The organism is Enterobacter sp. FB (assembly GCF_000805795.1).
Lineage (GTDB): Bacteria > Pseudomonadota > Gammaproteobacteria > Enterobacterales > Enterobacteriaceae > Enterobacter > Enterobacter roggenkampii.
This window is the reverse complement of sequence record NZ_JSZC01000011.1, coordinates 1-57,671: the sequence shown is the minus strand read 5'-3', so window position 1 is coordinate 57,671 and position 57,671 is coordinate 1. Positions and strand designations below refer to the sequence as shown.

At 56.2% G+C, this 57,671-nt stretch carries 43 protein-coding genes, 2 pseudogenes and 1 riboswitch (1 of these 46 running past the window's edge); of the genes and pseudogenes, 19 read left to right on the top strand and 26 right to left on the bottom strand.

Going from position 1 to position 57,671, the window contains the following annotated elements; genetic code table 11:
• The 21 genes from secM to leuO all read right to left on the bottom strand — a co-directional run.
• Positions 1-342: the 5' portion of a secA translation cis-regulator SecM gene (secM, locus tag PI91_RS06240; protein ID WP_074410472.1), read on the bottom strand. It extends 162 nt beyond the left edge of the window; 342 of the gene's 504 nt are visible here — the first part of the coding sequence; its start codon is at positions 340-342; its stop codon lies beyond the left edge, outside the window.
• A 278-nt stretch (positions 343-620) separates the two neighbouring features.
• Entirely contained in the window at positions 621-1,538 is a 918-nt protein-coding gene (gene lpxC / locus PI91_RS06235) for a UDP-3-O-acyl-N-acetylglucosamine deacetylase (RefSeq protein ID WP_008501977.1), read from the bottom strand.
• 101 nt (positions 1,539-1,639) lie between these two features.
• A complete protein-coding gene (ftsZ, locus tag PI91_RS06230; protein ID WP_008501978.1) occupies positions 1,640-2,791 on the bottom strand; it encodes a cell division protein FtsZ in 1,152 nt (383 codons plus the stop codon).
• A gap of 63 nt (positions 2,792-2,854) precedes the next feature.
• Entirely contained in the window at positions 2,855-4,111 is a 1,257-nt protein-coding gene (ftsA, locus tag PI91_RS06225; RefSeq protein WP_006173845.1) for a cell division protein FtsA, read from the bottom strand.
• On the bottom strand, positions 4,108-4,950 hold the full coding sequence (gene ftsQ, locus PI91_RS06220) for a cell division protein FtsQ (protein ID WP_039265673.1): 843 nt from the start codon (positions 4,948-4,950) through the stop codon (positions 4,108-4,110). The genes ftsA and ftsQ overlap by 4 nt, the downstream gene beginning before the upstream one ends.
• A gap of 1 nt (position 4,951) precedes the next feature.
• Positions 4,952-5,872 carry a D-alanine--D-alanine ligase gene (locus PI91_RS06215; protein WP_021240523.1) on the bottom strand — a complete coding sequence of 307 codons (921 nt, stop codon included), beginning with the start codon at positions 5,870-5,872 and terminating at the stop codon, positions 4,952-4,954.
• Positions 5,865-7,340 carry a UDP-N-acetylmuramate--L-alanine ligase gene (gene murC / locus PI91_RS06210; RefSeq protein WP_039265672.1) on the bottom strand — a complete coding sequence of 492 codons (1,476 nt, stop codon included), beginning with the start codon at positions 7,338-7,340 and terminating at the stop codon, positions 5,865-5,867. Before murC ends, PI91_RS06215 begins: the two co-directional genes overlap by 8 nt.
• A 56-nt stretch (positions 7,341-7,396) precedes the next feature.
• A complete protein-coding gene (gene murG, locus PI91_RS06205; protein ID WP_021240525.1) occupies positions 7,397-8,461 on the bottom strand; it encodes an undecaprenyldiphospho-muramoylpentapeptide beta-N-acetylglucosaminyltransferase in 1,065 nt (354 codons plus the stop codon).
• Positions 8,458-9,702 carry a cell division protein FtsW gene (gene ftsW, locus PI91_RS06200; protein WP_008501983.1) on the bottom strand — a complete coding sequence of 415 codons (1,245 nt, stop codon included), beginning with the start codon at positions 9,700-9,702 and terminating at the stop codon, positions 8,458-8,460. Before ftsW ends, murG begins: the two co-directional genes overlap by 4 nt.
• Complete coding sequence (gene murD, locus PI91_RS06195; protein WP_023345434.1) at positions 9,702-11,018, bottom strand: UDP-N-acetylmuramoyl-L-alanine--D-glutamate ligase; 1,317 nt, start codon at positions 11,016-11,018, stop codon at positions 9,702-9,704. The genes ftsW and murD overlap by 1 nt, the downstream gene beginning before the upstream one ends.
• A 2-nt stretch (positions 11,019-11,020) precedes the next feature.
• Positions 11,021-12,103 (bottom strand): phospho-N-acetylmuramoyl-pentapeptide-transferase, encoded by a 1,083-nt coding sequence (gene mraY / locus PI91_RS06190; RefSeq protein WP_008501985.1) that lies wholly within the window; start codon positions 12,101-12,103, stop codon positions 11,021-11,023.
• Positions 12,097-13,455 (bottom strand): UDP-N-acetylmuramoyl-tripeptide--D-alanyl-D-alanine ligase, encoded by a 1,359-nt coding sequence (murF, locus tag PI91_RS06185; protein WP_039265670.1) that lies wholly within the window; start codon positions 13,453-13,455, stop codon positions 12,097-12,099. Before murF ends, mraY begins: the two co-directional genes overlap by 7 nt.
• Positions 13,452-14,939 (bottom strand): UDP-N-acetylmuramoyl-L-alanyl-D-glutamate--2,6-diaminopimelate ligase, encoded by a 1,488-nt coding sequence (gene murE, locus PI91_RS06180; RefSeq protein ID WP_039265669.1) that lies wholly within the window; start codon positions 14,937-14,939, stop codon positions 13,452-13,454. The genes murF and murE overlap by 4 nt, the downstream gene beginning before the upstream one ends.
• Positions 14,926-16,692, bottom strand: coding sequence for a peptidoglycan glycosyltransferase FtsI (locus tag PI91_RS06175; RefSeq protein WP_008501988.1), 1,767 nt, complete (start codon positions 16,690-16,692; stop codon positions 14,926-14,928). Before PI91_RS06175 ends, murE begins: the two co-directional genes overlap by 14 nt.
• Positions 16,693-16,707: 15 nt before the next feature.
• Positions 16,708-17,073: a cell division protein FtsL gene (ftsL, locus tag PI91_RS06170; protein ID WP_008501989.1), complete on the bottom strand. Its 366-nt coding sequence runs from the start codon at positions 17,071-17,073 to the stop codon at positions 16,708-16,710.
• On the bottom strand, positions 17,070-18,011 hold the full coding sequence (rsmH, locus tag PI91_RS06165) for a 16S rRNA (cytosine(1402)-N(4))-methyltransferase RsmH (RefSeq protein ID WP_021240527.1): 942 nt from the start codon (positions 18,009-18,011) through the stop codon (positions 17,070-17,072). The genes ftsL and rsmH overlap by 4 nt, the downstream gene beginning before the upstream one ends.
• Before the next feature lie 2 nt (positions 18,012-18,013).
• Positions 18,014-18,472, bottom strand: coding sequence for a division/cell wall cluster transcriptional repressor MraZ (mraZ, locus tag PI91_RS06160; RefSeq protein ID WP_021240528.1), 459 nt, complete (start codon positions 18,470-18,472; stop codon positions 18,014-18,016).
• Between the two features lie 600 nt (positions 18,473-19,072).
• A complete protein-coding gene (cra, locus tag PI91_RS06155) occupies positions 19,073-20,080 on the bottom strand; it encodes a catabolite repressor/activator (RefSeq protein WP_008501993.1) in 1,008 nt (335 codons plus the stop codon).
• 179 nt (positions 20,081-20,259) lie between these two features.
• Positions 20,260-20,751 carry an acetolactate synthase small subunit gene (ilvN, locus tag PI91_RS06150; RefSeq protein WP_008501994.1) on the bottom strand — a complete coding sequence of 164 codons (492 nt, stop codon included), beginning with the start codon at positions 20,749-20,751 and terminating at the stop codon, positions 20,260-20,262.
• A 1-nt stretch (position 20,752) separates the two neighbouring features.
• Positions 20,753-22,477, bottom strand: a complete 1,725-nt coding sequence (ilvI, locus tag PI91_RS06145) for an acetolactate synthase 3 large subunit (protein ID WP_023293293.1) — start codon at positions 22,475-22,477, stop codon at positions 20,753-20,755.
• Positions 22,478-22,857: 380 nt separating this feature from the next.
• On the bottom strand, positions 22,858-23,802 hold the full coding sequence (leuO, locus tag PI91_RS06140; RefSeq protein ID WP_025912169.1) for a transcriptional regulator LeuO: 945 nt from the start codon (positions 23,800-23,802) through the stop codon (positions 22,858-22,860).
• Between the two features lie 606 nt (positions 23,803-24,408).
• Here leuO and leuL point away from each other — a divergent pair.
• The 5 genes from leuL (at position 24,409) to leuD (ending at position 29,268) form a co-directional block, all read left to right on the top strand.
• A complete protein-coding gene (gene leuL / locus PI91_RS26610) occupies positions 24,409-24,495 on the top strand; it encodes a leu operon leader peptide (RefSeq protein WP_071530973.1) in 87 nt (28 codons plus the stop codon).
• Positions 24,496-24,586: 91 nt separating this feature from the next.
• Positions 24,587-26,158 (top strand): 2-isopropylmalate synthase, encoded by a 1,572-nt coding sequence (leuA, locus tag PI91_RS06135; protein WP_021240530.1) that lies wholly within the window; start codon positions 24,587-24,589, stop codon positions 26,156-26,158.
• Complete coding sequence (leuB, locus tag PI91_RS06130; protein WP_021240531.1) at positions 26,158-27,249, top strand: 3-isopropylmalate dehydrogenase; 1,092 nt, start codon at positions 26,158-26,160, stop codon at positions 27,247-27,249. The genes leuA and leuB overlap by 1 nt, the downstream gene beginning before the upstream one ends.
• 2 nt (positions 27,250-27,251) lie before the next feature.
• On the top strand, positions 27,252-28,652 hold the full coding sequence (leuC, locus tag PI91_RS06125) for a 3-isopropylmalate dehydratase large subunit (RefSeq protein WP_032654853.1): 1,401 nt from the start codon (positions 27,252-27,254) through the stop codon (positions 28,650-28,652).
• Positions 28,653-28,662: 10 nt separating this feature from the next.
• Positions 28,663-29,268 (top strand): 3-isopropylmalate dehydratase small subunit, encoded by a 606-nt coding sequence (leuD, locus tag PI91_RS06120; protein WP_028015497.1) that lies wholly within the window; start codon positions 28,663-28,665, stop codon positions 29,266-29,268.
• 58 nt (positions 29,269-29,326) lie between these two features.
• Here the strand turns inward: leuD and PI91_RS06115 are convergent, their stop codons facing one another.
• Both PI91_RS06115 and sgrT read right to left on the bottom strand, forming a co-directional pair.
• The gene (locus PI91_RS06115) at positions 29,327-30,505 is read right to left on the bottom strand and encodes a sugar efflux transporter (RefSeq protein WP_032654857.1); all 1,179 of its coding nucleotides are present in this window, start codon (positions 30,503-30,505) and stop codon (positions 29,327-29,329) included.
• Between the two features lie 120 nt (positions 30,506-30,625).
• Complete coding sequence (gene sgrT / locus PI91_RS06110; RefSeq protein WP_008502002.1) at positions 30,626-30,778, bottom strand: glucose uptake inhibitor SgrT; 153 nt, start codon at positions 30,776-30,778, stop codon at positions 30,626-30,628.
• Positions 30,779-30,866: 88 nt separating this feature from the next.
• Between sgrT and sgrR the strand changes: the two genes are divergently transcribed.
• The 4 genes from sgrR (at position 30,867) to thiQ (ending at position 35,942) form a co-directional block, all read left to right on the top strand.
• Positions 30,867-32,522 (top strand): HTH-type transcriptional regulator SgrR, encoded by a 1,656-nt coding sequence (gene sgrR / locus PI91_RS06105; protein ID WP_039265667.1) that lies wholly within the window; start codon positions 30,867-30,869, stop codon positions 32,520-32,522.
• A 36-nt stretch (positions 32,523-32,558) separates the two neighbouring features.
• A riboswitch (TPP riboswitch) is annotated at positions 32,559-32,659 on the top strand.
• A 31-nt stretch (positions 32,660-32,690) separates the two neighbouring features.
• On the top strand, positions 32,691-33,674 hold the full coding sequence (gene thiB / locus PI91_RS06100) for a thiamine ABC transporter substrate binding subunit (RefSeq protein WP_039265666.1): 984 nt from the start codon (positions 32,691-32,693) through the stop codon (positions 33,672-33,674).
• Positions 33,650-35,260, top strand: coding sequence for a thiamine/thiamine pyrophosphate ABC transporter permease ThiP (gene thiP, locus PI91_RS06095; RefSeq protein ID WP_039265665.1), 1,611 nt, complete (start codon positions 33,650-33,652; stop codon positions 35,258-35,260). Before thiB ends, thiP begins: the two co-directional genes overlap by 25 nt.
• Positions 35,244-35,942, top strand: a complete 699-nt coding sequence (gene thiQ / locus PI91_RS06090; RefSeq protein WP_023326687.1) for a thiamine ABC transporter ATP-binding protein ThiQ — start codon at positions 35,244-35,246, stop codon at positions 35,940-35,942. The genes thiP and thiQ overlap by 17 nt, the downstream gene beginning before the upstream one ends.
• A gap of 28 nt (positions 35,943-35,970) precedes the next feature.
• Here the strand turns inward: thiQ and PI91_RS06085 are convergent, their stop codons facing one another.
• Positions 35,971-36,738 carry a DedA family protein gene (locus PI91_RS06085; RefSeq protein WP_008502007.1) on the bottom strand — a complete coding sequence of 256 codons (768 nt, stop codon included), beginning with the start codon at positions 36,736-36,738 and terminating at the stop codon, positions 35,971-35,973.
• Positions 36,739-36,866: 128 nt separating this feature from the next.
• Positions 36,867-37,712, bottom strand: coding sequence for an arabinose operon transcriptional regulator AraC (gene araC, locus PI91_RS06080; protein ID WP_023293301.1), 846 nt, complete (start codon positions 37,710-37,712; stop codon positions 36,867-36,869).
• 337 nt (positions 37,713-38,049) lie between these two features.
• Between araC and araB the strand changes: the two genes are divergently transcribed.
• The 7 genes from araB (at position 38,050) to PI91_RS26380 (ending at position 52,016) form a co-directional block, all read left to right on the top strand.
• Positions 38,050-39,759 carry a ribulokinase gene (gene araB, locus PI91_RS06075; protein WP_039265664.1) on the top strand — a complete coding sequence of 570 codons (1,710 nt, stop codon included), beginning with the start codon at positions 38,050-38,052 and terminating at the stop codon, positions 39,757-39,759.
• Between the two features lie 10 nt (positions 39,760-39,769).
• Positions 39,770-41,272, top strand: coding sequence for an L-arabinose isomerase (gene araA / locus PI91_RS06070; RefSeq protein WP_039265663.1), 1,503 nt, complete (start codon positions 39,770-39,772; stop codon positions 41,270-41,272).
• A gap of 88 nt (positions 41,273-41,360) precedes the next feature.
• Positions 41,361-42,056: an L-ribulose-5-phosphate 4-epimerase gene (gene araD, locus PI91_RS06065; RefSeq protein ID WP_008502011.1), complete on the top strand. Its 696-nt coding sequence runs from the start codon at positions 41,361-41,363 to the stop codon at positions 42,054-42,056.
• A 74-nt stretch (positions 42,057-42,130) separates the two neighbouring features.
• Positions 42,131-44,488: a DNA polymerase II gene (polB, locus tag PI91_RS06060; protein WP_039265662.1), complete on the top strand. Its 2,358-nt coding sequence runs from the start codon at positions 42,131-42,133 to the stop codon at positions 44,486-44,488.
• 128 nt (positions 44,489-44,616) lie between these two features.
• On the top strand, positions 44,617-47,523 hold the full coding sequence (rapA, locus tag PI91_RS06055) for an RNA polymerase-associated protein RapA (protein ID WP_008502013.1): 2,907 nt from the start codon (positions 44,617-44,619) through the stop codon (positions 47,521-47,523).
• A gap of 12 nt (positions 47,524-47,535) precedes the next feature.
• Positions 47,536-48,195 carry a bifunctional tRNA pseudouridine(32) synthase/23S rRNA pseudouridine(746) synthase RluA gene (gene rluA, locus PI91_RS06050; protein ID WP_039265660.1) on the top strand — a complete coding sequence of 220 codons (660 nt, stop codon included), beginning with the start codon at positions 47,536-47,538 and terminating at the stop codon, positions 48,193-48,195.
• Positions 48,196-48,503: 308 nt separating this feature from the next.
• Positions 48,504-52,016, top strand: a complete 3,513-nt coding sequence (locus PI91_RS26380; RefSeq protein ID WP_071580339.1) for an autotransporter outer membrane beta-barrel domain-containing protein — start codon at positions 48,504-48,506, stop codon at positions 52,014-52,016.
• A gap of 60 nt (positions 52,017-52,076) precedes the next feature.
• Here PI91_RS26380 and djlA read toward each other — a convergent pair whose 3' ends face one another.
• Complete coding sequence (djlA, locus tag PI91_RS06035; protein ID WP_008502016.1) at positions 52,077-52,892, bottom strand: co-chaperone DjlA; 816 nt, start codon at positions 52,890-52,892, stop codon at positions 52,077-52,079.
• Between the two features lie 239 nt (positions 52,893-53,131).
• On the opposite strand from djlA, the gene lptD reads away from it, so the two are divergent.
• From lptD to PI91_RS06020, 3 genes and pseudogenes are all read left to right on the top strand, one after another.
• Positions 53,132-55,507 carry an LPS assembly protein LptD gene (lptD, locus tag PI91_RS06030; RefSeq protein ID WP_039265658.1) on the top strand — a complete coding sequence of 792 codons (2,376 nt, stop codon included), beginning with the start codon at positions 53,132-53,134 and terminating at the stop codon, positions 55,505-55,507.
• A 53-nt stretch (positions 55,508-55,560) separates the two neighbouring features.
• Positions 55,561-56,848 (top strand): annotated as a pseudogene (gene surA / locus PI91_RS06025) (peptidylprolyl isomerase SurA).
• A 172-nt stretch (positions 56,849-57,020) separates the two neighbouring features.
• Positions 57,021-57,664 (top strand): annotated as a pseudogene (locus tag PI91_RS06020) (4-hydroxythreonine-4-phosphate dehydrogenase PdxA).
• Positions 57,665-57,671: the final 7 nt, after the last annotated feature.

Below are 57,671 nucleotides of genomic sequence, written 5' to 3'. Positions count from 1 at the left end.
GGCAAGATGCTGCGCCTGCACCGGCAGCGCCTCTTCCGCAACAGGCATTGCCTGCGGCGCCATCGCGAAGGAGAGATGGCGGATAACCGTGCGGATAGCGTGCTGGTGCCAGTAATCAACGGAGAAATTCGGGCGGCGACTGGCTTCAAGCCAGGCGAGATTTGTAAAGTTAACCCGCGTATTGAGATCGTGTTTGCTGGTAGAGGTCTTCGTCGGCGTCGCCGCTTCGGCACTGTTGCTGAGCGCAGGCAAGCCGAAACTCGCCGCGACCATCCCTAATAAGAGATGCGGCCAGAAGTAACGTCTGCCAAATTGTCGCCAGCGCGTCAGTATTCCGCTCACTTGCTCCACCACATAAGCCAGCCTGTTACAGGCTATCTTCAGTTATTTTTTTAAGCGCCCAGATATTACCACTAAAGCCAATACACATCAGCAGGAATGAGGCGCCGCCGCGGGGAAAAACGGTCAAGAATGCAGCTAACGCACACACTTTCTGCGCAAGACAGACTAGAAATAACGCAGGGGCAAACAAAGAAGGGTAAAAATAAAAACGACTGGTCTTCCTGGCCGGAGAGAGTACCAGGTTAACCAGTCGATTTTTTACGAAACGGCGTGAACCGTTACGCCAGAACCATGCTTGGCGCTTTGAAAGCCAACGGCAGTTCTGCTTCGTCTTCGAAGGTCACATATTCCCAGGCTTCCTGTTTTGCCAGGACGGCCTGCAACAGTTTGTTGTTCAGCGCATGACCGGATTTGAACGCGGTAAATGCACCAATGATGTTGTGACCACACATGAACAGGTCGCCGATAGCGTCCAGCATTTTGTGACGAACGAATTCATCTTCGAAACGCAGGCCGTCTTCGTTCAGTACGCGATAATCGTCAACAACGATGGCACAATCGAAGCTGCCGCCCAGGCACAGGCCGCGGGACTGCAGATATTCGATATCACGCATGAAGCCAAACGTACGGGCTCGGCTGATCTGGCGCATAAACGCATCGGCAGAGAAGTTCATCGCATAGCGCTGGGTGCTGGAATCAATCGCCGGATGGTTAAAGTCGATGGTAAAGTCCAACGAGAAACCATTGTACGGTTTAAATTCAGCCCACTTGTCGCCATCTTCGACGCGAACGGTCTCTTTGATGCGGACAAATTTCTTCGCGCAGTTCAGTTCTTCGATGCCAGCATCCAGCAACAGATAGACGAACGGTGCAGCACTGCCATCCATAATCGGGATTTCTGGCGCATCGACTTCAACAATAATGTTGTCGATACCCAGACCCGCCAGGGCGGCGTTCAGGTGCTCTACGGTAGAAATCCGCACGTCATGCTCGTTCACCAGACAAGTACAGAGCATAGTATCACGCACAGATTTGGCATCGGCCGGAAAATCTACCGGTGGATTCAAGTCGGTGCGACGATAGATGACCCCGGTATTGGCCGGCGCAGGGCGTAACGTCAGCGTGACTTTCTTGCCGGTATGTAAACCGACACCCGTCGCCTGAACGATACGTTTAAGTGTCCTTTGTTTGATCATCGTATAATCTCGCCAAATTAACTATCCAACCGAGAGTGTATATCACTAACGGTGGGCCAGTTTAGCACAAAGAGCGCAAATCCCCTAATTCCAGCCAATTCTTAATCAGCTTGCTTACGCAGGAACGCCGGGATATCCAGATAATCTGGCTCTTTCGCCGTTTGCGGCGTTGGGTCGTTCACCACTTTCGCGGCCGGTTTCTGCTCCTGAGTCAGCGGAGACATACCGTGCTGCTGGTAACGATCCATTACCGGTTGCTGAGTCTGCTTGTTAGTCACTAAGGTGATCTCAGGACGCTTGTCCATACCGATACCGGTTGCAACAACGGTAACACGCAGCTCGTCGTTCATTTCAGGGTCAAGCGAAGTACCGATTACCACGGTAGCGTTGTCAGAGGCGAACGCACGGATGGTGTTACCCACGGTTTCGAACTCATCCAGACGCAGGTCAAAGCCAGCGGTAATGTTGACCAGCACGCCGCGCGCACCAGACAGGTCGATATCTTCCAGCAGTGGAGAAGAGATAGCCATTTCAGCCGCTTCTTCTGCACGGTCTTCGCCGCTCGCCACGCCAGAGCCCATCATCGCGTAGCCCATTTCGGACATCACGGTGCGAACGTCTGCAAAGTCAACGTTCATCAGGCCAGGACGGGTAATCAGTTCAGCGATACCCTGAACCGCGCCTTTCAGCACGTCGTTTGCTGCACCGAAGGCGTCCAGCAGGGAGATACCGCGACCCAGAACTTTCAACAGTTTGTCGTTCGGGATGGTGATCAGCGAGTCCACATGCTTGGACAGCTCGGTGATACCCTGCTCCGCGAAGGCCATACGCTTCTTGCCTTCAAAATTGAAAGGCTTGGTCACGACAGCAACGGTCAGGATACCTAAATCTTTAGCTACTTCAGCGACAACAGGTGCTGCGCCGGTACCGGTACCGCCCCCCATACCTGCTGCGATGAAGACCATGTCCGCACCTTCCAGTGCAGCGCGCAGGGCTTCACGATCTTCTTCAGCCGCATTGCGACCCACTTCCGGGTTAGCCCCAGCTCCCAGCCCTTTGGTGATACCACCGCCGATCTGGATAGTCTGGCCTACCGCCGTCTTACGCAGTGCCTGCGCATCGGTGTTAACCGCGAAGAATTCAACACCTTCAATGCGTTCACGCACCATATGCTCTACGGCGTTACCGCCGCCGCCACCGACGCCGATGACTTTAATCACCGCGTCGTTGGTCAGTTCCATAGGTTCAAACATAATTTCTCTCTCCGTTGTGCCTGTCGCCCGAGACCGCTAATTCTCTCCGGTCTCTTAAAAAAATTAAAACTCTTTTCGCAACCAGTTGTTCAGTCGTTTGACCCACGACCCCACTGAGACGCGTTTTTCCACTTCCGCTTCACCACTGAGATGAGATTCCTTCCCATAGTGGAGCAGGCCCACAGCCGTTGAATAATACGGCTCCTGAGCATAATCCGTTAAACCGGTAATATTCAGCGGCGCCCCAATACGTACCTGCGTATGGAAGACGCGCTGCGCACAGGCCGCAAGACCTTCAATTTGCGCTGCACCGCCGGTTAATACAATCCCCGCCGCAAGATGATGTTTAACACCCTGCTGACGAAGCTGTTCCTGTAACTGTAAAATTTCTTCGTTGACCAGGTTGAGCAGCTCGGTATAGCGCGGCTCGATCACCTCTGCCAACGTCTGGCGCTGCAGGCTGCGCGGTGGACGACCACCGACGCTTGGCACTTCAACGCTCTCATCTTTGCCAACGATAGAACCCAGCGCACAGCCGTGGCGCACTTTAATCGCTTCTGCATCGCTCGGTGGCGTACCAAAAGCGTAAGCAATATCGCTGGTCACGACGTTCCCTGCGTACGGGATCACTTTGGTGTGGCGCAGCGCACCGCCGGTATACACGGCCATGTCCATTGTACCACCACCAATATCGACCACACAGACACCCAGTTCACGTTCATCTTCGGTCAGTACGGAATAACTTGCCGCCAGACCGGCGAAAATAAGTTGGTCAACTTTCAGGCCACAACGTTCAACGGCTTTTACAATGTTCTTCGCCATATCGTTGTGACATGTGATCAGGTGCACTTTTGCCTGCATACGAACGCCTGACAGACCAACCGGGTTTTTGATCCCTTCCTGGTAGTCAATCGCATATTCCTGCGGGATCACGTGCAATACGCGATGCTCATCGCGAACACGCACGGACTTCGCCGTATGCACAACGTTTTCAACGTCTTCCTGCGTCACTTCCTCTTCGGAAATCGGCACCATGCCGATTTCGTTCTGGCAGCTAATGTGCTTACCAGAAAGGGCAAGATAGACAGAAGAAATCTGGCAATCTGCCATCAATTCAGCCTGATCGATGGCGCGCTGGACGCATTTCACCACCGATTCAAGATCGTTTACCCCACCTTTATCCATACCACGTGACGGGCAACTGCCCACGCCAATGATATTGACCATACCGTCGGGCAGAACTTCCCCTACTAAAGCGGCAACCTTCGCGGTGCCAATCTCCAGTCCAACTACCAGTTTTCTGTCCGTCGCCTTGATCATTGTTGTTCTGCCTGTACCTGTGCCTGATTCTGTTGCTGATTAGGTTCCTCGACCGGAGCCGGTACCCAACCGACTGCTGCGCCTGAGTCATAGCGCAAATCAACGTAGCTTATCCGTTTGCCGTCAGTCTGTGCCTGCTGCTGTAAAACCGGGTAAAGTTCGACAAAACGCGCCAGACGCTTCATGGTGTCCCCGCGTCCCAGGTTGAGCTTAATGCCGTTCGTTAACGTAAGCAGCCAGGAGCGGCGCGCCGTCATTGCAGCATCTTTTAACGTAAACCTGTCCTTCGCCAGCACCTGGCCCATTTCACGAAAACCCTGTAAAACCTCGTTTTCGCTGCCTTCAGGGCCATACAACATCGGTAAATTCTGCTTGTTGACACGATCGGCCGGGACGCTGAAGGAATTTCCGTCGACGTCAACCATGTGCTGATCATTCCAACGCGCAATGGGCACATATTCAACCAGATGAATCTTCAATTCATCAGGCCATTGCTTTCTTACGCTCGCCTGTTTTATCCATGGCAGACGTTCAATCTGGCTCTGGATAATATTGACGTCCTGCGTCATAAAGGTGCCAGGCGAGCCCAGCGCCAGTATTGACTGGCGAATATCGTCGTTACGCGTGTAGTGACGCTCACCGGTGACCACCAGCTTAGAAAGCGGCAACCGCTGCGCATCTTCCATCCAGCCCAGGACCATCCAGCCGCTGATAAACACGGTGCACAGCACCCCGAGCAGGAAAATGATGCCTGCAAGACGCGTTCCATTACTGCGGCGTGAAGAGGTGTATTCTTCCTCGTCATCGCGGTTGCGCGTGTTCAATGCAGCCTGAGACATATCAGCCCGCCTGGTCCAGAATGCGTACGACTAACTGTGAGAAGCTCATCCCCGCCTGACGCGCAGCCATCGGCACAAGGCTGTGGCTCGTCATACCCGGAGAGGTGTTGGCTTCCAGCAGATAAAATTGTCCATCCCGGTCCTGCATCACATCGATGCGTCCCCAGCCCTGGCAACCCAGAACATGCCAGGCTTTAAGCACCAGGGACTGTAAATCGGCTTCACGCTCAGCTTCAAGACCACTTGGGCAGAAATATTGCGTCTCATCAGAGAGATACTTCGCCTCATAATCATAGAAGACTCCGGCGGGTTGGATACGGATTGACGGTAAAATTTCTTCGCCAAGCATCGCGACGGTAAATTCCGGCCCGCTAAGCCATTTTTCTATCAGAACTTCATCATCATGTTGAAATGCCAGCGCTAAAGCGGACGCTAAATCGTCAGCTTTGTCGACTTTGGACATTCCCACGCTGGAGCCTTCCCGACTGGGCTTTACAATAACCGGTAAGCCCAGTTCAGCAATGCGTGCATTAACGCTATCCGGCAGGCCCAATTCAAATTCGCGACGCGTCAGTGCCACCCATGGCGCAACAGGTAAACCTGCGCCCTGCCACAGCAGCTTGCTGCGCAGTTTATCCATAGAGATAGCAGACGCCATCACGCCGCTGCCGGTGTATGGCAGACCGATCAGATCCAGAAGCCCCTGCAGGGTGCCGTCTTCGCCGCCACGACCGTGTAAAGCGATAAAGACTTTATCGAAGCCCATGGCTTTTAACTGCGTCACGTCGACCTCTTTTGGATCGACCAGGTGCGCATTGACGCCACCTTCACGCAGGCCCGCCAGTACAGCGGCGCCTGAATTCAGGGAAACCTCGCGCTCGGCGGAGGTGCCGCCAGACAGGACAGCAATCTTATCAGCCATGATGCTCATCCTCCTGGTTTTGCGGCTTCAGTTTGATTTCAGCTAAGGTACGGGCGATTTTGCCGATATTTCCCGCGCCCTGAATCAGAATCAGATCGTTACCTGTCAGGACAGGTGCCAGAATTTCCGCCACCTGCGCAGGGTCAGAAACCAGAATAGGGTCAACTTTACCGCGTCCACGAATGGTGCGACACAGAGAACGACTGTCTGCACCAGGAATCGGCGTCTCGCCTGCGGCGTACACATCCAGCATTAACAGGGTGTCTACCTGTGACAGGACGCTGGCGAAATCGTCATACAGATCGCGCGTACGCGTGAAGCGGTGCGGCTGGAACACCATCACCAGATTTTTGTCTGGCCAGCCTGCACGAGCGGCTTTAATGGTGGCGTCCACTTCGGTCGGATGGTGGCCATAGTCGTCCACCAGCATCGCCGTACCGGCTTTACCGTTCACGGCATCCAGCGGGAATTCACCGAGGAAATCGAAACGACGCCCGGTGCCCTGGAAGCTTTCCAGTGCGCGCAGAATCGCATCGTCATCAATGCCTTCTTCCGTCGCGACGGCCACTGCCGCTGCGGCATTGAGCGCGTTATGGCGCCCTGGCGCATTCAGCGTCACGTGCAGCAGCTCTTTGTCCTGACGCGCCAGCGTGAAATGTCCCTGCGCGCCAATCTGTTTGTACTCTTCCACGCGGACGTCAGCGTCTTCGCTGAAGCCGTAGGTGGTGATTTGACGACCCACGCGCGGCAGCAACTCGCGGATCACCGGATCGTCCACGCACATCACCGCGCGCCCGTAGAACGGCAGGTTGTGCAGGAAGTTGATAAAGGTCTGCTTTAAGTTCTCGAAGTCACCCTGGTAGGTATCCATATGGTCAGCTTCGATGTTGGTGACAATCGCCACCATCGGCTGCAGGTGCAGGAACGACGCGTCGCTCTCGTCCGCTTCAGCAATCAGATAACGACTGTGGCCCAGACGCGCATGTACGCCCGCGGCTTTGACCTGGCCGCCGTTGACGAACGTCGGGTCGAGACCCGCTTCTGCATAAATACTGGAAACCATCGCCGTGGTCGTGGTTTTACCGTGGGTCCCGGCAATCGCGATGCCGTGGCGGAAGCGCATCAGTTCCGCCAGCATTTCGGCACGGCGGATCACCGGAATGCGCGCGTCATGCGCGGCAACGATTTCTGGGTTGTCAGAAGAGATGGCGCTTGAGACCACCACCACGCTCGCATCGCGCACGTTTTCCGGGCGATGGTTGAAATAGATAGTCGCCCCAAGCGACGCCAGCTGCTGCGTTACAGGGTTTGGCGCCAGGTCAGACCCGCTGATCTGATAGCCTTCGTTAGCTAACACTTCGGCAATACCGCCCATGCCGGCACCACCGATGCCAACAAAGTGAATGTGCCGGACGCGACGCATCTCGGGCACGATTGAACGCAGTTTTGCCAGTTGTTGTGTATTCATTCTCTAAACGCCATCGACTACTTAAAATTCGTGCCGCGCTTCACGCGCTGCGAGGGTTAAGCCTGGGCTGCCAGGCTCACTTCTTTTGCCACCCGTTCCGTCGCATCAGGGATAGCCGCCGCGCGCGCGCGTTCAGCCATCTCAAGCAATACGTCTCTGTTCCAGCCCGCCAGGGTGGTGGCGACCGCGTCAGCGGTAAATTGTGGCTGCTCAAAAATTTTCGCCGCACCGGCTTTCTCAAGCGGCAGGGCATTCCAGTACTGCTGTCTGTCTTTGTGCTGGAAAGGCACAAACAGGGCTGGCAGACCCGCGGCAGCGATTTCGCTTACCGTTAAGGCGCCAGAACGACAGACCACGACATCGGCCCAGGCATAGGCTGCAGCCATGTCGTCGATAAATTCCGTCACGTTATGCTGCGGCTGCCCCGCCTCGGCGTAAGCCTGCTCAACGGTCTGCTGAGCGCCTTTTCCGCTCTGGTGCCAGATGGTGACGGCATCCCCCAGCTTTGCAGCAACCTGCGGCATCGTCTGGTTTAAAATGCGTGCCCCCTGAGAGCCACCGACGACCAGCACACGAACCGGCCCTTCACGGCCCGCCAGGCGAGCGTCCGGCAGCGGCAGCGCCAGCACGTCCACACGGACCGGGTTACCTACCACGTCCGCTTTCGGGAACGCGCCGGGAAACGCCTGCATGACTTTGGTGGCGATTTTCGCCAGCCATTTGTTGGTCAGACCGGCAATACCGTTCTGCTCATGCAGGACGACGGGAATACCTAAAGACCACGCTGCCAGCCCGCCCGGACCCGAGACATAGCCGCCCATGCCCAGCACCACATCGGGCTTAAAGCGCTTCATAATGGTGCGCGCCTGACGCCAGGCGTTAAAAATGCGCACCGGAGCCAGCAGCATTGCCTTGAGGCCTTTGCCGCGCAGGCCGGAAATACGAATAAAGTCGATCTCAATACCGTGTTTCGGTACCAGGTCGGCCTCCATGCGGTCTGCGGTTCCCAGCCAGCGTACCTGCCAGCCCTGATCCATTAAATGGTGCGCAACCGCCAGTCCCGGGAACACATGTCCGCCGGTACCGCCTGCCATCACCATTAACCGCTTCGGTTGATTCATCGTGAACCTCGTGTAAACGCCTGGGCTTTTTCCAGACGCGTTTCATAATCTATGCGCAACAACAGCATGATGGCCGTCGACATAATCAACAGACTGGAACCACCATAACTGATCAACGGCAACGTCAGACCTTTGGTCGGCAGCATACCCGCTGCGGCCCCGACGTTAACCAATGCCTGGAAACTAAACCAGATACCAATTGAGCAGGCCAGGAAGCCTGAGAAACGGTGATCGATCTCCAGCGCTTTCCGGCCGATGGACATGGCGCGGAAAGCGACGAAGAATACCATTAATAGCGCTAATACCACACCGATATAACCCAGTTCTTCCGCAATAATGGAGAAGATAAAGTCAGTATGCGCTTCCGGTAAATACTCCAGTTTCTGTACCGAGTTACCCAGTCCCTGTCCCCAGAGCTCACCACGACCAAAGGCCATGAGTGACTGCGTCAGCTGATAACCGCTGCCGAACGGGTCTTCCCACGGGTTCCAGAACGAAGTCACGCGGCGAATACGGTAAGGCTCGGCGAGGATCAGCAGCACAACCGCTGAAATCCCCATCCCAATGATGGCGATGAACTGCCACAGCTTCGCGCCCGCCAGGAACAGCATGGCCAGCGTGGTCACAAACAGTACCACCACGGTACCGAGGTCAGGCTGCGCCAGCAGTAAGACCGCCAGCACCAGAATCACGCCCATCGGTTTTAAGAAGCCGCGCAGGTTGTTACGCACTTCATCTACTTTACGCACCAGGTAGTTCGCCAGGTAGCAGAACAGGGAGAGCTTGGTAAATTCCGCAGGCTGAATACGCAGCGGACCAAAGGCGATCCAGCGTGATGCCCCGTTTACGGAACTCCCCACCACCAGAACGATCAGCAGCATAATGATCGAGGCGATCAGCATCGCCGTACTGTGCCGCTGCCAGAACTCCATCGGTAGACGCAAGGTCACCAGCGCCAGGCAGAATGCCAGGATGATGTACAGACCATCACGTTTGGCAAACAGGAAAGGATCGTTCGCCAGACGCTGCCCGACGGGCATTGACGCTGACGTCACCATAATAAAGCCGACCGCCGCGAGCCCCATTGTGAGCCAGAACAGCGTGCGGTCGTACATGATCAGGCTGTCGTTATCTTTTTGACGAGAGCCCATCACCCAGCCTTTGAGCGCCGCAAACAACCACACCAGGATCCCAAATCCTGGCAGGCGCGGCATTTTCAGGCGAGGGAGAGATAAACGCATCAGCCTAACTCCTTCGCCAGGCGGGTAAAGACATCACCACGCTGTTCGAAATTCTTGAATTGATCCAGACTTGCACAGGCCGGAGAGAGCAGCACCATATCACCCGGCTTCACGCGAGGGGCAATCAGCCGCATCGCCTGTTCCATGGTTTCGGTTTGCTCGGCGATCTCAGGGCGCAGTTCAGCCAGCTCGCTGCCGTCACGGCCGAAGCAGTAGAGACGGATGTTATCGCCGGAGAGATACGGCTTCAGGGACGAGAAATCAGCTGACTTACCGTCGCCACCCAGCAGCAGATGCAGGGTACCGTCAACGTGCAGCCCGTTCAGCGCGGCCTCCGTACTGCCCACGTTGGTGGCTTTGGAGTCGTTGATCCAGCGCACGCCGTTGTGCTCCAGCGCCAGCTGGAAACGGTGCGCCAGGCCAGAAAACGTGGTTAACGCTTTCAGACTCGAGGAGCGCGGCAGCCCCACGGCATCCGCCAGCGCCAGCGCCGCCAGCGCATTGGTATAGTTGTGCTGACCAGAGAGCTTCATCTCTTTCACGTTCAGCACTTTCTCACCTTTCACGCGCAGCCAGGTTTCACCCAGCTGGCGGTTCAGATGGTAATCCCCCATGGTGATGCCAAAACTGATGCAGCGCTCGTCTGCGCCACGCACCGGCATGGTCAGCGCATCATCGGCGTTCACCACGCAGACTTTGGCATTCTCATAAACGCGCAGCTTGGCGGCACGGTACTGCTGCAGACCAAAGGGATATCTGTCCATATGATCTTCAGTCACGTTGAGGATCGTCGCAGCGGCAGCATGCAGGCTGGAGGTCGTTTCCAGCTGGAAGCTGGAAAGCTCGAGAACATACAGTTCACAGCCTTTATCCAGCAGCATCAGAGCAGGCAAACCAATGTTACCGCCAACGCCGACGTTCATGCCCGCCGCTTTCGCCATTTCCCCCACCAGGGTGGTGACGGTGCTTTTACCGTTAGAACCGGTAATCGCGATAACGGGAGCCTGCGCTTCGCGGCAGAACAGCTCGATATCGCCAACAATCTCAACGCCCGCATCTGCGGCAGCGCTCAGTGAAGGATGCGCCAGCGCCATACCCGGGCTGGCAACAATCAGATCGGCTGCCAGCAGCCAGTCATCATTCAGACCACCCAGGTGGCGTTCAACCTGTTCCGGCAGCTTGTCCAGACCCGGCGGAGAGACACGCGTATCCATCACGCGCGGCGTCACGCCACGCGCGAGGAAAAAGTCCACGCAGGAGAGCCCCGTAAGGCCTAACCCGATGATAACGACTTTTTTGCCCTGGTAATCTGCCATGATTAACGTACCTTCAGCGTTGCCAGGCCAATCAGCACCAGCATCAGCGAAATAATCCAGAAGCGCACAATGACGCGCGGCTCCGGCCAGCCTTTCAGTTCATAGTGGTGGTGAATCGGCGCCATACGGAAGATGCGCTGACCGCGCAGCTTGAAGGAGCCGACCTGCAAAATCACCGACAGCGTCTCAACCACAAACACGCCGCCCATGATCACCAGCAGGAACTCCTGGCGCAGCAGCACGGCAATAATGCCCAGCGCGCCGCCCAAAGCCAGTGAACCGACGTCACCCATAAAGACCTGAGCCGGATAGGTGTTGAACCACAGGAAGCCCAGCCCCGCGCCGACAATCGCCGTACAGACGATCACCAGTTCACCCGCATGACGCAGATAAGGGATGTGCAGGTAGTTCGCAAAGTTCATGTTACCGGTCGCCCACGCCACCAGCGCAAAACCGGCCGCCACGAAGACGGTAGGCATGATTGCCAGGCCATCCAGACCGTCGGTCAGGTTAACGGCGTTACCGGTGCCGACAATCACAAAGTACGCCAGCAGAATGTAGAACAGACCCAGCTGCGGCATCACGTCTTTAAAGAACGGCACGACCAGCTCGGTCGCTGGCGTGTCTTTCCCGGCCAGATACAGCGCGAAGGCCACGCCCAGCGCGATCACCGACATCCAGAAATACTTCCAGCGGGCAATCAGGCCTTTGGTATCTTTACGGACGACTTTGCGGTAATCATCGACGAAACCGATGATCCCGTAACCCACCAGTACCGTCAGCACACACCAGACGTACGGGTTGGACGGGTACGCCCACAACAGCACGGAAACGACGATGGCAGTCAGGATCATGATCCCGCCCATGGTCGGCGTACCGCGCTTGCTGAAGTGCGATTCCGGGCCGTCGTTACGCACAACCTGGCCGAAAGAGAGCTTTTGCAGACGGGCAATCATGCGCGGGCCCATCCACAACGAGATGAACAGCGCAGTCAGCAGGCTGACGATGGCGCGAAACGTCAGATATGAAAAGACGTTAAAGCCTGAGTAATATTTGACCAAATGTTCGGCCAGCCAAACTAACATGTCCCGTTCTCCTGTAATGCGTGCACAACCTCTTCCATGGCGGCACTACGTGAACCTTTCACTAACACTGTCACAATTTGTTTTTCTGTCATTAATGCCTTAAGGCGCTCAATCAAGGCGGCTTTATCGGCAAAATGCTCGCCAACACCGCTGGCCTGGCTAATCGCCTGGCTCAATTTTCCTGTGCTCAGTACACAGTCCAGCCCCGCCGCTTTCGCCGCTTCACCGACCTGGGTATGACAGGCTTCGCTTTCGTCGCCCAGTTCTGCCATATCGCCAACCACCATGATGCGGTAGCCCGGCATTTCAGATAACACCTGCACCGCCGCCGTCATCGAGCCAACATTTGCGTTGTAGGAGTCATCCAGCAGCAGCTTGTTTTCCGAAAGCTGAATCGGGAACAGGCGTCCCGGTACGGCTTTCAGGTTCGCCAGCCCGGCTTTGATTGCCTCATGTGAAGCGCCCACCGCCGTTGACAGCGCCGCCGCCGCAAGGGCATTGGCGATGTTATGGCGACCCGGCAGCGGCAGCAGCACCTCCACGCCACCCGTTGGGGTCGTGAGGGTGAACTCGGTGCCGTGCGACGTCACATGGATATTGGTCGCCGTAAAATCACTGTTGGCCGCATTTGGAGAGAAGCGCCAGGTTTTACGCGCACCAATGATGCTCTGCCAGTTCAGCCAGTCGTTGTTGTCGGCGTTCAGAATGGCGATACCGTTATCCGGCAGGCCGGTGTAAATCTCGCCTTTCGCTTTCGCCACGCCTTCCAGCGAGCCAAAGCCTTCCAGGTGCGCAGCCGCGAGGTTATTCACCAGCGCCGCTTCCGGGCGAGTCAGGCTTACGGTCCAGGCGATTTCACCCTGGTGGTTTGCGCCTAACTCGATCACCGCATAGTCATGCTCTTTGGTCAGGCGAAGCAATGTCATCGGCACGCCGATGTCATTATTGAGGTTGCCCGCGGTAAAAAGCGTATTGCCGCACTGGCTGAGGATCGCCGCCGTCATCTCTTTCACTGACGTTTTGCCTGATGACCCTGTCAGCGCGACGACGCGAGCCGGCACCTGCTGACGAACCCAGGCAGCCAGCTCACCGAACGCGAGACGCGTATCTTTCACCACAACCTGCGGCAGATCGATATCAAGCTTGCGGCTGACCAGCAGCGCACCGGCGCCGTTCTCTTTGGCCTGCTCGGCAAAATCATGCGCGTCAAAACGCTCGCCTTTCAGCGCCACAAAGAGACAGCCTGCGGTGACTTTACGGGTGTCCGTCGTCACGGCATCGATGGTCAGGTCTTGCCCGTGCAGGTCGCCGTGCAGTACTTCTGCGGCCTGGCTTAAGGAGAGGCTAATCATGCGACGACTCCCAGCAGGCGAGCTGCCGTTACGCGATCCGAGTAATCCAGACGGCGATTGCCAACAATCTGATAATCTTCATGGCCTTTGCCCGCCAGCAGAACAACGTCATTCTCCTGCGCCTGCATGATGGCGTTTGTCACGGCTTCAGCACGGCCTTCCACGACGCGCGCGCGGCCTGCGTCCAGCATACCCGCCAGAATGTCATTAATGATGGCGCGCGGCTCTTCGGTACGCGGGTTGTCATCGGTGACAACCGGAATATCCGCGAACTGTTCCGCAATCGCCCCCATCAGCGGGCGTTTGCCTTTGTCGCGATCGCCGCCGCAGCCAAACACGCACCAGAGCTTACCGGTACAGTGCAGGCGCGCCGCTTCCAGCGCTTTTTCCAGCGCATCCGGCGTGTGGGCATAATCAACCACAACGGTCGGCTTACCCGGCGCGCTAAATACTTCCATACGGCCACAAACCGGCTGCAGTCGCGCGGCGGTTTTCAGCAGTTCAGCCATCGGGTAACCCAGCGCCAGCAGCGTTGCCAGGGCCAGCAGTAGGTTGCTGACGTTAAACGCCCCCATCAGGCGGCTTTCAATTTCGCCTTCCCCCCAGGAAGAGGCAAAGCGGATGGTCGCCCCGCTGTCGTGATAATTCACCTCAACCGCCTTCAGCCAGCGGCCGTGGCAGTTCGGATTGATATGGTCTTCCATCGATACGGCAACCGCATCCGGCAGCTTCGCCAGCCAGCGGCGACCGACTTCATCATCGGCATTGATGATCGCCTGACCACAGTGGTGAGTGGAATAGAGCAGCCATTTCGCGGCTTCGTAGTGCTCCATATCACCATGATAATCAAGATGATCGCGGCTCAGGTTGGTAAACACGGACGCGGCAAATTTCAGCGCCGCGACGCGGTGCTGTACCAGACCGTGCGAAGAGACCTCCATCGCGGCGAAGGTTGCGCCCTGCCCTGCCAGTCCGGCAAGCACGTGCTGTACGTCAACCGCGGAGCCGGTGGTGTTTTCCGTCGGGCTCACTTTGCCCAGCAGACCGTTACCCACGGTCCCCATCACCGCGCCGGTTTCACCCAGCAGCTGAGCCCACTGCGCCATCAGCTGCGTGGTGGTGGTTTTTCCGTTCGTACCCGTTACGCCAACCAGGCGCAGCTGGTCGGAAGGTTCGTGATAAAAACGTCCCGCCAGTGCGGAAAGACGTTCATTTAACTGGCTGAGATAGATGACCGGCACGCCGTGCATTTCACGGATCTCACCGTCGGTTGCCTCATCTTTAGCCTCAGCAATAATGGCAGCCACACCTTGCGCAATCGCCTGCGGGATATAACGACGCCCGTCCGCCTGATGACCGACCACCGCCACAAAAAGATCGCCAGACGCAGCCACGCGGCTGTCCAGTACCATCTCTCGCAGTGCTCGCTCCGGTGCATTTGGCACCCACGGAGCGAGAAGGTCGCGCAAATTACGATCTGCCACCTGTACCCTCGCCTTGATTAATTACAAATTCACTTTTTTCGCCCGTCGCCAGCGCATCCGGTTCAATGTTCATGGTGCGTAACACGCCGCCCATGATGGCCCCGAACACAGGCGCGGAGACGGCGCCGCCGTAGTATTTACCCGCCTGTGGATCGTTTATCACGACCACCAGCGCAAAACGCGGATTGCTTGCAGGCGCAACGCCTGCGGTATAGGCAATGTATTTGTTGATGTAGCGGCCGTCTGGCCCCACTTTTTTCGCTGTACCGGTTTTAATGGCGATACGATAGCCTTTAATCGCCGCCTTCACGCCGCCGCCGCCCGGCAGCGCCACGCTTTCCATCATGTGCACCACGGTACGAACGATGGATTCCGGGAAGATACGCTCGCCCGGGACCGGTGGATCAACTTTGGTAATCGACAGCGGGCGATAGACGCCATAGCTGCCAATCGTTGCGTAGACTCGCGCTAACTGTAACGGGGTTACCATTAGCCCGTAGCCGAAAGAGAAGGTGGCCCTCTCTATGTCAGACCACCGTTGTTTTTGAGGATATAAGCCACTGCGTTCTCCGACCAACCCCAAATTGGTCGCCTTTCCCAGTCCAAAACGTGAGTAAGTCTCTACTAACGCTGAGGACGGCATCGCTAACGCCAGCTTTGAAACACCGACGTTACTCGACTTCTGTAACACCCCGGTCAGGGTCAATTCGCTGTAGCGCGCCACGTCTTTTATCTCGTGGCCGTTAATACGGTATGGGACAGTGTTCAGGACCGTGTTTTCATTGACAATACCGCGCTGGAGCGCGGTCATCACCACCATCGGCTTCACCGTGGAGCCGGGTTCGAACACGTCGGTAATTGCCCGGTTACGCATGGCATCTTTTGCGGTGCCGGTAAAGTTGTTCGGGTTGTAGGACGGGCTGTTGGCCATCGCCAGCACTTCACCGGTGCTGACATCCACCAGCACGGCGCTGCCTGACTCCGCCTTGTTGAACGCCACCGCGTTGTTCAGCTCGCGGTAGACCAGCGCCTGCAGGCGCTCGTCGATACTCAGGGCCAGGTTATGCGCTGCCTGACTATCCGTGGAAGAGATATCTTCGATGACGCGCCCGTAACGGTCCTTACGCACGATTCGCTCGCCCGGCTGGCCGGTGAGCCACTTATCGAAGCTTTTCTCAACGCCCTCAATCCCCTGGCTGTCGACGTTGGTAAAGCCAATGAGGTGAGCGGTTACTTCGCCGGATGGGTAGTAACGGCGGGATTCTTCACGCAGATGAATACCCGGCAGCTTCAGTTTGCGAATGTAGTCCGCCATGTCAGGGTTAACCTGACGCGCCAGATAGATAAAACGTCCTTTCGGGTTCGCGTTAACGCGGGAAGCCAGCTGATCCAGCGGCATTTTCAGCGCATCAGAGAGGGCTTTCCAGCGGTTATCAAGGGTAATGCCACCGGCGTCGTGCAGCTCTTTCGGATCGGCCCAGATCGCTTTCACCGGCACGCTCACCGCCAGCGGACGACCGGAGCGGTCGGTGATCATCCCGCGGGACGTGGAAACCTCCTGCACGCGCAGAGAGCGCATATCGCCCTGGCGTACCAGCATGTCAGGGGCGACGATTTGCAGCCAGGCCACGCGGCCCAGTAGAAAACCCAGCGCCAGTAAAATGCAGCCGCAAAGCAACGCAAAACGCCAACTGATAAAGTTGGCCTGTTCTTCCTGACGTTTTGGTTTTAGCGTTTTTGCCGCTGCTTTCATGCGTCGCGTTTTCCCTTATTTTTGTACTACGATATTTTCCTGTGAAGGATCCACATGCTGCAGCTGCAGCTTTTCCGTTGCGATCCGTTCAACCCGGCTGTGATCGCCGAGCGCGTTTTCTTCAAGGATCAGATTTCGCCATTCAATATCCAGCGCATCGCGTTCCAGTACCATCTGCTCGCGTTGCGCAGTCAATAAACGTGTGTGGTGGGCGGTGGTGACCACCGTCACAGCCGTGACAATGATGCAAATGAACAGACAGAGTGGCAGTTTCCCAAACCGCAAAAGATCGTCGCCGATCACGCCAGGCAAGGCATGGCGCTCGTTGCTTCCTAACGAATCCTTAACTTTGCTTAGGGTCTCTGTCACTCTGCCGATCATGCGTTCGTCCTCTCTGCAACACGCAGCACTGAACTACGGGCGCGTGGATTCTCTGCCACCTCTTCTTCGCCCGGCATCAACTTGCCTAATGCTCGCAACTGACGGCCACCCAGTTTCCTGAGTTGTTCTTCCGTCATCGGCAGCCCCGCTGGTACCTGTGGACCGCGGCTTTGTTCACGCATAAAGCGTTTAACAATACGGTCTTCCAGCGAATGGAAGCTGATGATGGATAACCGCCCACCCGGGGCCAGCACGTCGAGCGAGCTTTTTAGCGCCAGCTCTATTTCCTCCAGTTCACTGTTTACCCAGATGCGAACCGCCTGGAAGGTACGGGTCGCGGGATGTTTGTGCTTATCCTTCACCGGTGTTGCCGCCGCGATCACCTCGGCCAACTCTTTGGTGCGGGTCATCGGCTCAATGCGATTGCGCTCAACAATGGCGCGCGCAATACGTTTGCCAAAGCGCTCTTCGCCGAAGGTTTTGATGACCCATGCAATATCCGCTTCGTCAGCGGTCTGTAACCACTCGGCGGCAGACTGGCCGCGAGTCGGGTCCATACGCATGTCCAGCGGACCATCACGCATAAAGGAAAAACCGCGTTCAGCATCATCAAGTTGGGGTGAAGAGACGCCAAGATCGAGAAGAATCCCGTCGATCTTGCCCGTCAGGCCGCGCTCAGCCACATAGTCCGCGAGCGCAGAAAAGGGTCCATGCACGATGGAAAAGCGTGGGTCATTGATAGTCTGTGCAACGGCAATTGCCTGCGGATCGCGATCGATTGCCAGCAGACGCCCCTCCTCACCCAGTTGGGAGAGGATCAAACGCGAGTGACCACCGCGACCAAAAGTGCCATCAATGTAGATGCCATCCGGACGAATATTCAGGCCGTTAACGGCCTCGTCCAATAACACCGTTTTATGTTTATAATTTTCCATCATATTTATAGAGACAAGTCCTGCAGCCGTTCCGATAATGTCGCGGAATCAGACTGCTCAGCGTCGATATCTTCCTTGACCTGTTGATACCAGGTCGTTTCATCCCACAGTTCAAATTTGTTGAACTGCCCGACCAGCATCACTTCTTTGGTCAGACCGGCATGTTGCCGTAACACAGGCGCGATCAGTAATCGCCCTGCGTTATCCATCTGACATTCACTGGCATGTCCCAATAACAACCGCTGCACGCGGCGTTCCTGCGGGTTCATGCTCGACAGTCGCGACAGCTTTTGCTCAATAATTTCCCATTCAGGCAGGGGGTAAAGCAGCAGGCAGGGGGAGTTAATGTCAATGGTGCAAACCATTTGACCCGCAGCGTTCTCAATCAGCTGGTCGCGGTATCGGGTTGGTACCGATAAACGCCCTTTACTGTCGAGATTGACTAACGTAGCTCCACGGAACATGCCAGTCTCACCCCTCCTCACCACTTTAACCCACAAATTCCCACCTAAAGGAGTTTACGGAGCGAGGGAAAAGCTTGTCAAGCCAGGACTCTCGGCATAAGGACTCGAAAGCCCTCTATTTACAGAGATAAACAGTCCTGGTTAATAACTGCACAACTGGCGAGGCAAAATTAACGTTATGAATATTTGTAAGAAAAAAACCGAATATGCACACTAGCGTTAAGGCTCACTCAATATCATCGCAGATAAATATAAAGTGTCAGTTTGCGACGCGGGCAGCATTTTATGACAGATTCTCAGGGGATGACAGCGCCAGATTCACTCAGGCGAGCGGTAAGCGCAGTGGTTATCGCGTAAGCTGTCAAAGGAAGAGGAAAAAACGTCTGAATATTCATCGACCGAAGAGGGTTTGTAACAAAATAATACAAAGAGTGCCGTTTAAAATCGCTGAGATGTTGTTTAAAGGGCAATTTAAAAGCCAAAATGAATAAAGAAAAATAGGCGATTATGATCTCCCAAGAATTATCCTAATTTCTCTCCGGGAATTATCTGCACGAATTATTGCAGCAAAAAGGGGCAGATTTCGCCGCCCCGGTCATTTCATTTTTGGCGGCTTAAAATTCCGCGATGGTAGAGGTTACGTTTGATACGCGTCAGGCCCGGCTTCGGTTTGCGGGGTTCATCCAGACTCGCCAGCACAATCTCCAGCACGCGTTCAGCCACATCGCGATGGCGCTGTGCAACCGCCAGCACCGGGCACTGAAGGAAGTCGAGCAGCTCATTATCCCCGAACGTGGCAATCGCCAGATCGGAAGGCAGTTTACCTTCACGACGTAAGGTCACATCCATGACACCCTGCAAGAGCGCAAACGAGGTAGTGAACAGCGCCTGAGGCATTGGATGCGTTTCCAGCCATTTTTCGAACAGCTGCGCGGCGGCTTCACGTTCGTAGCTGTTGGCATAGAGGTAGTGAACCTCGCGCGGATCGTCTTTCCATGCCGTTCTGAATCCCTGCTCGCGCAGGAAGCTCACGGAAAGTTCAGGCAGCGCGCCAAGATACAGCACCGTTTCCGCCGGGAACGTCCGCAGCTCTGCGGCCAGCATTTCGGCATCATCCTGATCGGCACCCACCACGCTGGTGAAATGCTCGCGATCGAGGGCACGGTCAAGCGCAACGATCGGGAACGGATCATTCGCCCAGCGCTGGTAGAAAGGATGCTCCGGCGGTAAGGAGGTCGAAACAATAATGGCATCCACCTGGCGCTGAAGCAGATGTTCAATGCAGCGCATTTCGTTATCAGGCTGGTCTTCCGAGCAGGCAATCAACAATTGATAGCCGCGCTGACGCGCCTGACGTTCAAGATAGTTGGCGATACGGGTATAGCTGGTGTTTTCCAGATCCGGGATCACCAGACCAATAGAGCGGGTGCGCCCGGCGCGTAGACCGGCTGCGACAGCATTCGGATGGTAGTTATGTTCACGAACCACCGCCATAACTTTTTCAACGGTCTTGTCGCTGACACGGTACTGCTTTGCTTTACCGTTAATCACATAGCTGGCCGTTGTTCGTGACACGCCGGCTAGCCGGGCGATTTCATCCAGTTTCACAATTGCCCCTTAAAAAAAGAAAAGAGTCCATGGCCCTGTCAAGGTTATGGTTAAATCTTTTAACATCTAAACGCAGAAAAGCCTTCGCGGCAACCGCTTTTATCTGCGTTGTCGGCTGATTACGCAAAAAAAAGCCCGGCTTTGGTGACCGGGCAGAAAGAGGCGAACCTTTTTGACAACTAACGCATGATTTTCTCGCCGCGTGACAGACCCACAACACCCGATCTCGCCACCTCGACAATTTTTGCGACATCCCGTACGGACGCCAGGAACGCATCCAGCTTGTCGCTCGTCCCGACCAGCTGAACGGTATAAAGAGAAGGCGTGACGTCGATAATCTGTCCGCGGAAAATATCCGCATTGCGTTTGACTTCTTCACGCCCGTAGCCGCTGGCCTGAATTTTCACCAGCATGACCTCACGTTCAACGTAGGCCCCTTGCCCCAGCTCGCTCACGCGCAGCACGTCGACCAGCTTATGCAGCTGTTTCTCAATCTGTTCAAGCACCTTAGCGTCGCCAACGGTTTGGATCGTCATGCGCGACAGCGTTGGGTCTTCCGTCGGGGCGACGGTCAGGCTTTCAATGTTATAACCGCGCTGCGCAAAAAGGCCAATGACGCGCGACAGTGCGCCAGACTCGTTTTCCAGTAAAACTGATAATATCCGGCGCATATCAGGTTCTCTCCGTTTTGCTTAACCACATTTCATCCATACCACCACCCCGAATATGCATCGGATAGACGTGCTCGGTTCCATCAACAATCACATCCATAAAGACGAGGCGGTTGTTTTTAACGTGCTCAAGCGCTTGTGCGAGCTTCGTTTCCAGCTCGGCCGGATCGGTTACCCGCATGCCAACATGGCCGTAAGCTTCAGCAAGACGAACAAAATCCGGCAGCGATTTCATGTATGACTGTGAGTGACGGCCAGAATAAATCATATCCTGCCACTGCTTCACCATGCCGAGGTAGCCGTTATTCAGGTTCAGCACGAGAACCGGCAGTTCATACTGCAGCGCGGTAGACAGTTCCTGAATGTTCATCTGGATACTACCGTCTCCGGTCACGCAGACGACGGTTTCATCCGGCAGCGCCAGCTTCACGCCCAGTGCGGCAGGCAGACCAAAGCCCATGGTGCCTAAGCCACCCGAGTTGATCCAGTGTCGCGGTTTATCAAACGGATAATACAGGGCAGCAAACATCTGATGCTGGCCCACGTCTGAGGTCACATACGCTTCACCTTTCGTCAGTCGCCACACCGCTTCGATGACCGCCTGCGGCTTAATGTTTTCGCTCTGCGTGTCATATTTCAGGCACTGACGCGCGCGCCACTGTTCAATCTGCTGCCACCAGTCGCGGATCTCATCCAGCGGCTGGGTCGCTTTCTCCTGGGCCAGCAGATCCAGCATCTGTTCCAGAACCTGACGGGCATCACCGACGATCGGCACATCAGCCGACACCGTTTTAGATATTGACGTCGGATCGATATCAATATGCAGCACGGTGGCATTCGGGCAATATTTCGCCAGGTTGTTGGTGGTACGATCGTCAAAACGCACACCGACGGCAAAGATCACATCGGAGTGATGCATCGTCATGTTGGCTTCATAGGTACCGTGCATACCCAGCATACCCAGCGCCTGGCGGTGGGTGGCGGGAAACGCCCCCAGCCCCATCAGCGACGACGCAACAGGAAGGTTGAGTTTTTCAATCAGTTCACGAAGCTGGGCTTCACAGGCTGCATTGATCGCTCCGCCCCCGACATAGACGACCGGTTTCTTGGCTGCCAGAAGCGTTTGCAACGCCCGCTTGATCTGACCTTTATGCCCTTGCGTTGTCGGGTTGTAAGAACGCATGCTCACCGATTCCGGCCAGACGTAAGGCAGCTTGTTTGCCGGGTTCAGAATGTCTTTAGGCAGATCGACCACCACCGGTCCCGGGCGTCCGCTTGCCGCCAGCCAGAAGGCTTTTTTCAGTACGCCGGGAATATCTTCGGTTTGCTTAACCAGGAAGCTGTGCTTCACCACGGGACGCGAAATCCCGACCATGTCGCACTCCTGAAAAGCATCGTAGCCAATCAGCGAGGTGGCTACCTGCCCGGAGAGGATCACCAGCGGGATAGAGTCCATATACGCCGTCGCAATGCCGGTAATGGCGTTTGTCGCGCCGGGGCCGGACGTGACTAACACCACGCCCACTTCACCCGTCGCACGCGCCAGGCCGTCGGCCATGTGCACCGCCGCCTGCTCGTGACGTACCAGAACATGGTCAATGCCCCCTACCGTATGGAGGGCATCATAAATATCGAGGACCGCGCCGCCAGGGTAGCCGAACACTTGCTTTACGCCCTGATCGATCAGCGACCGCACGACCATTTCCGCGCCAGACAACATCTCCATGCTTTGCCTCCAGGCATTTTGTTATAGACGGACTGCCGAATTCATTTCCGCACCGTCTTACGATTGGGATGAACCAATCTTATATTTTGCAGAGTGTTCTTTACCTTAACCGCTCGTTATGAGGCAGGCAATTAGCAAACCCGGGGAGATAAACGGTGCGTAAAGCAGAAAACGCAGCCGTTAACAGAAGATATGGTTAATTCCTCTGAGAATAGAGGACGGTGTGATAAATCATCGCTGAAAAGCAGGACAATGCAGGAAATCATCTATTTTTGCGTGCCGAAGAGCCGCCCGAAAAAAAGACTCACAGAACAAAATAGCAACTATCCAAAAAAACTCAGGATAAATCACATGATCCGATGCGATTTATCCCGATGCGTTTACCGGCGACAGATACCAACCAGCAACTCTTCCATCCACTGGTGTCCTTTATCCCGTCCGGCCGCTTCATGCCAGGAGAGATAACAGGTTCGGCTATTTAACTTGAGCGGCAGTGGCAAAATTTGCAGATTTAATGGGTCAGAAAACTCTTCTGCCAGCCAGCGCGGTGCAATCGCCACCAGCTGTGTCTGGGAGACCACGTTTAATACGCTGACCATAGCCATGCCCTGATAAGCCACGCAAGCCTGTTTATCCGCAGTGTCATACCACGGCAGGCTAAAGGAAGCATATCTGTCGAGAGCAACAACGGCGTGCTGTTCGTTATAAACATCGTGTTCTCGCAGCGGAGAATTGAGACGTGGGTGTTTTTTACTGGCGACAAGAACCATTTCATCTTTAAAGAGCGGCACGCAGGAAAATTCCGGACGACGGAACTCTTCATACCCCAGCACGAATTCGATCTCCTGATAGCGTAACTGATGTTCCGTGTTTTGATTCAGGGATGATTTAAAAACCAGATTGATATTTGGTGCGATTTCTTCGACTTTATTATAAATAATCGACGTTAAATAATTATCTAATGGACTGCAGACACAAAGATGGAATACGCGCTCGCTGCTCAAGGGTTCAAAGCCCGATCCCGGCAGCTCATTTTGCACCAACTGCAACGCCTGGCGGATGGAACCGAACAGCTGGAATGCGCGTGCCGTAGGCTGGATCCCCCTCCCGTAACGAACGAATAATTCGTCGTTAAACATGAGTTTGAGTCTGGCAACGGCATTACTCACAGCAGGTTGCGACATCCCCAACGCCTGGGCGGCGCGGGTGATATTCTGTTCCTGCATGACCGCATCAAACACCGTCAGAAGATTAAGATCCACCGTGCGTAACTGCGGTTTAATCCCATCAGTAGCTTGAGGTTGTTTAATATTATTTTCTGGCACTTCTGACTCCACTGTCACGCTAAACTCCCTTTGCCAACGTACGCTAATCATCTCGAAAAATATGATTTATCATGCAAATACGATCAGCGAAAGAGAATTATTTAAAATTCAGAATATATAAAGACGCTATATAAACGAAAAGAAAATAGCGCAAATGATATGTTTGACTTTAGGATTGAAATGAAACCATAAACCAAACAAATACACAATGACCGCCAGGTTAATGATGACTTAAGTATTATTAAACTGTTATCGCCACCGCTCTGCAGTTAGTTAATAACATGTTATCTCTTTTCGTTTTTCAGCGAAGCGCAATAGATTCACCATAATTATAACTTAATGATATTAAAACCCTTTACGTACAGAACATTCTCAGTAACGCGCGTCACTCATTTGAAACAATTATATTTATTTGTTTCTGCAACTGTTTTCTTCAGTCCAAAATTAGACAATTAGTCGGGTCGTAAAAGCCAAAACCAGCACAATTAGCTAAAGTAATTATCCTGCTGATTACGCCCGTCGGGCCCGTTTTTATCATCAGGGGTTGACATCAACTGGCGTATCCAGTACCACTAAAAGCATATTGAATTTAACGGAGCACGATTCATGATTCGCACCATTCGTTTCACCGGTCTACTACTACTAAACGCATCCACTGTGCGCGGTAGACTGGCGGGCGAAATTCAGCGTTGAATCGTCACCAGTAAGACTAAAAACCCGCGCCACTGCGCGGGTTTTTTTATGCTCGTAGCAAGGCGCCCTAAGACTGACAAGGACCTAACCCATGAGCCAGCAAGTCATTATTTTCGATACTACTTTACGTGACGGTGAACAGGCATTACAGGCAAGCCTGAGTGTAAAAGAGAAACTGCAGATCGCGCTGGCTCTCGAACGTATGGGTGTCGACGTGATGGAGGTGGGTTTCCCGGTCTCGTCTCCGGGTGATTTCGAATCCGTCCAGACTATCGCCCGCACCATTAAAAACAGCCGCGTGTGCGGTCTGGCACGCTGTGTTGAAAAAGATATCGACGTCGCGGCTGAGTCGCTGAAAGTGGCCGAAGCGTTCCGTATCCACACCTTTATTGCCACCTCACCTATGCACATCGCCACCAAGCTGCGCAGTACGCTGGATGAGGTGATTGAGCGCGCGGTATATATGGTGAAACGCGCACGTAACTACACCGATGACGTTGAATTCTCCTGTGAAGATGCGGGCCGCACGCCGATTGAAGATCTGGCCCGCGTGGTGGAAGCCGCCATCAATGCCGGCGCCAAAACCATCAACATTCCGGACACTGTCGGCTACACCATGCCGTTTGAGTTCGCCAATATCATCACCGGCCTGTATGACCGCGTACCGAACATTGATAAAGCGATTATCTCCGTCCACACCCACGATGATTTGGGTCTGGCCGTGGGCAATGCCATCGCAGCCGTCCACGCTGGCGCGCGTCAGGTAGAAGGCGCGATGAACGGTATCGGTGAACGCGCGGGCAACTGCTCGCTGGAAGAAGTGATCATGGCGATCAAAGTGCGCAAAGACATCATGGACGTGCACACCCGCATCAATCACAACGAGATCTGGCGCACCAGCCAGACCGTCAGCCAGATTTGCAACATGCCGATTCCGGCCAACAAAGCGATCGTCGGCACGGGCGCCTTCGCGCACTCCTCCGGTATTCACCAGGATGGCGTGCTGAAGAACCGTGAAAACTACGAAATTATGACCCCGGAATCCATTGGCCTGAATCAGGTCCAGTTGAACCTGACCTCGCGTTCCGGCCGTGCGGCGGTGAAGCACCGCATGGAAGAGATGGGTTATAAGGACAGCGATTACAACATGGATCAGCTGTACGACGCTTTCCTGAAGCTGGCCGATAAAAAAGGTCAGGTGTTCGACTACGACCTGGAAGCGCTGGCCTTTATTAACAAGCAGCAGGAAGAGCCAGAGCACTTCCGTCTGGATTACTTCAACGTGCAGTCCGGCTCCAGCGACATCGCCACTGCCTCTGTCAAGCTGGCCTGCGGTGATGAAATTAAGGCCGAAGCGGCGAACGGAAACGGCCCTGTGGATGCCATTTATCAGGCGATCAACCGCGTCACCGAGTACGACGTTGAGCTGGTGAAATATGACCTGACGGCCAAGGGCCACGGCAAAGATGCGCTGGGCCAGGTCGACATTGTTGTGACCCACAATGGCCGCCGTTTCCATGGCGTGGGCCTGGCGACCGATATCGTTGAATCCTCCGCGAAAGCGATGGTGCATGTGCTGAACAACATCTGGCGCGCCGCCGAAGTCGAAAAAGAGTTGCAACGCAAAGCTCAGAATAAAGAGAACAACAAGGAAACCGTGTAATGTCGAAGAATTACCATATTGCTGTGTTACCGGGCGACGGTATTGGCCCGGAAGTGATGGCACAGGCGCTGAAAGTACTGGAAGCCGTTCGCGCGCGTTTTGCGATGAAAATCACCACCAGCCACTACGATGTGGGCGGTATTGCGATTGATAACCACGGTACGCCACTGCCGAAAGCGACCGTAGAAGGCTGTGAAAATGCCGATGCCGTGCTGTTTGGTTCCGTCGGTGGCCCGAAGTGGGAACACCTGCCGCCTGCAGAGCAGCCAGAGCGCGGCGCGCTGCTGCCGCTGCGTAAACATTTCAAGCTGTTCAGCAACCTGCGTCCGGCGAAGCTGTACCAGGGCCTGGAAGAGTTCTGCCCGCTGCGCGCGGATATCGCCGCCAACGGCTTCGACATTCTGTGCGTGCGTGAACTGACCGGCGGGATCTATTTCGGTCAGCCAAAAGGGCGCGAAGGCAGCGGCCAGCATGAGAAGGCGTTCGATACTGAGGTCTATCACCGCTTCGAAATTGAACGTATCGCCCATATCGCCTTTGAGTCAGCGCGCAAGCGCCGCCATAAAGTGACCTCCATTGATAAAGCGAACGTGCTGCAGTCTTCCATCTTGTGGCGCGAGATCGTCAGCGAAGTCGCGAAGCAGTACCCGGACGTTGAGCTGTCGCACATGTACATCGACAACGCGACCATGCAGCTGATTAAAGATCCGTCCCAGTTTGACGTGCTGCTGTGCTCCAACCTGTTCGGCGACATTTTGTCAGACGAGTGCGCGATGATCACCGGCTCTATGGGCATGCTGCCATCCGCCAGCCTGAATGAAGAAGGTTTTGGCCTGTACGAGCCGGCAGGCGGTTCCGCGCCGGATATTGCGGGCAAAAACATCGCTAACCCGATTGCGCAGATCCTCTCTCTGGCCCTGCTGCTGCGCTACAGCCTGGATGCAGGCGATGCAGCAACCGCAATTGAAAATGCCATTAACCGGGCGTTAGAAGAAGGCGTTCGTACCGGTGATTTATCACGCGGCGCGGCGGCAGTCAGTACCGATGAAATGGGCGACATTATTGCCCGCTATGTCGCTGAAGGGGTGTAATCATGGCCAAAACGTTATACGAAAAATTGTTTGATGCGCACGTTGTCTACGAGGCACCAAACGAAACCCCACTGCTGTACATTGACCGTCATCTGGTACACGAAGTGACCTCTCCTCAGGCATTTGACGGCCTGCGCGCGCACAAGCGCCCGGTACGTCAGCCGGGTAAAACCTTCGCGACGATGGATCACAACGTTTCCACCCAGACCAAAGACATTAATGCCTCGGGTGAGATGGCGCGTATCCAGATGCAGGAGCTGATCAAGAACTGCAACGAATTTGGCGTTGAGCTGTACGATCTGAACCACCCCTATCAGGGCATCGTTCACGTGATGGGGCCAGAGCAGGGAATTACCCTGCCGGGCATGACCATCGTCTGCGGCGACTCCCATACCGCAACCCACGGCGCGTTTGGCGCCCTGGCGTTCGGGATTGGCACGTCTGAAGTTGAACACGTGCTGGCGACGCAGACCCTGAAGCAGGGCCGCGCCAAAACGATGAAGATTGAAGTGAAGGGCAAAGCGGCACCTGGCATTACCGCGAAAGACATCGTGCTGGCGATCATCGGTAAAACCGGCAGCGCAGGCGGTACCGGCCACGTCGTTGAATTCTGCGGCGACGCGATTCAGGCGCTGAGCATGGAGGGTCGCATGACCCTGTGCAATATGGCCATTGAGATGGGTGCCAAAGCCGGTCTGGTCGCGCCAGATGAAACGACCTTCAACTATGTGAAGGGCCGTCTGCACGCGCCGAAGGGCCAGGATTTTGACGACGCGGTAGCGTACTGGAAAACCCTGAAAACCGACGGCGGGGCAACGTTTGATACCGTTGTCACGCTGCAGGCAGAAGAGATTGCCCCTCAGGTGACCTGGGGAACCAACCCGGGCCAGGTAATTTCCGTCAACGACGCCATTCCCGATCCGGCCTCCTTCGCCGATCCGGTCGAGCGCGCCAGTGCGGAAAAAGCGCTGGCCTATATGGGGCTGAAACCCGGCGTACCGTTGACCGACGTGACCATTGATAAGGTATTTATCGGCTCCTGCACCAACTCCCGTATCGAAGATTTGCGTGCGGCGGCAGAGATTGCCAAAGGCCGTAAAGTCGCACCGGGCGTGCAGGCGCTGGTGGTTCCAGGCTCCGGTCCGGTGAAAGCCCAGGCGGAAGCCGAAGGTCTGGATAAGATCTTTATCGAAGCAGGATTCGAGTGGCGCCTGCCTGGCTGCTCCATGTGCCTGGCCATGAATAACGATCGCCTGAATCCGGGTGAGCGCTGTGCCTCCACCAGCAACCGTAACTTTGAAGGCCGTCAGGGCCGCGGTGGGCGTACCCATCTGGTCAGCCCGGCAATGGCCGCCGCTGCGGCAGTCACCGGCCATTTCGCCGACATTCGCAGCCTGAAATAAGGAGACAATCATGGCAGAGAAATTTACCCAACATACGGGCCGTGTTGTCCCGCTGGACGCCGCTAACGTTGATACGGACGCGATCATTCCTAAGCAGTTTTTGCAGAAGGTGACCCGCACTGGCTTTGGCGCGCACCTGTTCAACGACTGGCGTTTCCTGGACGATAAAGGCGAGGTGCCTAATCCGGAATTCGTTCTGAACTTCCCGGAGTACAAAGGCGCATCCATCCTGCTGGCGCGGGAAAACTTTGGCTGCGGCTCGTCGCGTGAACACGCCCCCTGGGCGTTGACAGACTACGGCTTTAAGGTGGTCATTGCCCCCAGCTTCGCGGATATCTTTTACGGCAACAGCTTCAACAACCAGTTGCTGCCGGTGACGCTGAGCGACGAACAGGTCGATGAATTGTTCGCGCTGGTTAAGGCAAATCCGGGCATGGCGTTTGAAGTGGATCTGGAAGCGGAAGTGGTGAAAGCCGGGGATAAAACCTACAGCTTCAGCATTGATGCGTTCCGCCGCCACTGCATGCTGAACGGTCTGGACAGCATTGGTTTGACGCTCCAGCACGAAGACGCCATCTCCGCGTACGAGAAAAAACAGCCTGCGTTTATGGGCTAAAGACAATGGCCCGCAAAAAGCGGGCCATTGATTTGTTTCGTAAAGCCGCCTTCCAGAATCAGACATCCTTAACCCGGCAAGTCAGCCCAAGCGTAACCACCGAAATCGCGGCAATCACCCAGTAAACTGAGCCATGCCCGTAACTTTGCGCCAGCGCCCCCTGAATCACCCCCGCCAGGATCACTCCGGTCGAAATGCTGTTGGTAAAAAGCGTGGTCGCAGAGCCTGCGCGTCCGGGCATAAGATCCTGGAACCAGAGCATGCCGATCCCGGCAACGATGCCAATAAACACAGCATTAAACAGCTGCAGCGCCAGCAGCGCTTCGCGCGAATGGAAAAGGATCAGTCCCGCGTAAAACAGCACCCCGGCCGCCACGGCGACGATCATCATCCGACGCTTCCCAAAGCGCTTAACGTAATAGCCCGCCAGAATCATCGCCGGAATTTCCAGCCCGGCAGCGGTGCCCATTAAGATCCCCGCGAGCTTGTCCGGTAAGCCCAGATCGCTGCTGATCCACAGCGGCATGTCGATGATGTACATGGTGTTGCAGGTCCACATCAGCGTGGAGGCAATAAACAGCATGCGGACGTTTTTGTCCTGCCAGCCGCTCACCTGGGTGAGCGGTTTATCCGCTGTCTGTTCGACGCGCGCCACGGACGGCAGCGCAAAGGCTATCAGCGCCAGGCTGATGACAAAAATCCCGGCGGCGATGGAGAACATCGCGGTAAAGCCGTAGTTCAACGCCAGCATGAAGGCCAGCGGCGGGCCAATGACCCACGCCAGCGAGAGCTGGGCACGCATCACCGAGCTGAACATCACCACTTCCCGCGCCGAGCTATCCGCATATTCCCGGGCCAGCGCGAACAGCTGCGGCATGGCGGTGTTCGCCAGCGACGCCAGCAGCACGCCGCAGGTAATGAGCGTCAGGTAATGACGATTGAAAGCAAAGAGCAGCGCGTTACCCACGGCCATGGCGCAGCAAAAGAGGATCAGCTTACGACGATCGCCCTGGCTGTCCGATCGCTTCGCCAGCGCGAGGCTGACCAGGATCCCGGCTATCGCGTTGACGGTATAAAACAGCCCCACCCAGAACGGCTGTGCCCCCACCTCGCGGCTGAGAAACAGGCTCAGCGTCGGCGCCTGCAGCGCTCCCGCCACGCCCATCATAAAGGCCACCAGCATAAAAGCGGCATACACGCCGTTCAGGCGTCGCCCCATCGTCATCAACCACAGCATGCGCAAGTCCTTGTGAAAGCGAATCGAAATTGGGTGAAAGAATAAACGAAAAAAGCCAGCAAAAACATTTTGCTGGCGGGTGATTAGCACCAATACTCAGTCACACATGATCGAGGCGAGTCAGCGAGAAGAGGCCGGTTTCGTAACGTCCCACTGCATCAGTTCTTCTAACATTTTCAGCCGTTGCTCTGCACACGGGCGGGCCAGCCAGGACGATCCTTTTGTCGCTGAAAAGTACTGCTGATAAAACTGACGTGCGGTAGACCTCTTCATCATTTACCTCCTCGCTTCATCGGGAAGCATTATTGGCCTAATATAGGGATTAATAAATTGCTGGTTTTTTGTCAGGAGTTCCTCTTTTATGCCTTCCGGTCGTCTGCAGCAACAATTTATCCGCCTCTGGCAGTGCTGTGAGGGGCAATCGCAGGAAACCACGCTCAACGAGTTGGCTGACCTGCTTAGCTGTTCCCGCCGCCATATGCGCACGCTGCTCAATACCATGCAGCAGCAGGGGTGGTTAAGCTGGGAAGCGGAGGCGGGACGCGGGAAACGCTCGCGGCTGACCTTTCTCTACACCGGGCTGGCATTGCAGCAGCAGCGTGCAGAAGACCTGCTCGAGCAGGACCGTATCGATCAGCTGGTCCAGCTGGTGGGCGACAAGGCCGCCGTGCGCCAGATGCTGGTCTCCCATCTCGGACGTAGTTTTCGTCAGGGCCGACACATTCTGCGGGTGCTCTACTACCGTCCGATGAAAAATCTGTTGCCCGGCACGGCGTTACGGCGTTCTGAAACCCACATGGCCCGACAAATCTTCAGCGGCCTGACGCGGATAAATGAGGAAAACGGGGAACTGGAGGCGGATATCGCGCACCACTGGCAACAGCTTTCCCCGCGCCACTGGCGCTTCTTCTTACGCCCGGGCATCCACTTTCACCACGGTCGCGAACTGGAGATGCACGACGTCATCGCCTCTCTGGAACGCGCCCGCAGGCTGCCGCTCTACTCGCATATTTCGCGCATCCACTCCCCCACGGCCTGGACGCTGGATATCGAGCTGGCGCAGCAGGACAAGTGGCTTCCCTGGCTGCTGGGCTATGTGCCGTCGATGATTTTGCCTGCCGAGTGGGAATCACTGAACAATTTTGCCAGCCTGCCGATAGGCACCGGGCCCTACTCCGTCTCCCGCAATAACAGCAACCAGCTGAAAATCCGCGCGTTCGATGACTACTTTGGCTATCGGGCGCTGATCGACGAAGTGAACGTGTGGGTATTACCGGATCTCAATGAAGACCTGAGCTGCGGGCTGACGCTTGAAGGCCCCACCACCGGAGAAAAGGCCGTGGAGAGCCGCCTGGAGGAGGGCTGCTACTATCTCCTCTTTGACCGCCGCACCCACCGTGGGGCAAACCCGGCTGTCCGCAAGTGGATCAGCCACGTGCTGTCTCCTTCCAATCTTATCTACCATGCGGAAGAACAATACCAGACATACTGGTTCCCGGCGTACGGCCTGCTTCCGCGCTGGCACCATGCCCGACCAACGCGCTGCGACAAGCCCGCAGGGCTGGAGTCCATCACCCTGACCTACTACCGCGATCATGTTGAGCATCGTTTTATCGCCAGGATCATGACCCGCCTGCTGGCAGCGGAGGGAGTCAGGCTGGACATCAGGGAAGTGGACTATGACGAATGGCACCAGGGTGAGCTTACCAGCGATATCTGGCTCAACAGCGCTAACTTTACCCTGCCGCTCGATTTTTCCCTCTTCTCGCATTTGTATGAAGTCCCGCTGATCCAGCACTGCATCGACCGGGACTGGCAGCAGGATGCCGCTCTGTGGCGTGCGGGCGAGATGAATCTTGCCGTGTGGTGCCAGCAGCTGCTGGCCGAGCAGGCGATCGTCCCGCTGATCCACCACTGGCTGATGATCCAGGGCCAGCGCAGCATGCGCGGCCTGCGGATGAACACCCTGGGCTGGTTTGATTTTAAATCCGCCTGGTTTGCGCCCCCGGAGCCATAACGCTTTCGTAATATTCACCAAATCATTACAATAGCGCCGTTCTCAACGGGGTGCTGCATCACAGATGTGCGCTGAGATAATACCCGTCGAACCTGATCCGGATAACGCCGGCGAAGGGATTTGAGGCTGTCGCTCAAAATCCTTTGCCACTCAACCCTGAGGTGCAAAGTGTTAAAAAAAGTTCTCCCCCTGCTGGCGCTGTTCGCGCTGCCCGCTTTAGCCAAGCCCGTTCTGACGGTCTACACCTACGACTCCTTCTCTGCCGACTGGGGCCCTGGCCCGGTCGTCAAAAAAGCCTTTGAAGCCGACTGCAACTGCGAGCTGAAGTTCGTGGCGCTGGAAGATGGCGTTTCGCTGCTCAACCGCCTGCGCATGGAAGGCAAAAACAGCAAGGCCGACGTGGTGCTCGGGCTGGATAACAACCTGCTGGAAGCCGCCTCGCAAACCAAACTCTTTGCCAAAAGCGGCGTCGCGGCAGAGGCCGTTAACGTGCCGGGCGGCTGGAAGAACGACACCTTTGTGCCGTTCGACTACGGCTACTTTGCTTTCGTCTACGATAAAAACAAGCTGAAAAACCCGCCGAAGAGCCTGAAAGAGCTGGTGGAAAGCGACCAGAAGTGGCGCGTGATTTACGAAGACCCGCGGACCAGCACGCCGGGCCTGGGCCTGCTGCTGTGGATGCAGAAAGTCTACGGCGATAAGGCGCCGGAAGCGTGGCAGAAGCTGGCCGCCAAAACCGTCACCGTAACCAAAGGCTGGAGCGAAGCCTATGGCCTGTTCCTGAAAGGCGAAAGCGATCTGGTGCTGAGCTACACCACCTCCCCGGCCTACCACATTATCGCTGAGAAGAAAGACAACTATGCTGCGGCTGATTTTGCGGAAGGGCACTATCTGCAGGTGGAAGTGGCCGCGCGTACCGCCGCCAGCAAACAGCCGGAACTGGCCGAGAAGTTCCTGAAGTTTATGGTTTCACCGGCATTCCAGAACGCCATTCCAGCGGGCAACTGGATGTATCCGATCACCAGCGTTGCGCTGCCCACTGGTTTTGAGCAGCTGACCAAGCCGAAAACCTCGCTGGAGTTTACGCCGCAGCAGGTCGCCGCGCAGCGTGCCGCATGGGTAAGTGAATGGCAACGCGCCGTCAGCCGTTAATTCCCGGCTGGTTACTCCCCGGATTGCTCGCCGCCGTCGTGATGGTGGCGGTCAGTCTGGGAGCCTTTCTTGCGCTGTGGTTTAACGCACCGGAGAGCGACCTGCTCGCCCTCTGGCACGACAGCTACCTCTGGCACGTTATCCGGTTCTCCTTCTGGCAGGCGTCTCTTTCTGCCCTGCTGTCGGCGATCCCAGCTATTTTTCTTGCACGCGCGCTCTATCGGCGGCGTTTCCCCGGCAGGCAGGCCCTGCTGCGCCTGTGCGCCATGACGCTGATCCTGCCCGTGCTGGTAGCGGTATTTGGTATTCTGAGCGTTTACGGCCGCCAGGGCTGGCTGGCTTCGCTGTTCGGCCAGCTTGGTATTGAGTGGTCATTCTCGCCTTACGGACTGCAGGGCATTCTGCTGGCGCACGTGTTTTTCAATATGCCGATGGCAACGCGCCTCTTTTTGCAGGCGCTGGAGAACATTCCCGGCGAGCAGCGGCAGATTGCCGCCCAGCTCGGCATGCGCGGCTGGTCGTTCTTCCGCTTTGTCGAATGGCCGTGGCTGCGCCGCCAGCTCCCGCCCGTGGCGGCATTAATCTTTATGCTCTGCTTTGCCAGCTTTGCCACCGTGCTGTCACTTGGCGGCGGGCCGCAGGCCACCACCATTGAGCTGGCGATTTACCAGGCGCTGAGTTACGACTACGATCCCGGTCGCGCCGCACTGCTGGCGATAGTCCAGATGGCGTGCTGTCTGGTGCTGGTGCTGTTGAGCCAGCGGCTGAGTAAAGCCATTCCCGCAGGTAGTCATCAAATAACCGGCTGGCGCGATCCGCAGGACAGCCTGCACAGCCGCATCAGCGATTTTATCCTGATCGCGCTGGCGCTGCTGCTGTTGCTGCCGCCGCTGCTGGCCGTTATCGTTGACGGCCTGAACCTCAATCTTATGTCCGTCCTGCAACAGCCCGTTCTCTGGCAGGCGACCTGGACCTCGCTGCGTATCGCGCTGGCGGCAGGGTTACTGTGCGTCATGCTGACCATGATGCTGCTGTGGAGCAGCCGTGAACTCTACGCCCGCCAGGCGCAAAAAGCCGGACAAATGCTGGAGCTGACTGGCATGCTGATTCTGGCGATGCCGGGCATCGTGCTGGCGACAGGCTTCTTTTTACTGTTCAACAGCACCATCGGCCTGCCCGAAAGTGCCGACGGCATTGTGATCTTTACCAACGCCTTAATGGCCATCCCCTACGCGCTCAAGGTGCTGGAAAACCCGATGCGCGACGTCAACAGCCGCTACGGTTTGCTGTGCCAGTCGCTGGGCATGCAGGGCTGGCAGCGGCTGAAGGTTGTGGAACTGCGCGCGCTAAAACGTCCGCTTGCTCAGGCGCTGGCGTTTGCCTGCGTGCTCTCCATTGGAGACTTTGGGGTCGTGGCGCTGTTCGGCAATGACGATTTCCGCACGCTGCCGTACTGGCTTTATCAGCAAATCGGCTCTTACCGCAGTCAGGATGGCGCGGTTACCGCGCTGTTACTGCTGCTGCTGTGCTTTGCCTTATTTACCGTTATCGAAAAACTCCCGGGGCGTGATGTTAAAACTGACTGATGTAACCTGGCTCTATCAGCATCTGCCGATGCGCTTTACGCTCTCCGTTCAGCAGGGCGAGCGGATTGCGGTGCTTGGCCCAAGCGGTGCCGGGAAAAGCACCTTGCTCAATTTGATCGCCGGTTTTCTGCAACCTGCCAGCGGGTCGATAGCCATCGATAATCGTGATTTCACCAACGCCCCTCCGGCTAAACGCCCTGTGTCGATGCTGTTTCAGGAAAACAACCTGTTTACCCATCTGACGGTGCGGCAAAACATCGCGCTGGGAATGCATCCGGGGCTCAGGCTGAACGATGCCCAACGCGAAAAACTTGAAGTGATTGCCGCACAGATGGGGATCGCTGAATTCATCGACAGGCTGCCGGGCGAGCTCTCCGGCGGCCAGCGTCAGCGCGTGGCGCTGGCGCGTTGTCTGGTGCGCGAGCAGCCGCTGCTGCTACTTGATGAGCCGTTCTCGGCGCTCGATCCCGCGCTGCGTCAGGAGATGCTGGCGCTGGTGAAGGACGTCTGTCAGCGCCAACAGCTTACGATGCTGATGGTTTCGCACAGTATCGAAGATGCCGCACGGATTGCGCCGCGATCGGTGGTGATCGCGGAGGGACGCATTTTGTGGGATGGAGCAACAGAAGCATTAATGAGCGGAAAAGAAAGCGCTTCTGGATTATTGGGTATAAAACCGTAGGCCGGGCAAACGCAGTGCCGCCCGGCGCTTAACGGCTCACAACTTTCAACAGGATCTCACCGTACACCGGCATCAGCGGGTGGCGAATCAGCGCCACAAGCGCCACCACGGCCACACCCAGCGTCAGCGGGGCCAGCCACAAAAGACGAGAGCGCGGAAGATAGCGCGTCAGGCGATCGACGCTCGCTTTCGCGCTGCGCCACAGGCGCCAGCAGAGCCAGACCGCCAGCCACAGCAGGACCGCCGTGCCCAGCAGCAGCCACTTAAACTCACCGCTTTGCATACCGTCAGGAATATCAATCGCCGCACCGGCCAGAATACCCGGCAGGAAGTAGAACGGCGGCCAGAAGACGCAGCCGATAATGTTCGGCACCACAAATTTCGCGACGGGCAGATCCAGCATCCCGGCCACCATCGGCACCAGCGGACGCGTTGGCCCAACAAAGCGGCCCACGAGGATGGTAAACATGCTGTGCTGGTGCAGCGCATGCTCGGTTTTATCCAGCAGCGCTTTGTTCTTTTTCATGAACGACCAGCGGTGCAGCGGCTTCTTAAAGCGCCAGCCCAGCCAGAAGGAGATCCAGTCGCCCAGCAGACAGCCGATAATCCCGGCCAGCCATGCCTGCCAGAAATTGACCTCACCGCTGCCGATCAGCGCCCCAAGCCCCGCCATCATCACGGTGCCGGGCAGGATTAACCCGACAAGCGCCAGCGATTCCAGAAACGCCACCAGCGCCACGGCGATGAGCGAGTACATAACGGACTGGGTAATAAAGTGTTCCAGCAATGCCTGCATAACTATTCCGGTCAGAAAACGAATCAGCGATTCTGCTTAGCGCCCCGCACCGCGTCAAGGCAACAATTGTCTGAATAGTTTACAGGTTGCTTTCTGCATTCACCTGTTTGTTTATCTTTTTTTACCGTTTATTCACATCCCGCGCGAAATTCACTGGGGCTGGCACCGGTGCATTTTTTAAATACGCGGGAGAAATAGAGCTGATCCTCAAAGCCCACGTTGCGCCCCACGGTGGCGATGGGCATCCGGGTGGTGCTGAGCAGCAGCTTCGCCTGGCTGATGCGCTGATCCTCGCGCCAGCTCAGTACGCTGACGCCAAGCTGCTGGCGGAACAGGTGCGACAGCCGCGACGGCGACAGGCAGACGTGCTGGGCGACGCTGGCAATATCAAACTGGCTATCGGCCAGGTGGTCGCTGATGTACTGGCAGGCGTCGCGCACGCGGTTATCCAGCGGCGGGTTAAGCGACGCGTTAATCGCCTCCATCCGCCGCAGCAGCAGCTGTTCAAGGAGGTTTATCGCCAGCAGTTCGGCATAGCGTCCACCAGCCTGCCCCGCCTCGATAATCTGCGCAAAAAGCTCGCGAAACTGCGCCAGATGCACCTCATCCGGGCGATAAAACCCGGTGTGTGCAAAAATAGCCGGCCAGGAAAGCCACTCCTGCCAGTAGGCGCGCGGACGGAAGTAGACCCACTGGTGATACCACTCTTTGGCATCCGGATGTCGGCCATAGTGGTGGATCTCACCCGGCGGGAACAGCAGGATATCCCCCGGGCGGCAGACGAACTGCTGGTCACCGTTCTTGATGATCCCTTCCCCCCGCACGGTCAGGTTGAGGATATACCCTTTCATCCCGAGCGGTCGGTCGACGTAAAAGTCGAGATATCCCTCAGCCTCGATAGGGGTCAGCCCCGCCACAAGGTGCGCGTTAAACGAGTATCCCGGCAGCAGGGGATCGTTCTGCGTTTCGGCCATAGATTCAGTTCTCCCAAGGGTCCTGAAGGAAACCAATTGTCCATATCACTAAATGCAGGTTAAAAATGGCCCGCGAAAAGATCCAAAAAGCATCACGCCGCTTTTACGTCCGCCATGTTTCAGCCTTTCCCCCTGATTTCTCCGCCAGAGCAGGCAGATAACCAGTAACAAAAGTGTCTATAAGTGCGGCAGAAATGTCCACATTGAATATTTGCACAGCGTCACACTTTCCGTTGTAACAGCAATTTAGTCCATAAGATTAGCGGATCCTGCCTGACGACTTTTGTCCCCAGTCTCTAATGTTCTTCCATACCTGTTTTTTCGATGGAGCAACACCATGGCAATTGCGATTGGCCTCGATTTTGGCAGCGATTCAGTTCGCGCGCTGGCAGTGGACTGTACGTCCGGCCAGGAGATAGCAACCAGCGTTGAGTGGTATCCGCGCTGGCAAGAGGGGCGCTACTGCGATGCGCCAAACAACCAGTTCCGTCACCACCCGCGGGATTACATCGAGTCGATGGAAGCGGCGATCAAAACCGTCCTGGCCGAACTGACCGACGCCCAGCGGGCCGATGTTGTGGGGATTGGCGTCGACAGCACCGGCTCTACGCCTGCCCCTGTGGATGCCGAAGGCCGCGTGCTGGCGCTGCGCCCGGAGTTTGCCGACAACCCGAACGCCATGTTCGTGCTGTGGAAAGACCATACCGCCGTGGAAGAGGCCGAAGCCATCACCCGCTTATGCCATCAGCCGGGCAAAACCGACTACTCACGGTATATCGGCGGGATTTACTCCAGCGAGTGGTTCTGGGCCAAGATCCTGCACGTCACCCGCGCGGACGCGTCTGTCGCACAGGCAGCGGCGTCATGGATTGAGCTATGCGACTGGGTTCCTGCCCTGCTCTCCGGCACCACGCGCCCGCAGGATATCCGCCGCGGCCGCTGCAGCGCCGGGCATAAATCCCTGTGGCATGAAAGCTGGGGCGGCCTGCCTCCGGCCGCGTTCTTTGATGAGCTCGACCCGATCATCAACAAGAGCCTGTCATACCCGCTGTTTACCGACACCTTCACCGCCGATATTCCCGTCGGCACCCTCTGCGAAGAGTGGGCGACGCGTCTCGGCCTGCCGCAGAACGTAGCTATCTCCGGCGGCGCGTTTGACTGCCATATGGGCGCCGTGGGCGCGGGCGCGCAGCCAAACACGCTGGTCAAAGTGATCGGCACCTCCACCTGCGACATCCTGACGGCAGATAAATCCACCGTCGGAGACCGCGCGGTAAAAGGCATCTGCGGCCAGGTTGACGGCAGCGTGGTGCCAGACTTTATCGGCCTCGAAGCCGGTCAGTCCGCGTTTGGCGATATCTACGCCTGGTTTGGCCGCGTGCTCGGCTGGCCGCTGGATCGGCTGGCGGCGTCACATCCTGAACTGAAAACCCAGATCGCCGAGAGCAAAAAGCAGCTCCTGCCGCAGCTTACCGAAGCCTGGGCTAAAAATCCGTCTCTCGACCACCTCCCGGTGGTGCTGGACTGGTTTAACGGCCGCCGCACGCCGTTTGCCAACCAGCGCCTGAAAGGGGTGATTACCGACCTCAACCTGGCGACCGACGCGCCTGCGCTGTTCGGCGGTCTGATTGCCGCCACCGCCTTCGGCGCCCGCGCGATTATGGAGTGCTTCACCGAGCAGGGCATCGACGTGAACAACGTGATGGCGCTGGGCGGCATCGCCCGTAAAAACCCGGTGATCATGCAGGCCTGCTGCGACGTGCTGAACCGTCCGCTCCAGATTGTGGCCTCCGATCAGTGCTGCGCGCTGGGGGCAGCAATTTTCGCCGCTGTAGCCGCTGGCGTCCATGCGGATATCCCCACCGCGCAGCAGCATATGGCGAGTGCCGTCGAAAACACCCTTCAGCCGCGTGCCCAGCAGGCACAACGCTTTGAACAGCTTTATCAGCGCTACCAGCAATGGGCAAAAAGCGCCGAACTTCACTATCTCCCTGTCGCCGCCCCGGCCAAAAGCACCGCGGACACTACGGCAACCCTGACCCATTAAGGACACGATGATGACCATTTTTAATAATTATGAAGTGTGGTTTGTGATTGGCAGCCAGCATCTTTACGGACCGGAAGCGCTGCAGCAGGTAACGAAACACGCGGAGCACGTCGTTAACGCGCTGAACGCGGAAGCCAAACTGCCGTGCAAACTGGTGCTGAAACCGCTGGGCACGACGCCGGACGAAATCACCCACATCTGCCGCGACGCCAACTACGACGATAAATGCGCCGGTTTGGTGGTGTGGCTGCACACCTTCTCACCGGCAAAAATGTGGATCAACGGCCTGTCTATCCTCAACAAACCGCTGCTGCAGTTCCATACCCAGTTCAACGCCTCCCTGCCGTGGGACAGCATCGACATGGACTTTATGAACCTGAACCAGACCGCACACGGCGGCCGCGAGTTCGGCTTCATCGGCGCGCGTATGCGTCAGCAGCACGCGGTGGTCACCGGCCACTGGCAGGATGGCAAGGCGCAACAGCGTATCGGCGCCTGGATGCGTCAGGCGGTCTCTAAGCAGGATACCCGCCACCTGAAAGTGGTGCGTTTCGGCGACAACATGCGTGAAGTGGCGGTCACAGACGGCGATAAAGTCGCCGCGCAGATCAAGTTCGGCTTCTCAGTGAATACCTGGGCCGTGGGCGATCTGGTGCAGGTGGTGAATGACATCAGCGATGGCGACGTGAGCGCGCTGGTGGACGAGTACGAAAGCCGCTACCGCCTGACGCCTGCGGCACAAATCAACGGCGACAAGCGCCAGAACGTGCTGGACGCGGCGCGCATTGAGCTGGGCATGAAGCGCTTCCTGGAACAGGGCGGTTTCCACGCCTTTACCACCACCTTTGAAGATCTCCACGGTCTGAAACAACTGCCGGGTCTGGCAGTACAACGCCTGATGCAACAGGGCTACGGCTTTGCGGGTGAAGGCGACTGGAAAACTGCCGCTCTGCTTCGCATCATGAAGGTGATGTCGACCGGTCTGCAGGGCGGCACCTCCTTTATGGAGGACTACACCTACCACTTCGAAAACGGCAATGACCTGGTGCTCGGCTCGCACATGCTGGAAGTGTGTCCTTCCATCGCGGTAGAGGAAAAACCGATCCTCGACGTGCAGTACCTCGGCATCGGCGGTAAAGCCGATCCGGCGCGTCTGATCTTCAACACCCGCACGGGCCCGGCCATCAACGCCAGCCTGATCGATCTGGGCGATCGTTTCCGCCTGCTGGTGAACTGCGTCGATGCGGTTGAAACGCCACACTCCCTGCCGAAACTGCCGGTCGCCAACGCCCTGTGGAAAGCACAGCCGGATCTGCCGACCGCGTCAGAAACCTGGATCCTGGCCGGCGGCGCGCACCATACCGTCTTCAGCCACGCGCTGGATCTGAACGACATGCGTCAGTTCGCCGAGCTGCATGATATCGAGCTGACCGTCATTGATAACGATACCCGCCTGCCCGCCTTCAAAGACGCGCTGCGCTGGAACGAAGTCTATTACGGTTCAAAACGCTAAGCCCTGAATGCCCGGTGGCACCGCGTTTACCGGGCCTACGGTTCTGTAGGCCGGATAAGCGAAGCGCCATCCGGCACTGGAGACAACAATGTTAGAAGAGCTCAAACGCCAGGTGCTCGAAGCCAACCTGGCGCTGCCGAAACATAATCTGGTCACCCTGACCTGGGGCAACGTCAGCGCCGTTGACCGCGATAAAGGCGTGTTTGTGATCAAGCCTTCCGGCGTCGATTACGCGGTGATGACGGCGGACGATATGGTGGTGGTCAGCATCGAAACGGGTGAAGTGGTGGAAGGGAACAAAAAGCCCTCCTCCGATACGCCAACCCACCGGTTGCTGTACCGCTCATTCCCAACCATCGGCGGTATCGTGCATACCCATTCACGCCATGCCACCATCTGGGCGCAGGCGGGCCAGTCCATCCCGGCGACCGGCACCACCCACGCGGACTACTTTTACGGCACCATTCCCTGTACGCGTCTGATGACCGATGCGGAGATTAACGGTGAGTACGAATGGGAAACCGGGAACGTGATCGTCGAAACCTTTGAAAAACAGGGTATCGACGCGGCGCAAATGCCCGGCGTGCTGGTGCACTCCCACGGCCCGTTCGCCTGGGGTAAAAACGCAGAAGACGCGGTGCATAACGCCATCGTGCTTGAAGAGATCGCCTATATGGGGATCTTCTGTCGACAGCTGGCGCCGCAGCTGCCGGATATGCAGCAAACCCTGCTGGATAAGCATTACCTGCGCAAGCACGGCGCGAAGGCCTACTACGGGCAGTAAACTGTATATAAACCCAGCATTAAAATCTCAACCAGGCTATAATCAGGCCTGGTTTTGTTCTATGGGATAACGGCGTGGCGCAGGCGCAAGAAGGCTTTTTACTGACCCGACACTGGCGGGATACGCCTCAGGGCACCGAGGTTGAATTCTGGCTGGCAACGGACAACGGCCCGCTGCAGGTGACGCTGCCGCCGCAGGAGTCCGTGGCGTTTATTCCTGAAGCGCACGTCGAAAAAGTGAAACAGCTGCTGCGCGGTGAAAACGGCTGGCGCATTACCCCGCTTGAACTGAAAGATTTCCACCGTCAGCCGGTTTACGGCCTCTACTGTCGCGCCCATCGTCAGCTGATGCGCTATGAAAAACTGCTCCGCGAGGCGGGCGTGACGCTCTACGAAGCTGACATCCGCCCACCGGAGCGGTTTCTGATGGAGCGGTTTATTACCGCGCCCGTCTGGGTCGATGGCACCGAGCACAACGGCAGCCTCGTTAACGCGCGGCTGAAGCCGAACCCGCACTACCGTCCGCCGCTGAAGTGGGTCTCCCTGGATATCGAAACCACCCGTCACGGCGAACTGTACTGTATAGGACTTGAAGGCTGCGGCGATCGGGTTGTCTATATGCTCGGGCCACCGAATGGTGATGCCTCCGCGCTGGATTTCCGGCTTGAGTATGTTACCAGCCGGCCGCAGCTGCTGGAGAAGCTCAACCAGTGGTTTGCCGACTTCGATCCCGACGTTCTGATCGGCTGGAACGTGGTGCAGTTCGACCTGCGCGTGCTGCAAAAACACGCCGAGCGTTACCGCATCCCGCTGATGCTCGGGCGCGGCAACAGCGAGCTTGAGTGGCGCGAACACGGTTTTAAGAACGGCGTTTTCTTCGCACAGGCGAACGGCCGCCTGATTATCGACGGCATCGAGGCGCTCAAGTCCGCCTTCTGGAACTTCTCGTCATTCGCCCTCGAAGCGGTGGCGCAGGAGCTGCTTGGCGAAGGCAAATCCATCGACAACCCCTGGGACAGAATGGACGAGATCGACCGGCGCTTTAACGAAGACAAGCCCGCGCTCGCCACCTATAACCTGAAAGACTGTGAGCTGGTCACGCGGATTTTCCACAAAACCGAGATCATGCCCTTCCTGCTGGAGCGCGCGACGGTGAACGGACTCGCGGCAGACAGGCACGGCGGCTCCGTGGCGGCCTTTAGCCACCTCTATTTTCCCCGAATGCACCGGGCAGGATACGTCGCCCCCAACCTCGGGGACGTGCCGCCGCAGGCCAGCCCCGGCGGCTACGTCATGGATTCCCGACCAGGACTGTATGACTCCGTTCTGGTCCTGGACTACAAAAGCCTCTACCCGTCGATAATTCGCACCTTCCTGATCGATCCCGTCGGGCTGGTTGAGGGGCTGGCCCAGCCGGATGATGAACACAGCACCGAAGGCTTCCTCGGCGCACGCTTCTCGCGGGAAAAACACTGCCTGCCCGACATCGTGGGCAACATCTGGCACGGCCGCGATGAGGCCAAGCGCCACGGCAACAAGCCCCTCTCACAGGCGCTGAAAATCATCATGAACGCCTTCTACGGGGTGCTGGGCACCAGCGCCTGTCGCTTCTTCGACCCGCGGCTGGCGTCGTCGATCACCATGCGCGGGCACGAGATCATGCGCCAGACTAAAGCGCTGATTGAATCCCGGGGCTATGACGTCATCTACGGCGACACGGACTCCACCTTTGTATGGCTTAAGGGCGCGCATTCCGAAGACGATGCCACGCAAATCGGCAAAGCGCTGGTTGCCTTCGTGAACGACTGGTGGCAGGAACATCTGCAGAAAGCGCGGTTAACCAGCGCGCTGGAGCTGGAATTTGAAACCCATTTTGCCCGCTTCTTAATGCCCACCATCCGCGGTACCGATCAGGGCAGCAAGAAGCGCTATGCCGGGCTGATTCAGGAAGGCGACGCGCAGCGGATGGTGTTTAAAGGGCTCGAGACAGTGCGTACCGACTGGACGCCGCTGGCGCAGCAGTTCCAGCAAACACTTTATCTGCGGGTATTTCGCAATGAGCCGTATCAGGACTACGTGCGCGAGACGATCGCCAGCCTGATGGCAGGCGAACTTGACGCGCAGCTGGTGTATCGCAAACGCCTGCGCCGCCCGCTCGCGGAGTACCAGCGTAACGTTCCTCCGCACGTTCGCGCCGCGCGCCTCGCGGACGAAGAAAACGTCCGCCGTGGCCGCGCGCCGCAGTATCAGAATCGGGGAACCATCAAATACGTCTGGACGATAAACGGTCCGGAACCGGTGGATTATCAGCACTCGCCTCTGGATTATGAACACTATCTGACGCGTCAGCTTCAGCCGGTTGCCGACGGAATTTTGCCCTTCATCGACGATGATTTTGCTACACTAGTGACAGGGCAACTTGGCCTATTTTGACGCGTGACGAAATGGCTGCCATCCAGTACCATAGCGCCCTTTCCATTCCCGGACCCATTTTTCGATGACCGTCTTTTTTGACGGTGGTCGAACTATTGCCTGCAATTAAAGATTAGAGCCGAACAACTATGCCTTTTACACTTGGTCAACGCTGGATCAGCGATACAGAAAGCGAACTTGGATTAGGAACCGTCGTTGCCGTTGATGCGCGCATGGTTACCCTCCTCTTCCCTGCCACCGGTGAAAACCGCCTGTACGCCCGCAATGACTCCCCTGTAACCCGCGTGATGTTTAATCCGGGTGACACCGTGACCAGCCACGACGGCTGGCAGCTCAAGATTGAAGACGTAAAAGAAGAGAATGGACTGCTCGCCTACATCGGCACTCGCCTGGACACCGACGAGGCCAATGTCATCCTGCGCGAAGTGCTGCTCGACAGCAAGCTGGTGTTCAGCAAGCCGCAGGACCGCCTGTTTGCCGGGCAAATCGACCGTATGGATCGCTTCTCCCTGCGCTATCGCGCGCGTAAGTTCCAGAGTGAACAGTACCGCATGCCCTGGAGCGGCCTGCGCGGCCAGCGCACCAGCCTGATCCCCCACCAGCTGAACATCGCCCATGACGTGGGCCGTCGCCATGCGCCGCGCGTGCTGCTGGCAGATGAAGTGGGCCTGGGTAAAACCATCGAGGCGGGCATGATCCTGCACCAACAGCTGCTTTCCGGCGCTGCCGAGCGCGTGCTGATTGTGGTGCCAGAAACCTTACAGCACCAGTGGCTGGTTGAGATGCTGCGCCGCTTTAACCTGCGCTTCTCTCTGTTCGATGACGAACGCTACGCCGAAGCCCAGCACGATGCGGACAACCCGTTTGAAACCGAACAGCTGGTGATTTGTTCTCTCGACTTCGTGCGCCGCAGCAAGCAGCGTCTTGAGCACCTGTGCGATGCCGAGTGGGACCTGATGGTGGTCGACGAAGCGCACCACCTGGTCTGGAGCGAAGACGCGCCGAGCCGCGAATATATGGCTATCGAGCAGCTTGCCGAGCGCGTGCCTGGTGTCCTGCTGTTGACCGCTACGCCGGAACAGCTGGGTCTGGAAAGCCACTTCGCCCGTCTGCGCCTGCTCGATCCAAACCGTTTCCACGACTTCGGGCAGTTTGTGGAAGAACAGAATAACTACCGTCCGGTTGCAGATGCCGTCGCGCTGCTGCTGGCGGGCAAGCGTCTTTCTGATGATGAACTCAACACCCTGAGCGATCTGATCGGCGAGCAGGATATCGAGCCGCTGCTGCAGGCCGCTAACAGCGACAGCGACAACGCGGAATCCGCGCGTAAAGAGCTGATCGACATGCTGATGGATCGCCACGGCACCAGTCGCGTCCTGTTCCGTAACACCCGTAACGGTGTGAAAGGGTTCCCGAAACGCGAACTGCATACCATTAAGCTGCCGCTGCCGACGCAGTATCAGACGGCAATTAAAGTTTCCGGCATCATGGGCGCGCGCAAAACGCAGGAAGAGCGCGCCCGCGACATGCTCTACCCGGAACAAATCTACCAGGAATTTGAAGGCGATACCGGCACCTGGTGGAACTTCGATCCGCGCGTAGAGTGGCTGATGGGCTACCTGACCGCGCACCGCTCCCAAAAGGTGCTGGTGATCTGCGCCAAGGCGGCCACCGCGCTGCAGCTGGAGCAGGTCCTGCGCGAGCGCGAAGGCATTCGCGCCGCCGTGTTCCACGAAGGCATGTCCATCGTTGAACGCGACCGCGCTGCGGCGTGGTTTGCCGAAGAGGACAGCGGCGCTCAGGTTATGCTCTGCTCTGAAATCGGTTCTGAAGGCCGTAACTTCCAGTTCGCCAGCAACCTGGTGATGTTCGATCTGCCGTTCAACCCGGATCTGCTGGAGCAGCGTATCGGTCGTCTGGATCGTATCGGTCAGGCGCACGATATTCAGATCCACGTGCCGTATCTGGAAAAAACGGCCCAGTCCGTGCTGGTGCGCTGGTTCCACGAAGGTCTGGATGCGTTTGAACATACCTGCCCGACGGGCCGCACCATTTACGATCAGGTGCACGGCGATCTGATCGGCTATCTGGCCGCGCCGGAAAACACCGACGGCTTTGACGATCTGATTAAGTCCTGTCGTGAGAAGCATGACGCGCTGAAAGCGCAGCTTGAACAAGGCCGTGACCGCCTGCTGGAGATCCACTCCAACGGCGGGGAAAAAGCGCAGGCGCTGGCTGAGAGCATTGAAGAGCAGGATGATGACACCAGTCTCATCAGCTTCTCCATGAACCTGTTCGACATCGTTGGCATTAACCAGGACGACCGCGGCGAGAACCTGATTGTCCTGACCCCGTCCGATCACATGCTGGTGCCAGATTTCCCGGGCCTTCCGGAAGATGGCTGCACCATCACCTTCGAGCGTGATGTGGCGCTGTCCCGCGAAGATGCTCAGTTCATCACCTGGGAACACCCGCTGATCCGTAACGGGCTGGATCTGATCCTCTCTGGCGATACCGGCAGCAGCACCATCTCGCTGTTGAAAAACAAGGCGCTGCCCGTAGGCACGCTGCTGCTGGAGCTGATCTACGTTGTGGAAGCGCAGGCGCCGAAACAGCTGCAGCTCAACCGCTTCCTGCCACCAACGCCGGTGCGTCTGCTGCTGGATAAAAACGGCACGAACCTCGCAGGACAGGTTGAATTTGAGAGCTTCAACCGCCAGCTGAGCGCGGTGAACCGCCATACCGGCAGCAAGCTGGTCAATGCGGTGCAGCAGGACGTGCATGCCATTCTCCAACAGGGTGAAACCCAGATTGAAAAAGCGGCCAGAGCGCTGATTGACGCCGCGCGCAGTGAAGCCGACGAGAAACTGTCTGCAGAGCTGTCGCGTCTGGAGGCGTTGAAGGCCGTGAACCCGAACATCCGTGACGACGAGCTGGCGGCGATTGAAAGCAACCGTCAGCAGGTGCTGGAAAGCCTGGATCAGGCAAGCTGGCGTCTGGATGCCCTGCGTCTTATCGTTGTGACGCATCAGTAAACGGAGCGCAAGATGGTGATGGAGCCGTACAATCCGCCACAGGATCCCTGGCTGGTCATTCTGTATCAGGATGAACACATTATGGTGGTCAACAAGCCCAGCGGGCTGTTGTCTGTGCCGGGTCGTCTGGATGAGCACAAAGACAGCGTGATGACGCGCATTCAGCGCGATTATCCTCAGGCGGAGTCGGTCCATCGCCTGGACATGGCGACCAGCGGCGTGATTGTGGTGGCGCTGAACAAAGCGGCAGAACGCGAGCTGAAGCGCCAGTTCCGCGAGCGCGAGCCGAAGAAGCAGTATGTCGCCCGCGTCTGGGGTCACCCGGCGCAGGCGGAAGGGCTGGTGGATTTACCGCTGATCTGCGACTGGCCGAATCGGCCAAAGCAGAAGGTGTGTTATGAAACCGGCAAGGCCGCGCAAACCGAGTATGAAGTGCTTGAGTACGCGCCGGATAATACCGCGCGCGTCCTGCTTAAGCCGATTACCGGACGTTCACACCAGCTGCGCGTGCATATGCTTGCGCTGGGTCATCCGATTCTGGGCGACCGCTTTTACGCGCCGCCTGAAGCGCTGGCCTTAGCGGCACGTCTGCAGCTGCACGCGCAGACGCTTACCATCACCCATCCGGCCTTCGGTAACGCGATGACGTTTAAAGCCCCGGTCGATTTTTAAATTCCTGATGTGAATATTTACTGCCAGCTCACTGTCGACGGTAAATATTCACACAGCATATATATCTCCCCTGCTCATCTGAAAACCTGCCCAAGTTCATTCACGATAATTATCTCTTCCTTAAATAACACTCAGTATTTTTAGAAAGACTAAGGTTTGGATTAAAAAATATTAAATTGAACACGATGCAATTTATTACTGATAATCCAGCTCATTTTAAGGAAATACTAACTCTACCCTATCCAAACGGAGTTATTTTTCTACTCAACAGCCACACTTAGTTTACTCATTGATTCACAAGGAAGTGTATGAACCGTTCGTATAACATCGTCTGGAATTGCGCCAGAAATATGTACATCGTTGCCTCGGAGTTTTCAAAAGGGGACAGCAAAGTTAAATCCTGCGTACGCGCCGGAAGCGCGATCGCAACGTTTATCTTGTCAGGTGTTGTGGGTACCGCACACGCCAGTGACACGACGTTTGTTGCAGTCCCGGGTAGTAATACCATCAGTGGTGAATATTCAACGACGAGCCCTAATACCTCGGCGGTATCCGCCTCTGGCTCTGATGTCATCGTCACCGATAACGGCGCCTTAACGATATCCACAACCGGGGATGCAGGCATGGGGCTATCCGTGTCGAATGGAGCGAAAATCACGCTCGATGATTCGGGATCCACAATCCGCACTTCCGGGGAAGGCAGTCATGCGATAACCATTGTCGGTGATAACTCAGAAGCCATGTTGAACAACCTTACCGTTTCGACGGAAGGCGAGATCGCATCTGCCGTATTGTTTAGCTCTAATGCAAAAGGCACCATTGACGGGGGGAGCTATACGGCGACGGGAGAGGGTTCTTATGGTGTTGAGATATTGAATGGCGCAGACCTGACGATAAAAAACGCGACCATTACGACTTCCGGGTATGGCATGGCTCGGGCTATTGTTAACCGATATGCCACCCTTTCATTAGACAATGTGAATATAAACACCACGGGAGATTTTGGTAATGCAGGTATATATAACGACGGTGAATTGACCGGCTCAAACGTCACGATTACCACTACCGGAAGCCAGAGCTTTGGTATTCAAAACTATACCAACACATTTAATTTAGCGGCATCCCACGTTGAAACTTACGGTGAGCAGTCAGTTGGCATAATGAATACCGGACGCGCAGAACTCACTGATACTCATATCGTCACTCATGGGAAAAATGCTGACGCAATATCCTCTGACGGGGCAAAGAGCACATTCGTACTGAATAACGGTTCAACGATCGCGTCCGGAGAAAATTCGCGGGCAGTGGCGATGACTCACGGTGGAGCCCTTGAGGCGAACAGCACAGATATCACCAGCGAACAATCTGCTGCCATTGCCTTAGAAAGCGCCAGCAGCGCGACCGTCACCCACAGCAACGTTTCCGGTAGCAATGTCGCCTTCTCGTTCAGCGGTGGAAAAAATGTCGCTACGATTGACGGAGGGAGCATTACGGCAACCGCGTCCGGAGGAAGTGCTTTTGCGGTGGATTCCGGATCTGCCGAAATTAACGTGAAGAATGTGCAAACGATGAACGCAGACAATCTGCTCACCGTGGCCAATACCACTGATGCAGTCACACTTCGCGCTGAAAACAGCAAGCTGTCCGGCGCCGTTAAGGCCAGCGGTGATAACGTCAGCATGACGCTGGATGCGAACAGCCAATGGCTGCTGACGGCCGATTCCAGCGTCGGTAATCTTACCAGCAGCGGACGCATCACACTCGGCGATGAAAACGGCAGTACTGGTACACTCAATGTCGGTAATCTCACCCTTCTGGCTAACAGCCAAACTGATGTCTATCTTGACGCAAACGCGACCAGTGCGCCTATTGTCGCTCAGAATGCGACGCTTGATGGCACACTAAATATTACAGGTTACGGTAGTGCCAGCACGCTTTCCGCGGATAGCGCCTTCACGGTGATTGACGCTGAAAATGCAATCAATGGCAATTTTACCAACCTCACCGTCGCGGGCATGGCATCTGGCTCCGTTGACTTCATCACCTTTAGCGGCACCATTGATCCCGCCGACGTGACCAATTACGTCCTGACACCGTCATTAACCTGGTATGCCAGCCAGAACCCAGCGGCAACAGCGGCTCACGGCACATTCACTCTGAACAATCCTGACGGCAGCTTTACGCTGAGCACGGCGCTTGTCGATCAAAATGCCGAAGCCACGACCGGATGGGACGGAAAATCGCTGACCAAAGAGGGGCAAGGTACGCTGATCCTTAATGCCGCAAACAGTTACAGCGGCACAACGGATGTGAACCAGGGCACGCTCTGGCTGGACGAGGCTGGCGTTATCGGCGTACAAAACAGCGAGCAGGCCGTGAATGTCGCGGCAGGCGCCACGTTTGGCGGTTCCAACGGTGTGGTGAACGGCAATGTTAATAGCAAGGGTACCGTTCAGTTCAACGACACGCTAACGATCAATGGTGATCTGAGCAACGCAGGCAGCATTGTCAGCGGCAATATTGAGGGAACCAATGGTGCGACGACCGGCAACACGCTGATCGTAAACGGCGATTACACCAGCAACCAGGGTTCTGTGACGCTAAATACGCAGTTAGGCGACGACACGTCTCCAACCGATATGCTTAACATTGCGGGGAATACGTCCGGGAACACCACCCTGTACATTAACAACGTTGGCGGTCAGGGCGCACTGACCCAAAACGGTATTGAAGTGATTAAGGTCGGCGGTGCATCAAACGGTACCTTTGTTCAGGGTAATCAGGTCCAGATTAACGCCTACGAATACCGCCTGTATCAGGACTCAGGGGACTGGTATCTTCGTTCCCAGGCCACGAGTGATAATGGCGACGTAACGCCTCAGTATCGTGCCGATATCGGTTCATACCTCAGCAACCAGTGGCTGGCTCGCGATCTGCAAATGCAGACCCTGTCAGACCGAGAAGGCAGTCAGTTCAAATCGGAAAACGGCACGACATGGGCGCGTTTCAAAGCAGGTAAGAACCAGTCTACTGCAGCAGAGAGCAATATTGATATCGACAGCAACTACTCCCAGTTCCAGATTGGGGGCGATGTTGCCGCCTGGAACAACGGCGAACAAAGCCTGGTGGTCGGGGTTATGGGTAGCTATATCAACGCCAGCAGCGACAGCACTGGCAATAAAGGTGCTGACGGCAGCCGCTTTAGCGCTGACGGTAAAGTCGATGGCTATAACCTCGGAGTCTATGCAACGTGGTTTGCCGATGCCCGACAGCATCAGGGTTTTTATGTCGACAGTTGGTATCAGTATGGGATGTACCACAACAGCGTAGATAACGGTGACGTTGGCTCAACGGATTACGATTCAAACGCCAACGCCGTTTCGCTGGAAACAGGCTACCGCTACGATATCGCATTCGGCGACAACACGCTGAGCCTCACGCCGCAGGCACAGGTCGTCTGGCAGGATTACAGTGCGGATGACATCAAAGACAGCAGCGGCACGACGATTGATGGGCAAAACGGCGAAAGCTGGACCACCCGTTTAGGCCTGCGCATTGACAGCAAGATGAATAAGTCGAACGACGCGGTTATCCAGCCGTTTGCGGAGGCCAACTGGCTGCATACCTCTGAAGACACGGCAGTCAACTTTGGTGACACACAGATCAAACAGGACCTTCCTGCCGATCGTGCGGAGCTGAAAGCGGGTATTCAGGCAAATATGAGCAAGCAATGGAGCGTTATTGCCCAGGTCTCCGGACAGAAAGGTGATAATGATTACAGCGATGTAAACGGTAGCCTGAACGTGCGCTACAGCTGGTAACGCTGTATAAAGGGCCTGGCAGCTCATGCTGCCAGGCCCTTCATCATTCTAAAAAGGGGCTTATTTGAAGCCTTTCTTCTCTTTAATCAGCTCGTACGCTTTCTGAATTTCCTGCGCTTTTTGCTTCGCCATCTCCATCATTTCAGGCGGTAAGCCTTTTGCAACGAGCTTGTCTGGATGGTGCTCGCTCATGAGCTTACGATAGGCACGTTTGATGGTAGTCTGATCGTCAGAGGGTTTTACGCCAAGCACGTTGCAGGCATCTTCCAGCGTCGGACCACGCTGCGCCTGCTGCCAGGCACCGCCAGAAGACTGCTGGTGATACCCGCCGCCAAACTGCGCGCCACCCTGCATCATGCGCAGGAACTGATCGAACTGCATACGGGAGATACCCAGCTCTTCCGCAATCACGTATAAAACATCGCGTTCGTTAGGGTGAAGCGAGCCGTCGGCGAAGGCCGCCTGAATCTGAATTTCCAGAAACATCCGAATTAAATCAAAACGGCCGAAGCAGATGCTGCGGAACTGGCGCATTTTTTCGCGAAGCGGGTAGTTATCGGATTTCCCGATGCGAAACGCATTTTGCGCCTCCAGGCGGGAGTCACCGTGCAGATTCATGCGATCCATAAAGACGCTGGCAATCTGAATATCGGCTTCCGTGACGCGCCCTTTGGATTTGGTTAAATGCCCCATCACCTCAAAAGTGGTGGAGAAAAAGAGTGACTGGCGCTCGCGCTGGTTGGCAAACCAGGCCATTTTACGGCTGCGCGCCTTATCAAACATATGGCCAATAATAAGCCCCAGCACTATTCCCCAGAACCCGGCACCCATGATGATGGCGAACGCAACGCCGATTATTTTACCCCAATACTGCATATACTCCCCGGATAGTCATATTCCTGGCCGACGCAACGTCATCATCACTGTGTTCAAGTCACGGTCAATTGAAGGACATCGCCTATAATTTGCTTTATCATACTCGTCATTCGATAGCGAGCCTAACACTCTGGCACGCAAACGGGCAGGATTAACGCTGGTACTGCGCAGATGAGTAAGATAGTCTCTGAGCGTTTGTAAGCCGTAGCCACTGATGACGGAACAATAAAATACAACGTATGAAAAAACGTATCCCCACCCTCCTGGCCACAATGATTGGCACCGCCCTGTACAGTCAACAGGGGCTGGCGGCCGATCTCGCCTCGCAGTGTATGCTTGGCGTCCCAAGTTATAATCGCCCACTGGTGAGGGGCGATACCAATAGCTTGCCGGTAACCATTACTGCCGACAGTTCAAAAGGGACTTACCCTGACAATGCCACCTTTACAGGCAATGTCGATATTAACCAGGGCAATAGCCGCCTGCAGGCAGATGAAGTGCAGTTGCACCAGAAGCAGCCGGAAGGTGCGGCCGAGCCGGTACGCACGGTGGATGCGCTGGGTAATGTGCACTATGACGACAATCAGGTCATCCTGAAAGGTCCGAAAGCCTGGTCAAACCTGAATACCAAAGACACTAACGTCTGGAAAGGTGATTACCAGATGGTGGGTCGCCAGGGGCGCGGTGACGCGGACCTGATGAAACAGCGCGGTGAAAACCGCTATACGATCCTGGAAAATGGCACGTTCACGTCGTGTCTGCCGGGTTCAAATACCTGGAGCGTGGTCGGGAGCGAAGTTATCCATGACCGCGAAGAGCAGGTCGCAGAGATCTGGAACGCCCGCTTCAAGGTGGGTCCGGTCCCCATATTCTACAGCCCTTATCTGCAGCTTCCCGTGGGTGACAAACGTCGCTCCGGTTTCCTGATCCCGAATGCCAAATACAGCACCACGAACTACTTTGAGTTCTACCTGCCGTATTACTGGAACATCGCGCCTAACATGGATGCGACGATCACGCCGCACTATATCCACAAGCGCGGTAACGTCATGTGGGAGAACGAGTTCCGCTATCTGACTCAGGCAGGTGCGGGTCTGATGGAGCTGGATTATCTGCCGTCGGATAACGTTTACAAGGACGACGCCAGAAACGTTTCTGGTGATAACCGTCACCGCTGGCTGTACTACTGGCAGCATTCCGGGGTGATGGATCAGGTGTGGCGCTTTAATGTTGATTACACCAAAGTCAGCGATTCGGCTTATTTTAATGACTTTTCGTCCAAATACGGCTCGAGTACTGATGGCTATGCCACGCAGAAATTCAGCGTAGGCTATGCGGTGCAGAATTTTGATGCAACCGTCTCGACCAAGAAATTCCAGGTGTTTTCTGACCAGTCCACGCCTACCTATGGTGCTGAGCCACAGCTGGACGTCAACTGGTACCAGAATGACGTAGGTCCATTCGACACCCGGATTTACGCTCAGGCAGTGCATTTCGTTAACACGAATTCGGATATGCCTGAAGCCACGCGTGTTCACCTTGAGCCGACGATCAATCTGCCGTGGTCAAACGACTGGGCAAGCCTGAATACCGAAGCCAAGCTGATGGCGACTCACTATCAGCAAAAAAATCTTGATAATTACAACTCCACTAACAGTGCGCATCTCGAAGAGTCGGTCAACCGAACGCTCCCTCAGTTTAAAATGGACGGCAAGCTGATTTTCGAGCGTGATATGGCCCTGCTGGCGGATGGTTATACCCAGACGCTTGAACCGCGTATGCAGTATTTGTACGTGCCATATCGCGACCAGAGCAACATTCAGAACTACGACTCCTCTTTACTGCAGTCTGACTATAGTGGTCTGTTCCGTGACCGTACCTACGGAGGTCTGGACCGTATCGCCTCAGCGAATCAGTTAACGACCGGCGTCACAACACGTGTTTATGATGATGCAGCCGTTGAACGTTTTAACGTTTCTGTGGGTCAAATCTACTACTTCACAGAGTCTCGCACGGGCGATGACAATATTCAGTGGGAGAAAGACAACAAAACGGGAGCAATAGTTTGGGCGGGAGATACCTACTGGCGTATGACTGACCGTTGGGGCCTGCGTGGCGGTGTGCAGTATGACACGCGTCTCGACAACGTTGCTAACAGTAGTGCCGCCATAGAGTATCGTCGTGATGAAGATCGCATGATTCAGGTAAGCTATCGCTACGCTAGCCCGGAATACATTCAGGCAACGCTACCGAAAAGCAATGACCAGAACAGCATCAACTACTGGAAATCACCGCAATATTCGGATGGTATTTCTCAGGTCGGTGCGGCAGCGAGTTGGCCTATCGCCGACCGTTGGTCAATCGTAGGCGCTTACTACTTTGACACTAACGCCAATAAAGCTGCTGACCAGATGGTAGGTCTGCAATATAACTCCTGCTGCTACGCGCTGCGTGTCGGTTACGAACGTAAGCTTAACGGCTGGGAAAACAATCAGAGCAAATACGATAACGTGATTGGCTTTAACTTCGAGTTACGCGGCCTGAGTTCCAACTACGGTCTGGGTACGCAGAAAATGCTGCGCTCGAACATTCTGCCTTACCGCAGTTCCTTGTAATGTGCTTGATTTGCAACGTAATCCGCTTTGCGGTTAATTGAAATGGAAAAAGTATGAAGAACTGGAAAACGCTGCTGCTCGGTGTCGCTATGGTTGCGAATACCAGCTTCGCGGCCCCCCAGGTTGTTGATAAAGTCGCTGCTGTGGTTAACAACGGCGTCGTGCTTGAAAGTGACGTTGACGGTCTGATGAAATCGGTGAAGCTCAATTCGGGCGAAGCGGGTCAGCAGCTTCCGGATGACGCCACGCTGCGCCACCAGATCCTGGAACGCCTGATCATGGATCAGATCGTTCTGCAAATGGGGCAGAAAATGGGTGTGAAGGTCACTGACGAGCAGCTCGATCAGGCGATCGCTAACATCGCGAAGCAGAACAATATGTCTTTAGACCAGATGCGCAGCCGTCTGGCCTATGACGGCATCAGCTACGCTACCTACCGTAACCAGATCCGTAAAGAGATGCTGATTTCGGAAGTGCGTAACAACGAAGTGCGTCGCCGCGTTACTATCCTGCCTCAGGAAGTGGACGCGCTGGCAAAACAGGTGGGTAACCAGAACGATGCAAGCACAGAGCTGAACCTGAGCCACATTCTTATCCCACTGCCAGAGAACCCTACGTCCGATCAGGCTGCGGAAGCAGAAAGCCAGGCACGTTCAATTGTCGAACAGGCGCGTAACGGCGGTGACTTTGGCAAGCTGGCCATCACCTACTCCGCAGACCAACAGGCGCTGAAAGGCGGCCAGATGGGCTGGGGACGTATTCAGGAGCTGCCATCCCTCTTTGCTCAGGCACTGAGCACGGCTAAGAAAGGCGATATCGTCGGTCCAATCCGTTCAGGCGTGGGCTTCCACATTCTGAAAGTGAACGATCTGCGCGGCCAGAGCCAAAATATCTCCGTTACCGAAGTTCACGCTCGCCACATTCTGCTGAAGCCGTCACCAATCATGACTGACGATCAGGCGCGTGCGAAGCTGGAACAGATTGCGGCAGATATTAAGAGCGGTAAAACCTCGTTTGCGAAGGCAGCAAAAGAGTTCTCTCAGGATTCCTGGCTCTGCTAACCAGGGGTGGCGATCTGGGCTGGGCAGCGGCGGATATTTACGATCCTGCCTTCCGTGACGCGTTGATGAAGCTGAACAAAGGCCAGATCAGCGCGCCGGTCCACTCTTCGTTTGGCTGGCATCTGATCGAGCTGATGGACACTCGTAACGTTGTAAAACGGATGCGCACAGAAAGACAGAGCCTACCGCATGCTGTTTAAACCGTAAGTTCTCTGAAGAAGCAGCCACCTGGATGCAGGAACAACGCGCCAGTGCTTACGTGAAAGTGCTGAGCAACTAATGAACAGCATCGTGTTGTTATCACGCCGGCGAACCCGCCGGGATTGGACCTGACCTCGTTGTCCAGCTTGCCCAGCGCAGCTGGCCAGTAGAACTGGTTGTCTGCGCCGATGCAACACTGTTACAAGACCGGGCAGCGATGCTCGGTCTGCCTTTAACGCTCATCCCTTACGTTGAAGGTCAACAGCCTGCACCGCAGCAAAGCCGGTACCCTCACCCTTCTTTCTGTTCCCCTTCGTACGCCGGTCATTCCCGGCCAGCTCAGCACGGAAAACGGCCATTATGTCGTTGAAACCCTTGCGCGCGCCTGCGACGGTTGCCTGAAGGGTGAATTTGCCGCCCTGATTACCGGCCCCGTCCACAAAGGCGTCATCAACGAAGCGGGCATACCGTTTACCGGGCATACGGAGTTCTTTGAAGAGCGCTCGCACAGTCCGAAAGTGGTGATGATGCTGGCGACGGAAGAAATGCGCGTTGCTCTGGTGACCACCCATCTGCCGATCAAAGCGATTCCGGATGCGATCACGCCTGAACTCCTGCGCGAGATCATCGGGATTTTGCATCACGATCTGCAGACAAAATTTGGGATCCGCGCACCGCATGTGCTGGTCTGCGGCCTGAATCGCGCACGCCGGCGAAGGCGGGCACATGGCGTACCGAAGAGACTCGACACCATCATTCCGGTACTCAACGAAATGCGGGCGAAGGGGATGAATCTCAGTGGTCCGCTGCCTGCGGATACCCTTTCCAGCCGAAATACCTGGATAATGCCGACGCCGTGCTCGCGATGTACCACGATCAGGGCCTGCCGTGCTAAAATACCA

Excerpts from the sequence above, each read along its gene's own strand:
- leuL (WP_071530973.1), top strand. The coding sequence starts at position 24,409 with ATGATTCGCACCATTCGTTTCACCGGTCTACTACTACTAAACGCATCC.
- murG (WP_021240525.1), bottom strand. The coding sequence starts at position 8,461 with ATGAATCAACCGAAGCGGTTAATGGTGATGGCAGGCGGTACCGGCGGA.
- ilvN (WP_008501994.1), bottom strand. The coding sequence starts at position 20,751 with ATGCGCCGGATATTATCAGTTTTACTGGAAAACGAGTCTGGCGCACTG.
- leuA (WP_021240530.1), top strand. The coding sequence starts at position 24,587 with ATGAGCCAGCAAGTCATTATTTTCGATACTACTTTACGTGACGGTGAA.
- ftsA (WP_006173845.1), bottom strand. The coding sequence starts at position 4,111 with ATGATCAAGGCGACGGACAGAAAACTGGTAGTTGGACTGGAGATTGGC.
- PI91_RS06175 (WP_008501988.1), bottom strand. The coding sequence starts at position 16,692 with ATGAAAGCAGCGGCAAAAACGCTAAAACCAAAACGTCAGGAAGAACAG.
- PI91_RS26380 (WP_071580339.1), top strand. The coding sequence starts at position 48,504 with ATGAACCGTTCGTATAACATCGTCTGGAATTGCGCCAGAAATATGTAC.
- lptD (WP_039265658.1), top strand. The coding sequence starts at position 53,132 with ATGAAAAAACGTATCCCCACCCTCCTGGCCACAATGATTGGCACCGCC.
- djlA (WP_008502016.1), bottom strand. The coding sequence starts at position 52,892 with ATGCAGTATTGGGGTAAAATAATCGGCGTTGCGTTCGCCATCATCATG.
- mraZ (WP_021240528.1), bottom strand. The coding sequence starts at position 18,472 with ATGTTCCGTGGAGCTACGTTAGTCAATCTCGACAGTAAAGGGCGTTTA.
- araB (WP_039265664.1), top strand. The coding sequence starts at position 38,050 with ATGGCAATTGCGATTGGCCTCGATTTTGGCAGCGATTCAGTTCGCGCG.
- mraY (WP_008501985.1), bottom strand. The coding sequence starts at position 12,103 with ATGTTAGTTTGGCTGGCCGAACATTTGGTCAAATATTACTCAGGCTTT.
- sgrR (WP_039265667.1), top strand. The coding sequence starts at position 30,867 with ATGCCTTCCGGTCGTCTGCAGCAACAATTTATCCGCCTCTGGCAGTGC.
- murC (WP_039265672.1), bottom strand. The coding sequence starts at position 7,340 with ATGAATACACAACAACTGGCAAAACTGCGTTCAATCGTGCCCGAGATG.
- leuC (WP_032654853.1), top strand. The coding sequence starts at position 27,252 with ATGGCCAAAACGTTATACGAAAAATTGTTTGATGCGCACGTTGTCTAC.
- araA (WP_039265663.1), top strand. The coding sequence starts at position 39,770 with ATGACCATTTTTAATAATTATGAAGTGTGGTTTGTGATTGGCAGCCAG.
- rluA (WP_039265660.1), top strand. The coding sequence starts at position 47,536 with ATGGTGATGGAGCCGTACAATCCGCCACAGGATCCCTGGCTGGTCATT.
- murD (WP_023345434.1), bottom strand. The coding sequence starts at position 11,018 with ATGGCAGATTACCAGGGCAAAAAAGTCGTTATCATCGGGTTAGGCCTT.
- thiQ (WP_023326687.1), top strand. The coding sequence starts at position 35,244 with ATGTTAAAACTGACTGATGTAACCTGGCTCTATCAGCATCTGCCGATG.
- leuB (WP_021240531.1), top strand. The coding sequence starts at position 26,158 with ATGTCGAAGAATTACCATATTGCTGTGTTACCGGGCGACGGTATTGGC.
- ftsW (WP_008501983.1), bottom strand. The coding sequence starts at position 9,702 with ATGCGTTTATCTCTCCCTCGCCTGAAAATGCCGCGCCTGCCAGGATTT.
- rsmH (WP_021240527.1), bottom strand. The coding sequence starts at position 18,011 with ATGATGGAAAATTATAAACATAAAACGGTGTTATTGGACGAGGCCGTT.
- murF (WP_039265670.1), bottom strand. The coding sequence starts at position 13,455 with ATGATTAGCCTCTCCTTAAGCCAGGCCGCAGAAGTACTGCACGGCGAC.
- lpxC (WP_008501977.1), bottom strand. The coding sequence starts at position 1,538 with ATGATCAAACAAAGGACACTTAAACGTATCGTTCAGGCGACGGGTGTC.
- ftsQ (WP_039265673.1), bottom strand. The coding sequence starts at position 4,950 with ATGTCTCAGGCTGCATTGAACACGCGCAACCGCGATGACGAGGAAGAA.
- sgrT (WP_008502002.1), bottom strand. The coding sequence starts at position 30,778 with ATGAAGAGGTCTACCGCACGTCAGTTTTATCAGCAGTACTTTTCAGCG.
- araD (WP_008502011.1), top strand. The coding sequence starts at position 41,361 with ATGTTAGAAGAGCTCAAACGCCAGGTGCTCGAAGCCAACCTGGCGCTG.
- PI91_RS06215 (WP_021240523.1), bottom strand. The coding sequence starts at position 5,872 with ATGGCTGATAAGATTGCTGTCCTGTCTGGCGGCACCTCCGCCGAGCGC.
- thiP (WP_039265665.1), top strand. The coding sequence starts at position 33,650 with ATGGCAACGCGCCGTCAGCCGTTAATTCCCGGCTGGTTACTCCCCGGA.
- ilvI (WP_023293293.1), bottom strand. The coding sequence starts at position 22,477 with ATGGAGATGTTGTCTGGCGCGGAAATGGTCGTGCGGTCGCTGATCGAT.
- PI91_RS06115 (WP_032654857.1), bottom strand. The coding sequence starts at position 30,505 with ATGCTGTGGTTGATGACGATGGGGCGACGCCTGAACGGCGTGTATGCC.
- leuD (WP_028015497.1), top strand. The coding sequence starts at position 28,663 with ATGGCAGAGAAATTTACCCAACATACGGGCCGTGTTGTCCCGCTGGAC.
- PI91_RS06085 (WP_008502007.1), bottom strand. The coding sequence starts at position 36,738 with ATGCAGGCATTGCTGGAACACTTTATTACCCAGTCCGTTATGTACTCG.
- rapA (WP_008502013.1), top strand. The coding sequence starts at position 44,617 with ATGCCTTTTACACTTGGTCAACGCTGGATCAGCGATACAGAAAGCGAA.
- ftsL (WP_008501989.1), bottom strand. The coding sequence starts at position 17,073 with ATGATCGGCAGAGTGACAGAGACCCTAAGCAAAGTTAAGGATTCGTTA.
- ftsZ (WP_008501978.1), bottom strand. The coding sequence starts at position 2,791 with ATGTTTGAACCTATGGAACTGACCAACGACGCGGTGATTAAAGTCATC.
- araC (WP_023293301.1), bottom strand. The coding sequence starts at position 37,712 with ATGGCCGAAACGCAGAACGATCCCCTGCTGCCGGGATACTCGTTTAAC.